We start from the raw sequence: 56075 nt of genomic DNA on the forward strand, positions 1-56075 counted from the left end.
ATGTCCCGCAAAGGGACGCCCGCTGATAATGCCTCCATCGAATCGTTTCATTCCTCACTAAAGTCTGAAACGTTCTACCTCGACAGGTTGGAAAGCACTACGACGACCATCGTAGAACAAACTGTCGAAACCTATATACACTATTATAACAACATTCGTATTCAAACGAAACTAAACAACCAGCCGCCGGTCACATACCGACAGCTGGCTGCTTAAAGGTGTTTTGATCCCTGTCTCAAAAACGGGGGTCAGTCCCGTTTCGGCGGGATTTTTTTGTTTATACGACCGGAAGCACGTTGACCGCGTCCTTAACGTTTAAATACGTCTTTAATGAAGAAAAGCTGGCATCAAGCTGATTCATTCTCATGGCGAGGGTAGGCTTGATCCCGGTGATAATCAATTCCGTGCCGATTAATTTAAGCAGGTGGTGCAATTTGAAAATCCGGTCTGCGGTCTGTTCGTTTACCTCGGCCAGACCTGATAAGTCTATAATTAAGTAATCATCTTTAGATGCGGTTAATATGTCCGTCAAAGTTGTCACAATTGAATCAAATCGTTCTTCCGTTAAGTTTCCCACTAACGGCAAGGCGGAGATGCCGTTTCGGATCGGAACAATCGGTGTAGACAGCGTCGTGATTTCTGTGAGGGAATCCTCAAGGAGCTTTTCGTATTCTTTCTGCTCTGTAATGTCTTTTTGAAAACCGACAAAATAGAGCTTGTCTTCAACATAAAGAGGATCAATGTTGAGTTCATTCCAAAACGGGGTGCCGTCTTTTTTGACATTTTTCAGCCGCACCGTGATCTTTTCTTTCTGGGTTAAGCTCTTTCTGATTTTCGCGACTTGTTGACGGTCGGTTTCTTTGCTTTGCAGAAATCTGCAGTTCTTACCTAATATCTCTTCGGAAGAGTAGCCTGTCATATCCATAAATCCCTGATTTGTATATATGATGGGATTGTCCTCAAGAGAGGGGTCTGTAATCACCACGCCGATGCGTGCGTGATCAAGCGCCTTTTTGATAAGCTCCAGCTGCTCCAGTTTTCCGAATACATTTGAGTCAGCCATGTAAAACCCCCTTTTGGCCGTAAAGCTGCGCGCTTTTTCAGCCATTGTTTCTCCCCTTTTTAAATGAATCTACAGTAACCGTAGCATAACATATGTTCTGATTCAAGCAGCCGAAGTTTGCAATTTGTCATTCGGGCTTGTCCTCATATACACTGAATATATAAGGGGAAGGCACATCATCGCTAAGTAAGTGACTAGGTCATTGTCACTGGGTGAAAAATGAATCTAATGCATCAAGCTTACCGATCATGTGTTCACATATAATGGAAGAAACAAGCTTTTTACTTTCCTGCTCAATCGCCGGTATGTAGATATCGAAAATCATCGTATTCGTAAGGGGGCTGGATGGCCTGAAGTCGCTTTACTAAATAAGGGCTTTAGGAAGGTGATGAAGATGCTGCATCAGGTAATAATTGCTTGTGTAATTGGAGGAATCATGGGGGTTCTCGGTCATGTGAAAAAGAGAGGCAGGCTGGAGAAACCCAGAATGACAAAGCGGTTTATCTATCTCGGTTTTTTGGAAGATGGTTTTATCGGAATGGCTGCTTCCATCTTACTTGTCTTATCCGCTGACCCCGATTCAGGAATTCAACTCGTCATCTTATCCATAATCGCAGGCTACGGCGGAGAAGCTGTTCTCAGGAGCTTTGATTTTGTCAGAGAACAAAACAGTGATTCGGCCGAAGCAAAACCACACCAGCAAAAAAATCCTCCATCAAAATAATATCCCCGCTCATGACCCGTTCCGGGTACATTCCCATTGTATACAAACCTGCTTGCACTTATGAACAGAATTCTATAAAATACAGGTAAGATTACGGTAGCGATAAGAACAGTGAAGAGGAGCAGTAAGAAGCAGATTTTGCAATCAGAGAGTTGACGGCCGGTGCAAGTCAATCAAGTCTGTTTCCGAACTCGCCTCAGAGTTGCAGCGGCAAAACCGCTGACGCATAACTGCGTTAAAAGTATCAAGTGAGTGCGGCTCAAAACCGTGCTAACGAGGGTGGTACCGCGGGAAATAAAAATCTCTCGTCCCTTTTTGGGATGAGGGAGTTTTTTTAGTTTTAGAATAATCTGAATATAATCTTTCTCATCCCGTCAATACTTGGACTACATACGCCGTATTCAATCAGAAGGAGGTTTTTACGTTGAGTTTTCAGCACGAAAAAATAGAAAAGAAATGGCAGAATTACTGGTTGGATCATAAAACGTTCGCCGTCAGTGAAGAGAATGACAAGCCGAAGTTTTACGCGCTTGACATGTTCCCGTATCCTTCAGGAGCCGGCCTTCATGTCGGACATCCGGAAGGCTATACGGCAACCGATATCCTTTCGCGCATGAGACGCATGCAAGGATACAATGTGCTTCATCCGATGGGATGGGACGCGTTCGGGCTTCCTGCCGAGCAATACGCGCTTGACACGGGGAATGATCCGGCCGAGTTCACAAAACAAAATATCGATAATTTCCGCCGCCAGATTCAATCGCTCGGATTTTCATATGATTGGGATCGTGAAATCAATACGACTGATCCGGACTATTACAAGTGGACGCAGTGGATCTTCACCAAGCTGTACGAAAAAGGGCTCGCTTACGTAGACGAAGTGCCGGTCAACTGGTGCCCGGCGCTCGGAACGGTGCTTGCGAACGAAGAAGTCATTGACGGCAAAAGCGAGCGGGGCGGCCATCCGGTTGAACGCCGCCCGATGAGACAATGGATGCTGAAAATCACCGCTTATGCAGACAGGCTTCTTGAAGATTTAGAAGACCTTGACTGGCCGGAAAGCATTAAAGACATGCAGCGCAACTGGATCGGACGCTCAGAAGGCGCAAACGTGCATTTCGCGATCGACGGCACTGATGACACGTTTACCGTGTTTACGACAAGACCGGACACGCTGTTCGGCGCGGCTTATGCCGTACTGGCTCCTGAGCATGAGCTTGTGGAGGCCATCACGACGCCTGAACAAAAAGAAGCGGTAGATGCTTATGTTAAAGAAGTTCAGGCGAAAAGTGACCTGGAACGGACGGATCTTGCGAAAACAAAAACGGGCGTCTTCACGGGCGCATATGCCGTAAACCCTGCAAACGGGGAAAAGCTGCCGATCTGGATAGCGGATTATGTCCTCGCCTCTTACGGAACAGGCGCTGTAATGGCCGTGCCGGCGCATGACGAACGTGATTTTGAATTCGCAAAAGTGTTCAGCCTGCCTGTCAAAGAAGTCGTAAAAGGCGGAAACACGGAAGAAGAAGCGTACACGGGGGACGGAGAGCATGTCAATTCCGGCTTTCTGAACGGACTGAAAAAAGCGGAAGCGATTGAAAAAATGATCGCCTGGCTTGAAGAAACGAAAAACGGTGAGAAAAAAGTGACATACCGTCTGCGTGATTGGCTGTTCAGCCGCCAGCGCTATTGGGGCGAGCCGATTCCGGTTATTCATTGGGAAGACGGCACGTCAACAGCCGTTCCGGCGGAAGAGCTGCCGCTGATTCTGCCGAAAACCGATGAGATCAAACCGAGCGGAACAGGTGAATCACCGCTTGCCAACATTAAAGAGTGGGTGGAAGTCACTGATCCTGAAACGGGCAAAAAAGGCAGAAGAGAAACGAACACGATGCCGCAATGGGCGGGAAGCTGCTGGTATTTCCTCCGCTTTATCGATCCGAAAAATCCGGATCAGCTCGCTTCACCTGAGAAACTGGATAAATGGCTGCCCGTTGATATTTACATCGGTGGAGCGGAGCATGCCGTGCTTCACCTTCTGTACGCGCGTTTCTGGCATAAATTCCTCTACGATATCGGTGTCGTGCCGACGAAAGAACCGTTCCAAAAGCTGTATAACCAAGGAATGATTCTCGGGGAAAACAATGAAAAAATGAGTAAATCCCGCGGAAACGTCGTCAATCCGGATGAAATTGTGGCGTCTCACGGAGCAGATACGCTCCGCCTGTACGAAATGTTTATGGGGCCGCTTGATGCATCTATCGCCTGGTCTGAATCAGGTCTTGACGGAGCGCGCCGCTTCCTTGACCGCGTATGGCGTTTGTTTATCGAGGAAAACGGCGAGCTGACGGGCAAAGTGACAGAAGGCGCGGGCGAAACTCTTGAGCGCGTCTATCATGAAACGGTCATGAAAGTGACAGAAAACTTCGAAGCCCTTCGTTTTAACACGGGCATTTCTCAGCTGATGGTCTTCATTAATGAAGCTTACAAAGCGAATGAACTGCCGAGAGAATATATCGAAGGTTTTGTGAAGCTACTTTCTCCTATTGCGCCGCATTTGGCGGAAGAACTGTGGGAAAAACTCGGCCACGAAGGTTCGATTGCATACGAGGCTTGGCCTGCTTATGACGAATCAAAACTGGTGGACGATGAAGTGGAAATCGTCGTCCAGCTGAACGGAAAAGTAAAAGCGAAATTAATGGTTCCGGCTGATGCTGATAAAGCAGCGTTGGAACAGCTCGCACAAGCTGACGAAAAAGTAAAAGAGCAGCTTGAAGGAAAAACGATCCGAAAAATCATTGCCGTACCGGGCAAGCTTGTCAATATCGTGGCAAACTGACCGGGCGAAGCCCCTCTCCTACAGAGAGGGGCTTTTTTATCAGGCCTCTATCATAGAAATTGCACCGCGGGCTTTGGTATACTTAACACCATAAAGATGAATGGGAGTGTCACACATTGAAAATAAATGAAATCAGCACAGCCGCACTGGAAGAAAAATTAAAAGCGGGAGAAGAGCTGTATCTGATTGATGTCAGAGAGGACGAAGAAGTTGCCGAAGGAATGATTCCGGAGGCCGTTCACATCCGCATGGGGGACATCCCTGAGAAGATGGATGCGTTAGACAAGGACAAGGAATATGTATTTATCTGCCGTTCCGGAAAAAGAAGCATGAACGTTTGTATGTATTTACATGAGCAGGGCTTCCGTACGGTTAATGTTGAAGGCGGCATGCTGGAGTGGGAAGGCGAAACAAAGCCGAAGAAATAACGCTTTGAAGTGGAAGAAGAAAAGGGACGTCGTCTTTTTCTTCTTTTTTTATAAAAAAACGGGAGGCGAATCAGGTGAAACCGATGATCCGCGCGATGAAAACAAACGATATCAAACAGGTCCGGCAAGTCGCAGAACGAAGCTGGCATCATACGTATGAAGGGATTATTCCCAGACACATTCAAGATCAGTTTCTCGAATCCGCCTATCAGGATGAGATGATGGAACGCCGGCTCTTGCATTCTCTGTTCTTTGTGGCAGAAGAAGAGGGGCGAGTGCTCGGTTTTGCAAATGCCACCCCGGTTCAAAAAGACGGAAATGCGGAGCTGACCGCCATCTATATTGACCCGGATTGCCAGGGAAGCGGGATAGGCACGGCACTCCTTAAAGAAAGCATCAGGCAGTCCGGCGGGGTAAAAAAGCTTTATGTCCATGCAGAAAAAGAGAACCGCATTGCCTTATCCTTTTATCAAGCGAAAGGGTTTCAATGGGTATGTGAATTTGAAGAAGATTTTAAAGGACACACTTTACAGACGGTCAAACTGGTACTGAACATATAAAAGCGTCCGGCCCGCCCAGGACCGGAACGCGAATGATCAGTGATAAGCCGGAAGCCGGTCTTTGTGCGCTTCAAATAAGTCATCGCACAAAGATATGATGTCATTCATGGAAAGCTCGGCGCTTGTATGCGGGTCAAGCATGGCCGCCTGATATACGGCTTCCTTTTTTAATGTAACGGCCGCTTCGATGGTTAAAAGCTGTGTGTTAATGTTTGTTCTGTTGAGCGCCGCGAGCTGCTCGGGAAGTTCGCCCGAATAGCACGGCATAATGTGGTTTTTGACGGCTGTGCAAGGCACTTCAACGACCGCTTTCGCCGGCAGATTCGGTATCAGCCCGGTATTCAGCACATTGCCGCCGAATGTGAACGGTTTGCCCGTCTCCATCGCTTCAATAATTCTCGAACCGTATTCTTTTGAGCGTTCATGCGTCAGGTTTTGGCTGTTGATGATGCCGTCTCTCATCGTTTCCCAATTGTTGATTTGTTCCGCGCATCTCCTCGGATATTCATCAAGCGGAATTTGGAGTTCATCTATTAGCTCCGGATACCGGCTTTTTATAAAATACGGGTGATATTCGGCATTATGCTCAGATGATTCCGTTACGTAGCAGCCGAATTTATCCATCAGCTCAAACCGCACCATGTCCTTATGTTTCGTCTTTTGTTTTTCGCGTGCCCGTCTTTTAATTTCAGGATATAAATCAATTCCGTCTTTTTTAATCTCCAAAAGCCAAGCCATATGGTTAATGCCGGCAATGCGTTCTTCCGTACCTTCGTGATCCATGCCGAGTGAGTCAAACAGATCTTTGGTACATACCTGGACGCTGTGGCACAGGCCGACCGTTTTGACATTTGTATGTCTGAGCATCGCTCCGGTCAGAGAGGCCATCGGATTTGTATAGTTTAACAGCCACGCATCCGGGCAGACCTCTTCCATGTCTTTTGCGATGTCAAATAAAACGGGGATGGTGCGAAGGGAACGGAAAATGCCGCCTATTCCGACGGTATCGGCAATCGTCTGGCGGAGACCGTACCGCTTCGGGATGTCAAAGTCAATGACCGTCGCGGGTTTATAGCCTCCGACCTGAATGGCGTTTATCACATAGCCGGCGTGTTTCAGCGCCTGTTTTCGGTCATCGTAGGAGATGATGGATATACTCGTATTGTAGCGGTCTCTCATGTTTTCCAGCATGAGCTGGGATTCTTTCAGCCGTACAGCGTCAATATCATAAAGCGCGAATTCAAACCCGTTTAATGCTTCAGTCAGTAAGCAGTCCCCCAGTACATTTTTTGCGAAAATCGTGCTCCCCGCTCCGATAAACGTAATTTTCTTCAACAGAAATTCCTCCCTTTTCTTCTCAGCCTTTGACCGCCCCGGAGGACAGCCCTGAGATAAAATATTTTTGAAGCGCCAAAAACAATACGACCATCGGCAGCATCGCCATAATTGCGGCTGCGGCGACTAAGTGAAGATTGTTCGCGTTTTCGCCGAAAAATCCCGCCATGGCCACGGTCAATGTCTGCACCTTTTGATCTTGTAAAAAGAAAATCGCAAATTGGTAATCGTTCCAGATAAACACACAGGAAATAATGCAGACCGTTGCGGTAATCGGTTTCAACAAAGGAAACACGATTGTATAAAAAGTCCTGATCAATCCCGCGCCGTCCATCCTGGCGGCTTCCTCAAGCTCTTTCGGAATGGAAGAGCGGATAAACCCTGAATATAAGAAAACGGTCAGCGGCATATATGCAGCCGTATTAATGAGAATGGCTGCGGCATGCGTATTGATCAGCCCCGCATCAGCGACCATCTTGTATAAAGGAACCATGGAAGTCAAAGGCGGGATGATCATGATTGAAATCAAAAGGCCGAAGACGATTTTGTTCAGCTTTGTATTTCTTCTTGCGAGCGGGTATGCGGCAAGCGAACCCATGAAAATTAATAAAGCGGCGGAAACGGCTGTAATGATGATCGTGTTCAGAAAGGATTGCCCGAGAGAGGCACGTTCCCATGCTTCACGAAAATTCTGAAATGAAAAGGCGGATGGCAGCGACCATTTTGAACTGTAGTCACCTTTTGCTTTTAATGACGTGGTCAGCAAAATATAAAAGGGGACAATATGAACGCACGAGATAACGGCTGCCAACAGCGTAAAAATCCGCATTCGGGCTGTTTTCATGACATTTCCGTCTCCTTTCGCTTGAAATACACGAGAGCCGAAAAGCTGATGACAAGAATAATGACGGACATAAACACGCCTTGGGCGGCGGCATATCCCGCATCCTGCCGTTTAAAATATAAATCATACATAAACGTTGACATCGATTGAGAGGAATTGCCCGGCCCGCCTGCGGTCAGCGCGAAAATGACATCAAACAGCTTCAGCCCGCCGATGATATTGATGACCATGTTGATGGTGACAGCCGGCATCAATAAAGGCAGGGTGATGGTGAAAAACGGCTGAAGACCTCCCGCGCCATCCATTTTTGCGGCTTCGTAATAATCTTTCGGAATGCTTTGCAGCCCCGCCAAATATACAATCATCGCAATGCCTGCGTATTGATACGTGTTAATCATGACGATAATCCACGGGTTTGCCGCAGGGCTTGCCAAGGCGTTGACAGGACCGATTCCCAGTGCGCCAAGTACATCATTCAGCGCACCCCCGTCATATGAGAAAATAAAATACCAAATGTATCCCATAATCAGCGGACTGATAATGACGGGCAGGTAGACGATCGTTCTTGTGAGCGCCTTCATTTTTAAGCTCTGATTCAAAAGCAGCGCATATAAAAGTCCGAGCATATTCTGAAAAAAAGTGCTTCCGATGCCGTAAAGCAAAGTGTTTTTCACAACAAGCCACGTGTCCGGATCTGTAAAAAGCCTTTTATATTGAGTAACCCCCACCCATTGATACGTCTGTGAGAAGCCGTTCCAGTTTGTAAATGTGATAAAAGCGCCTTTGACAAACGGAAAAATCATGAAAATAAAAACCGTGGCAAGAGCGGGAACGTACATCCACCATAGTGACGCGGATTTTACCGGCTTTTGATGTTGAAATCCTTGGGTTTCTTTTGCAAGATCACTCATTCTTTTTCAGCTCCCCATGAATCAGATTGAAGCCGAAGCCGCTTATATTCCCTGCCGAGTTTCGCTGAAATTTCAGCGGGGGTTAAGATATCGGCCATCAGCTCCTGCCCGGCTGTTCCCATCACATCCCACATTCCGTTCGGCAAATAAAGGCGGTCAAAATAAGGCTGCACCTTAATATGCTGATAGCGCTTATAGTCATTTGCGTAGAAAATGTCCGTTTGCACATTCACTAATCCGGCCGGAAGCGAGGTCGCTTCGGCAATTGATTTTGCATGCTCGGGTCGGGCCATAAATGCGATAAACTGTTTCGCTTCTTCAAGCCGCGGGGAATCCTTGAATGCCGCCAGCGTGTAACGTTCGCCTCCGATCCAAACCGGCGCGTCTCCCTTATGGACGGCCGGGGTCGGTATGATGCCGACTTTTACCTTCGGATTGATTTGAGCGACGTCTTGGCCGAGGGTGCCGCCCTGCAGCGTAAAGGCGATTTTGTTTTGCGCCATCAGTTCAATGAGCTGGGACCGTTTTGCCGTCACGGCATCTATATTGAGCAGGTTTTCCTTTTGCATCTCTTTCAGTTTGTCAGATAAATAGGTGAAGTGTGTCCAGCGGAAGGTTCCGTTTAACAATTGTTTTTTGTAACGGTGTGCGGGATCTGTGATGAGAAGCGGTGCGGCGAATTGATCGTAATATTGGGCAAATGAGCTTTTCTCATAGCCGGCAAACCAGAAGGGGGTGACTGTTCCGCCGCTTTTTTCTTTAATCTGTCGCAGTGCCTTCATAAAATCATCCATTGTTTCCGGCGGTTTGATTCCGTATTTTTCTAACAACGTACGATTGTAGGCCAGTCCGTCCTTTGCCTGATTCAGAGGGAAGGCGTATATTCTGCCTTTGGCGTCTTTGAGCATGCTGTTTAAATTCGGATCGAGCCGCTTCGTCCAAGACATGCCGCTGAGGTCGGCGGTATATTCTCCGTAGCGGATTTTGGCCCAGCCGTGTGTGTCGAAAAGATCGGGCATATCACCGGCCGCCATCCTGACCCTCATCATATTTTCGTAGTCATTGCCTGGGAAATGAACGTTTACTTGAATGTCCGGATGTTCTTTTTGGAATGAATCAGCCAACTTTCTGAATACGGCGCGTTCGCTGTCTGAGGATATGGTGGAATAGACTGTCAATGTTTTCTGCTTTTCTCCGGCGCCGCTCTGTTCTGCCGAGCAGCCGGGAAGTATCATGCAAGTAAAAGAAAGAAACAAAGCCAGTAAGCGTTTCATCTTTTCCTCCTTTAAATATGATATAAACGCTGCGGGACACGTCACCACCTTTCTTGTGAGCCGCAGCTTTGTCTGACAATCAATGAAGTGGGGAGCGTCACGGCCAGCGGGACGGTTCTGCCGTTTAAACGGTCGAGAAGCAATTTGACACCCGTCCGGCCCATCTCTTCCGTGTATACTTTTACCGTTGATAACGGCGTGCTGGCGTATTCTGCCTCATCAATTCCGTTGAAGCTGACAACCGCCGTATCGCGCGGGACTTGAAGGCCGGCTTCCTGCAAGGCTTTTAAAGCGCCGACAGCCATCGAATCACTTGCGATAAAAAAGGCATCGGGGAGACTTCCGCCTTTGACGGCTTCATTCATCAGCCGGAACCCTTCGTGCATGCTGTATTCGCCGATCAGTACATGCTCCGGCTCGGCGCCGGCCATTTGTAAGAAAGCGGTCAGACGCTTATCCTCAATCGTTTTATTGCTGTTTACACCGTCTATGACGGTATGTTCCCGCTCCCGGCCGCCGATATAACCGAGCCGCTGGTAACCGAGCGACAGAAGATGTTCTATCGCCTTTTGCGCTGCGGCATAAAAATCCACGCTGACGGAATCGTAGCGGGCGGGATCGGGGGTGCCGTTAACAAATACCGCGTGCCTGAAAGCGGCGCTGATATTCGTAAGCGCCTCGTCTTGCAGGCTGCCGATGACGATGACGCCGTCCAGTTCGTGAAACATATGCTCTTGAAAAGAACCGAGATGGATAGAAGATGTGATAAAAATTTTTTGCCGAAAGCATTCTTCTTCAATGCCTTTTCGGATCGCCGAAAAATAAGGATCCTGCCGTTCTTCTTCCGGTGACAGGCAGCTGACAACGCCGATCAGGGGCGCTGAATCGCTGCGGCTGCGGTTCTTCCGTTTTTTTGCCGACGGCTGATAGCCCAGCTCATCGGCGATCCTCAGAACTTTTTCTCTTGTTTCATCAGTCACAGCCAAAGAGTCATCCTTATTCAAAATTCTCGATACTGTCGCGCTGGATACAGATGCCTGTAAGGCAATATCTTTGAGACGGACCATTTCGCATCTCCTTTTTACTAAATATTTACTAAACAGAAATGACCTGGTTATTGTTAAAATGATATTATCATACGAGAGTAAGCGTTTTCAATAACTATTTTTGGTTACTTTTAGTAAAAATCAGTAAAAAAGAAAATCTGTTTTTCTCTATCATATTTCAATTGAACCGGAATAAATTGAAAGAGAAAGGAGAGGGTGATGTGCTGAAGATAGCTGTTTTTGATGAGGAGCATGAAAAGGATCTGCAGACTGAAGTCAATACATTTTTAAAGGGGATTTCTGATGAACAGCTCGTTGATATTAAATATACGGTAGCGGCGGCCTGTGATCCTGAAGGTGAGCAGCTTTATTGTTTTTCCGCTCTCATTTTATACCGAAAATAAAAAAGCCCGGACGAAATGCCGGGCTTCGTTGTTCATTATGCTTTTTTGACGCGGGGACTTCTTGGTTTTTGGTATTTCTCCGCTTGTTTGATTCCTTTTCTCTCGCTCGCTAATGACTTGTACAGAGACACGATCATCAGAAGGATCACGACTGAAAACGGAACCGCGGCGAGAATGGCCGTGTTTTGCAGTGCGGCCAGACCGCCGGAATATAACAAAACCGCTGCCACGGCGGACTGGATGACGCCCCAGATGATTTTCACCCGGTTTGACGGGTCTAAAGAGCCGTAAGACGTTTGCATTCCAAGCACAAATGTCGCTGAATCCGCTGATGTAATAAAGAATACAGCGATCAGAACAAGCGTTAATACGGATGTCACCATTGTCAGCGGATAGTGGCTGAGTGCGCCGAACAGCATCGTATCCGTTGACATTCCCGCGACATTGAATACGCCTTTCTGCTGAAGATCCATCGCGGATACACCGAAGATCGCAAACCATAAGAAAGCCAATATACAAGGTGTCACCAACACCCCGATTAAAAATTCCCGGATCGTCCGGCCCCTTGATACACGGGCGATAAAAATGCCGACAAACGGCGACCAGGATATCCACCAGGCCCAATAGAAAATGGTCCAGCTGTTAATCCATTCGCGTTTTTGGGGATCATTCGGAGACAAGCGAAAGCTCATCTGCACGATATTTTGGATGTATTGGCCGATAGAATCGGTAAATGAGTTCATAATCAGCACCGTCGGACCTGCAATGAGCATAAAGATCATTAAAATAGCCGCGAGCGCCATGTTGGTATTGCTTAAGTATTTAATCCCTTTGCCGATTCCGCTCCACGCAGAAATCAAAAATAACACGGTCACGACAGCGATCAGGATCAGCTGAATGGAAAATGTTTTCGGAATGCCGAATAAATAATGCAGACCGCCGTTGATCTGAGTCGCTCCGAGCCCTAAGCTTGTCGCCACACCGACAACGGTCGCAAACACGGCGATACAGTCAATCGCTTTGCCGATCGGCCCGTTTACTTTATCGCCCAAAAGCGGTGTCAGTGTGCTGCTGATCAAACCGGGCGCGTCTTTTCTGAATTGAAAATATGCGATACATAAAGCGACAACCGCATAGATGGCCCAAGCGTGCAGCCCCCAGTGGAAAAATGTGTACCGGAGCGCATCACGAAATGCTTGGGGCGTTTCTGTTTCACCTGAGGGAGAGCTGACGGCGTAATGGCTGATCGGTTCCGCAGCCCCGTAAAATACCAAACCGATTCCCATGCCTGCGCTGAAAAGCATGGCAAACCATGATAATAAGCCGAATTCCGGTTTTTCCCCGGGTTTTCCGAGTTTTATTGTGCCGATCGGACTTACAATGAGAAAGAGACAGAAACCGACAAATATAGAAACGACCAGCAGATAATACCAGCCGAAAGAATCCGTAATAAATTTTTGTGCCGTATCAGTGACTTGCTGCAGGCTGTCAGGAGAAATGGCCCCCCATAAAACCGCAGCGGCTGTGATGACAATCACAATCCAAAAAACACTGGAGATGTTCTTCTTCAAACGTTCTCACCCTCTGACTATTTTTTTCAATACGCCATTTTGTTTTAGTATGGTCGTACGATTGCAGATCAATCCTTTCTTCCTATTCCCTCAATCAGGTGAAACAAAACGCAGAAAACTCTATCATGTTTTTGGTCAATTATCAACGGGGACGCTCAGGTAAATGCGCTTTAAACCATTTAGAGCGAGCGTGAGAAACGTCCTGCATTCAAACCGGCGAGACGCCCCGTAACAAAGGCTGAAGTGATATTGTAGCCCCCGGTATAGCCGTGAATATCGAGTATTTCTCCGCAAAAATATAAGCCTTCCATTTTTTTTGACGCCATTTGTTTCGGCTCAATCTCTTTTACGGAAACACCTCCGCCTGTGACAAACGCTTTGTCCAAAGAAAGCGTTCCGTCAGCGGCAACCGTAAATTGTTTGCAGTCATTGACAAAAGCCCTGAATTGATCCTTCGGCAGTTCCGTAAAGCTTGTCTGGGGATCAAGACCGTTCCGTTCCAGAAGAAAAAGCAGGTACCGTTCCTGCATCCACGGCTTCAGCGCGTTTTTGAGCGCTTTTTTCGGTGCGTCTTTCAGTTCCTTGTGCATCTTTTGAAATAACTCTTCCTCGTTGATGCCGGGAAACAGATCGATGCGGAGTTTGACCTCTGGCTGCTTTTTCAGTTCTTTGACGACAAATTGGCTGCAACGGAGAATGGCGGGGCCTGACAAGCCGAAATGGGTAAACAGCATGTCCATCACGTGTGTGACGATTGGTTTGCCTTTTTTATTCAGGACGCTGACGGCCGCGTTTCTAAGAGACAGCCCCTGAAGTGTTTTTTGTTTAATAAACGGTTCTGACGACGTAACCGGCACTTCCGTCGGAAAGAGTTCGGTCACGGTATGACCGGCCGCTTCCGCCCATGCATAGCCGTCTCCGGTGCTGCCGGTATGCGGGACTGATTTTCCGCCGACCGCGATAATAACGGCGTCTGCGTTAATGTGTTCGTCATTGTTTGTCGTAATGCCTGCTGTCCTGCCGTTCTCGTACCGCACTTCTTTGATTTTTTCATTTGTGCGGATGGTGACATTCAGTTGTTTTAATCGGTTCAAAAGCGCATCGACAACGCTTTGCGCTTTGTCCGTCACCGGGAACATGCGCCCGTGGTCTTCTTCTTTCAGCTGAATGCCGAGTTTTTCAAAAAAGGCGATGATATCTTCATTATTAAATTCGGAAAACGCGCTGTATAAAAAGCGGCCGTTGCCGGGGATGTGTTTGATGATTTCTTCAACGGGGAGGCGGTTGGTCACGTTGCAGCGCCCGCCGCCGGAAATCGCCAGCTTCCGTCCCAGCTTGTTTCCTTTATCGATTAATAATACGTCCGCGCCTTCTTCGCCTGCCGCAATCGCAGCCATTAAACCGGACGGACCGCCGCCGATCACAATCACGTCATAATGTTTCATCTTTCATCAACAACTTTCTTTTTCACGTATAATAGGCGGAAATGTCCGCTTTCTGCTATTATAGCGAAAGAAAGGGAATCCTTAAACGTATTTTGTTTTTTAAAGAGTTTTCCCAAAAAGTTTCCCGCTGTAATTATTACCGTCTAATTGCCCAGTTGTGTTAAAATAGAAAAGTTGAATCTTCGTAGAAAATGGTGATGAGGAAACATGTCAAGCAAATTGTTAAGGGGCACGTTCGTGCTGACGCTCGGCACCTATATATCGCGGATTTTAGGGATGATTTATCTGATCCCGTTCGGAGCGATGGTCGGAGCGACGGGCGGAGCTTTGTTTCAATACGGATATAATCAATATACACTGTTTTTAAACATTGCCACGATGGGATTTCCCGCCGCGGTTTCAAAATTTGTCTCGAAATATAACTCCAAAGGAGACTATGAGACGAGCAGGCGGATGCTGAGAGCGGGAATGTCGGTTATGCTCGTAACCGGGATGATCGCTTTTTCAATTCTTTATATTTCGGCGCCGTTTTTTGCGGAAACATCTCTTGGCGGCACGAGTAACAACGGACTTACGATTGACCACGTCGTTTATGTCATCCGGATGGTCAGTCTGGCACTTTTGGTCGTGCCGATTATGAGTCTTGTGCGCGGTTTTTTCCAAGGTCATCAGATGATGGGGCCGACAGCCGTTTCACAGGTTGTGGAGCAGCTTGCCCGGATCATCTTTTTATTGGGCGCAACGTATTTGATTTTAAGAGTGATCAACGGCGGCCTTGTCATCGCAGTCGGATACGCGACTTTCGCGGCGCTGATCGGATCATTCGGAGGGCTTGTCGTCCTTTATATTTACTGGAATAAGCGGAAGGGCGATCTTCTGGCGATGAAGCCGAATCTCGTCCCGTCCGCGAACTTAAGTTATAAAAAAATGTTCATTGAGCTTTTCAGTTATGCCGCTCCTTACGTATTTGTCGGACTGGCGATTCCTTTGTATTCATATATCGATACGAATACGTTTAATAAAGCGATGATTGCGGCGGGCCATAAGGATATCAGCCAGGACATGCTTGCGATTGTCACCCTTTATGTGCCGAAGCTTGTGATGATCCCGGTTTCTCTGGCGACCGCTTTCGGTCTGACGCTGATTCCGACGATTACTGAATCGTTTACGAGCAGGAATTATAAGCTTTTGAACCAGCAGATTAACCAGACGATGCAAATCATTCTGTTTTTGGTTATTCCCGCCGTTGTCGGGATGTCCGTGTTATCGGGTCCGGCCTATACGTTCTTCTACGGCTCTGAAAGTCTTCGACCGGATATCGGACAGGATATATTGTTCTGGTACGCGCCTGTCGCGATTCTGTTTTCTCTGTTTACCGTAAACGCCGCGATCCTGCAAGGGATTAATAAGCAGAAATTTGCTGTCGTGAGTCTTTTCATAGGCGTTATTATAAAAGTGGTGCTGAACGTGCCGCTGATCAAGCTGTTTCAGGGAGATGGGGCCATCTTGGCAACGGCGCTCGGTTATATCGCTTCTCTTCTGTACGGTTTTATCATGATTAAGCGCCATGCGGGCTATTCGTATACGGTACTTATAAAACGGGTCATTTTAATCGCGGTCCTGTCCGTCGTGATGGGAGTCGCGGTCAAGCTGACTCAATGGCTGCTCAGTTTCTTTGTAACATACCAAAGCGGCCAGGTGCATGCGGCGATTGTCGTCTTTGTCTGCGCCGCTGTCGGCGGTGCGGTGTACATGTTTGCCGCGTACCGAATCGGATTTTTACAGAAAATGTTTGGAAACCGTCTGCCCCGCGTTTTGAGGAGAGGCAGGCATTCCGCCCATTGAGAAATAATGAATAGTCCGCTTATCGCGGGCTTTTCTTTTTAAAGGAGAGGATCAGGATGAGACTTGATAAGCTGCTTGCCAACAGCGGATTCGGCTCAAGAAAAGATGTGAAAAAAATCGTCAAGGCCGGGGCTGTCATGATTGACGGAGAGCCGGCGAAAGATGTGAAAACCCATGTCGATCCGGAAAAACAGGACATCACGGTATACGGAGAGCCGGCAGACTATCGTGAATTTATTTATGTCATGATGAATAAGCCGCAAGGAGTCCTGTCCGCTACCGAAGACAGCCGCCAGCAAACGGTGGTTGATCTGCTGACGCCTGAAGAACAGCAATTTGAACCGTTTCCGGCGGGACGTCTTGATAAGGATACGGAAGGCTTTTTGCTTCTGACCAATGACGGGCAGCTCGCTCATCGCCTGCTTTCTCCGAAAAAGCATGTGCCCAAAACATATGAGGTCCGGTTAACCTCGCCTCTGTCACCGGAAGACATCGTTCATCTGGAAAGAGGCGTCGTCATTGAAGGAGGCTATAAGACGAAGCCGGCAGCCGTTGAAATCATTACAGAAAGCCCGGATGAAACGGTGATTCACTTGACCATTACAGAAGGCAAATATCATCAGGTGAAGCTGATGGCAAAGGCTGTCGGAAATGAAGTGGCTTATTTGAAGCGGCTTTCGATGGGGGCTGTTTCTCTTGACCCGGATCTTAAACCGGGAGAATTCCGCGAGCTGACTGAAGAAGAGCTCGAAACGCTGAGAGGCGCTGAAGTGTAATCGATATCAGAAAAGCCCAAAACAGATTTGTTTTGGGCTTTTTATATAGAGGAACAAAAAACAAGGCAAAGACGCTGCTTTGCCTTGCAGCATGTCAGGCCGAAAAGGGCCTTATGTAATTGTTCGCTTAAGATGTAATTTTCACTTTTTTTCGTGTTGTCTCCCACTTGCCTCGGCTAGGACTATGAACAAGATCATTGTATGCTAACACATTTAAGTCTCGCTGAATGGTTCTAGGTGTAATGCCGAATTCATCAACCAGTTCCTGTGTTGTCACAAGGCCTTTTTCCTGGATGAACATGTAAACTGATTTAATCCGAGTCAGCATACGATTTGTTGAAGGTTTCAAAAAACCACTCCCTATCATAAGATCGGATGGACTTGATATACCACAACTTTCGACTCTAAAACTTCGTACGAATAAGCAACAAAGGATGACATTCTGTTTTTTCTCTTTTAACTGCCTCCATTATACACGATATGGACAACATGAATCTAGGAATAAGCGCAGATAATTTTTTCCAAATGGGTGCCGCCTTGGTGCATTACTATGCCCGGTCCGCTTTTATTATTATGGAAACTGAAACTTTTTTTATACATGTCCGTATGAAAACGGGGGAGTGAGAAGTTTGGGAGAATTATTGAATGCAAACATTGTCTGCGCCGGTTATGCTGACAGGCCGAAGGTGATTTCTGATGTATCTCTGTCAGTCAACGCGGGTGAAATTGCCGGTTTAATCGGAGCGAACGGCGCGGGGAAAAGTACAGTGATAAAGGCGGTTCTCGGGCTTTCCCGGGATATAGAAGGCGGTATTGAGTGGAATGATTCATCTTATGCTTACATACCGGAGCGTCCGAGTTTTTACGATGAACTGACGCTTTGGGAGCATCTCGAGCTGACCGGGTCATTGCGGGGCATGGAAGGGGAAGAATGCCGTGAGCGTGCAGGGCGGCTGCTTGAAGAGTTTTCGCTGACGTCTGTAAAACATGATTTGCCTTCCGGTTTTTCAAAAGGGATGCAGCAAAAATTGATGCTCATACAGGCATTTTTGGCGAAGCCGGATATTTACATCATTGATGAGCCTTTTATCGGACTTGATCCGATCTCAACGAAGCTGTTTACCGACATGCTGATTGCTGAGAAAGAAAGGGGCGCGGGGATTTTGATGTGCACTCATGTTCTGGATACGGCGGAAAAAATCTGCGACCGGTTTTATTTGCTGGATCAGGGCGCTCTGCTTCTTCAAGGCACGTTAGAGGAGCTTCAGGAAAAAACGGGGAGCCGTTCACTGCTGGATTGCTTTTATTCAGCGGTTCGGAGCAGTCAGCGATGACCGGGCGGGCTTTGTTTTTTCAAAGGCTGTTTCATTATTGGCGGTATCAATGGAAGGTGTTTCAGACGGTCATTGATTGGACGGTCGCGCTGTATATCGTTCTTCCCGCTGCCGCATTTGCCGTTTATCAATATGCTGAATGGCTGAACGGCAGGGGGCTTCTTAATGGAGCGGCAGGAGTATTAGGATGGGGCTGGCTGTATGTATTCAGTGCCCTGCTATTGTGCACGGGTTTTATTCATACCTTTTTGCTGGAAGCGGATCACGTATTTTTGGTGCATGCAAAACATCTGATGCAAAAGCTGAAACGGTACGCGCTTTTGTATTCGATGTTCCTTTCCCTTATCAAATGGGGTGCGCTTGCCGTATTGTTATTTCCCTTATGGCGCCAATACGGTGACTGTACCTTACCGGCATATTCGGGTATGTTTTGCTGTCTGTTCGGCTTCCATACCGCAATATTAGCGGTGCACCGGCACAGAAAAAACAGCAGGCGGACATTCGGGAATCAGGCGGCGGGCTGGCTGAAAGTGATGGTTCTGATGGCGGGTGCGTTTTTTATGATCGTCTTTGCCGCCGAATGGTATTGGCTTTGGCCGGCGGGATGTATATTGTTCATCTGTTCCGCTCTTTTGACTTGGAAAGGATCGGAGACATTATCAGCCTTTGAGGAAGAAGTGCTTGAGGAGAACAGGCGCAAGCTTTCATTCGCCGCCTCTGTTTTGATGCTCAGCCATGATGTGCAGCTCCCGAATGGTAAACATAAAGGGCGGAGCAAGCCGTTTTTATATCCCGGCTCAAAGCACATCTTTACAAAACGGTCGGCGTATACGGCGTGGAAAGAATTGTTCTTTAAAGTGCTGATTCGAAACGGCGGGTATCTCCGGCAGCTTTACCTTTTAACCGCGGCTTTTACGGCTCTTATTCTCGTTCTTCCGCTCTTAGTGAAGCCGGCAGTCCTCATTTTGTTTGCGATCGTCAGCCGCTATGCCGCGTCACTTTTATTTGACCGGATCACGGATAAACCGGTTTTAAGCGGTATCAAGAGAGACAGTGATGACTATTTCAGGGCGCGAAACAGCGCATTAACCGTCATTCAAATCATCTGTTCCGCCTGGTGTCTCATTGCCGCGATTCTTTCCGTTCTTTATATGTGAAAATCCCTTTCCGAAAAAGGAAAGGGATTTTTCTTAATGTCCGTTCAAAATAAAAAGCTGAATAAAAAACAGCACGGCGAAGATGATGACTAAAGGATGGATTTCGCGCCATTTTTTCTTAGCTACTTTAACAAGCGGATATGAAATGAAGCCGAGTGCGATTCCGGTTGAAATACTGGACGTTAGAGGCATCGCCAAAATGACGAGAAAGGCCGGGAACGCTTCATCAAGCTCATTCCAGCGGATATTCGATACCGCACCCATCATCAGGCTGCCGACAATAATCAGAGCCGGTGACGTAATCGCGGACACTTCCGATAAGACGCTGACAAGCGGGCTGAAAAACATGGAAACGGCAAACATAACGGCAATCGTCAGCGCCGTCAGACCCGTTCTTCCGCCGGCCGCCACACCTGCTGAAGATTCAACGAACGCGGTCGTCGGGCTGGTGCCGAAGATGCTTCCCACCGTTGTAGCGGTCGAATCAGCCAAAAGCGCTCTTCTGGCATTCGGCAGCTGATTGTTTTTGATCAGTCCCGCTTGTTCGGCGACACCGATCATGGTGCCGGTCGTGTCAAAAATCGTAACGAGAAGAAAAGAAAACACAACAGCGTACAGACCGTGATGCACGACATCCCCGAGGGCTCCGAACGGATTTGTGATTAAAAGCCCCTCCGGCAGGCGCGGGAAGGACATGAATCCTTTCGTGAAATGAATCTGACCGGTCAAAAAGGCAATGATAGCGGTCAGCGCCATTCCGATGAACAGAGCCCCGTTAACATTCAGCACCATCAGTACAATACTGATGATAAGCCCGATAAGCGTTAAAATGACGGCGGGCGAATGAAGATCGCCGAGTGCGACCAGATTAGATTTATCAGCCGTGATGATTCCGGATTGGCGTAAGCCGATAAAAGCGATAAATAAGCCGATGCCGGTCGTAATTCCGTATTTTAAATTGTCCGGAATCGCTTCTATAAGTTGTTTTCTTAAAGGCGTTAACGATAAAATAATAAAGATGACTCCCGCGATAAAAACGGCGCTGAAAGCCGTCTGATACGTAATGCCGCTGCCTGTGCCGACAACGTGAAAGGCGAGATACGCGTTTAAGCCCATGCCGGGGGCAATGGCGATCGGAAAATTCGCAGCGAGAGCCATCCATAAAGTTCCGACAATGGAAGCGATAATCGTCGCGGTGAACACCTGGTCAAACGGAATTCCCGCATTGGAAAGGATCACCGGATTGACGACAATGATATACACCATTGTGAAAAAGGTGGTCAATCCCGCGGTAATTTCTCTTTTTATTGTCGTTTGATGCTTGTCGAGATGAAACATAAGTACCTCCAATGACGAACATTTTTTCAAAACATCATCTATATTATTCGTTTTATCGACATTTTGCAAGTCTTTATCAAGAAAGGGGATTTGTGATGAACTGGGAAGTTGAAGTCATCAGAAACAAAGAAGATCTGATCCGTGACACGCAGAAGTTTTTGCAGATCAACAGCGTAATGGACGAATCAACAGCCGGTCCCGGCCGGCCGTTTGGAGAAGGCGTCAATGCCAGCCTGACGTCACTGCTGGAATTCGGTGAAAAAGAAGGCTTCACCGTAAAGAATCTTGATGGCTATGCGGGCCATATTGAATGGGGAACGGGTGATGAAATCGTCGGCGTTCTGTGCCACGTCGATGTCGTTCCGCCCGGAGACGGCTGGACGAGCGATCCGTTTTCAGCTGATATCAGGGACGGCCGGATATATGCCAGAGGCGCCATAGATGATAAAGGGCCGACAATGGCGGCGTTTTATGCGCTGAAAATCGTCAAAGACATGCAGCTCCCTTTATCCAAACGCGTGAGAATCATCATCGGAACGGATGAAGAAAGTGATTGGAGATGCGTGGATCACTACTTCAAACACGAAAAAATGCCTGACATCGGCTTTGCTCCTGACGCGGATTTTCCGATCATTAACGCGGAAAAAGGAATTATAGATGCATCACTGCGCATTGTAAAAAGCGCTTCTGACAAAGACGCAAAAAACGGGCTTCTGTCATTCCGTTCAGGACTGCGCTTGAACATGGTGCCGGATGCGGCTGAAGCGGTTATTGAAGGGGACGGTCTTGATGCCGTGCACGCATATTTCAGCAAATGGCTTGAGCAGTCAAAAACACAAGGTGAAGCAATTTCGGAAAATGGAAAACTGACGCTTCGGGTATACGGAAAATCATGCCACGCGATGGAACCGGATAATGGTGTCAATGCCGGCTTAAAGCTTGCTGAATGCCTTAACGGAACAGAGCTGGATGAAGCCGGAAAGCACTTTGTCAAAACCGTCAGTGACTATTTTTTAAATGATACACGAGGCAAAAAACTGAAAATTGATTGCAGGGATGACATCAGTGGAGAGCTTACATTGAATGTCGGCACCTTTACATACAGAAAGGGTGAGGAAGGAGAACTCGGCATCAACATCCGTTATCCCGTCACTTCAGACAGCAAAGTCATCCGTGATGCTTTTACGTCTGCTGAAGAATTCCGGCTTGAAGAATTTAAAGACAGCAAACCGCACCACGTTTCTGCCGATCATCCACTCGTAAAGACGCTTCAAAAGGTTTACGAAGGACAGACGGGAAAGAAAGCGGATCTGATTTCAATCGGCGGAGGAACGTATGCGAGATCCCTTTCGGCGGGCGTCGCGTTCGGGCCGCTGTTCCCCGGCCGGCCTGACAGCGCGCATCAAAAGGATGAGTACATTGAAATCGATGACCTTCTCCGGTCAACCGCTTTATACGCCGAAGCCATTTATGAGCTTGCCAAGTGATAATAAAAAGGGACGCCGAAAGCGGCATCCCTTTTTATCATTCAAATGACCATAAATCCGTTGATAAATAACGTTCTCCCGTATCGGCCGTCATACAGATGACGATCTGTTCGGAAGGGAGGCGTTTTGCGGTTTCAATGGCGGCGAAGCAGGCGGCGCCTGAAGACGGGCCGACGAGTATACCTTCTTCCCGGGCCAGACGGCGTGTTGTCGTATACGCATCTTCATCAGATATTTTCATGATTTCATCGTAAACGTCCTGATTCAGTATGCCGGGAATAAACCCGGGGCTTGTCCCGACAAGCTTATGAGCGCCGGGTTTTCCGCCAGACAGGACGGGAGATCCCGCAGGCTCGGCGACATGAACAATCATATCCGGGAAAAGCTCTTTCAGCGTTTCTCCGGTTCCGGTAATGGTTCCGCCCGTTCCCGCCGTTGCCACAAAAGCACCGAGCGGTCTGTTGAGCTGCTGAACGGCCTGATAGATTTCAATGGCGGTCGTTTTTCGGTGGGCATCTGGATTTGCGCCGTTATCGAATTGCATCGGGATAAAACTTCCCGGAATCTGTTCGGCGAGTTCTTTCGCTTTTTTGATGCTGCCGGGCATTCTTTCCGCCCCCGGTGTTAACACAACCTCCGCGCCGTACGCTTTCAGGAGGTTGATGCGTTCTTTCGTCATCGTGTCAGGCATGACGAGGATTGCCTTGTAGCCGCGCGCCGCCGCGTTCATCGCCAGGCCGATGCCTGTGTTGCCGCTTGTCGGTTCGATGATGACAGAGCCGGGTTTTAAATGCCCGCTGTTTTCCGCCTCAATGATCATATTGTAAGCCGCTCTGTCTTTGACACTGCCGCTCGGGTTAAACGATTCTAATTTTAAATAGACCTGTGCTGCATGTTCTGGCTGAAGACGATTGAGCTTTACGATCGGTGTGCCGCCGATCAGCTCCGCCGTGCTGTTTACGATTTTCAAGGCCGGCTCATTCCTTTCTGTATAAAACGTTCGGTACATAATATCCTATCATAATGAGCGGACAGGGTTCTCCTCTCCGCTTATCCGTTTTATAATAACACCATAACCAAAGAGGGGGAGATCCTCGTATGAAAGCTTCATTGCCGCATTATTTTATCGGCATTCCGATTCCGGCTGACATTGCTGAACCGATTTGGGAAGCAGCCGAAAAGGAGCCGGCGTTAACATTCAAAAAATGGGTGCACCCGCATGACTATCATATTACACTCATTTTTCTCGGAGCCGCGGATGAAGAACGGCTTGCGAAATTATCGTCTCTGCTCGCAGATGCTGCGTCGGCAGCGCAGCCGTTTACCGTACAGTTTCAGCATCTGGATATTTTCGGCGACCGCAGACAGCCGAGAGTGCTTCACCTTGAGCCCGAACGGAATGAACTGCTCTTTGATTTGCGGGAAAAAACAAAACAGGCTGTTTTGAAAGCCGGTTTTCAAGTGGAAAAACGCCCGTATCACCCTCATATGACGATGGCGCGGAAGTGGGCGGGAGACCGGCCGTTTCCTGACGATGTGCCGTTTGAAAGCGGCAGGGTGCAAAGTGCCGTCAGCCGGTTTTCCCTGTTTCAGACCCATCTTGACCGGTCGCCTAAATACGAAGAAATCGCACAGTTTCAATTGACATAAACAAATATTCGGAGTGGAGAAATCACATGGCACAGATCATCAAAATTCACGACTGCATATCCAGATATGAACTTGATCCATATCATTATATGAACCAGTTTATCCGGCTGAAGAAAGAACGCTTTGAGGCGCTTCTTGAAGCGTTTGACCGGATGACGGAAGAAAAAGAAACGGAAACGGCTGCAGGCGGGGAAACCGATCAAGCGCCGGCCAGGAAAAAATTTTCCTTAAAAAAGAGAAAAGAAGAAAATACGGCCGATATAAATGAAAAGAGGCACCAATGGTTTGATGAGCCGGAGGGAGAAGAGGCGCTGTTCGGGAATCTCCCGTCTCGAAAGTCTGAGCTCGCGCCTTTTTTCAAAGATCAGCTGTATGACTTTCAATTAAAATGGGCGAGCTCCACGCTTTCTCAAAAGTCTGAGCTTTCGCAGGCGGTCAAAAGGGACAGGATGTTAAAAATGCTGGCTCAAAAGCTGCCCGATTCCTATTTTGTGATGTATCATCCGGTTCTGCAAATTCAGCAGGCGTCCGTTGAACTGAGCATGATCATCATCTCGCCGCTGGAGATTTTCTGCGCTGCTTTTATGGAAGCGGAAGAGGACAGCGTATATATCGGATCAAAACACCGTTTTTGGGAAGAAAGAGGCTCCGGCAGCACGCGTCAAGTATTGAATCCGTCTCTCAGCCTGCACCGGACAGGCTCGGTCGTTTCGCAAATCGTAAAAGAAAAGCAGGCCGACATTCCCGTGCGGAAGCTTTTGCTCAGCAGAACGTCTTATATTGATTACCCGGAGCCGCCGTACGGGCTGGAAATAGCTGATAAACGGACTGCCGCAGAGTGGCTGGAAAAGCAGCAGAAAAATACGGCGCCGATCAAGCACCACCAGCTGAAGGCGGCGAAGGCTCTTTTGTCTTACGGCTTGAGCGATTCAAGCCGGAGACAGGAATGGCTTGATTAAAACGGATGTTTGCCGGCTGTCTCTTCATCTATGAAGCAGGTGAAAACAAACGATGAGTCAATGGTTTTTTATTATTAATCCGGTCTCAGGAGGCGGGCGGGGCCGGCGTGTCTGGAAATCAGTTCAAAAAGAGCTGACCAGGCGCGGGGTCAGCCACCGCTCTTTTTTGACCGGGCATCCCGGACATGCGGAGGTGCTGGCGAGGCAGATTTCAATGATGCAGGATCATAAGCTTAAGCGGCTGTTCGTCATCGGCGGTGACGGGACGATGCATGAAGTCATTAACGGACTGAAAGGAACGGATCAGATTGAGCTGACCTTTGTGCCTGCCGGTTCGTACAATGACTTTTCCAAAGGGCTCGGTATTAAGAAGTCGGCGCTTCTCCAAGAAATCAAAAGTCTGCACCGCCCGCTCACACGGAAATTTTTTGCGGGAAACATCAACTTTTTTCATGACAAAGCGCAATCACTTTATTTTATTAACCACCTGTCTGTCGGCTTCGATGCCTCAGTTTTGAAGGCAGCCGCGAATTTTCCGTTATCGCGCGTTCTTCGGTTTTTGCGTCTCGGCTTTGTGATTTACCCGCTCGCGCATTTACATACGGCCTCGGGGTTTCAGCCGTTCAGGTTTGTTTGCACGGCAGACGGCCAGAGGCGTGAATTCCGCAATGTCTGGTTTGTCATTGCGGCTAATCACCCTTATTACGGAGGCGGCATGAAAGCGGCGCCTTCAGCAAATCCCCGTCAAAACCATTTTGATATTGTCATCGCAGAAAACCTGTCCTTTTTCTCGCTGTATCGTTTTTTATGGGCGATGAGCTTCGGCCGGCATATCAAAATGGACGGAGTGACGATGATAAAAGGGAAGGAATTCGTTTTTGAAACAGATGGGAAAATTCCGTTTCACGCTGACGGCGAGCTGATCGGAACGACGCCGTTTCGGCTTATGCCGGGCGGTACACCGTTGAAAATAAAAACATAATAAACAAATGAAACCCGTCAAATGTTTCACGGCAAAGAGCGGTTCGCGGCATAAATCTTCAGAATTCACAGGTGTTCTTGCTAGTTTTGCTTGACGAAGTTTGTGCTGTAGCGCTAAAATTTATAGGACGGCTATTGATTAGCATATGAGACTCTCAATAGCTGTCTTTTTTATTCTCATGAAATTGTTTATGACAGGCCGCTCCGCCAATAGAGAAAGGCTGGAGGCCTATTCTAAAATATTTTAAGAAATGATGGGTTGAACATTGATATGAACTGGTTGGGACAATTACTAGGTAGCGATTGGGAGATCTTCCCCGCCGGAGGAGCTACAGGAGATGCATATTATGCGAAACATAACGGCCAACAGCTTTTTTTAAAACGTAATAGCTCGCCCTTTTTAGCCGTGTTATCCGCCGAAGGCATTGTTCCGAAGCTGGTTTGGACGAAACGGATGGAAAACGGGGACGTCATTACGGCTCAGCATTGGATGGCGGGCAGGGAGCTGAAGGCAAAGGATATGAGCGGACGCCCGGTGGCTGAGCTGCTCCGCAAAATCCACACATCAAAAGCTTTGCTCGACATGCTGAAAAGATTGGGAAAAGAACCGCTTGATCCGGGCGCCCTTTTGTCGCAGCTGAAGCAGGCCGTCTTTGCCGTGCGGCAATTTTCGCCGCTTATTCAGGAAGGCCTTGCTTATTTGGAAGCTCATGTGGATCAGGTGCAATTCGGTGAAAAAGTCGTTTGCCATTGTGATGTGAATCATAATAACTGGCTTCTGTCTGAAGACAACCAGCTGTATTTAATAGATTGGGACGGCGCCATGATAGCTGATCCGGCCATGGATCTCGGCCCTTTATTGTATCATTACGTCGAAGAGCCAGCGTGGGACAGCTGGCTTGGGATGTACGGCATGAAGCTCACGGAAGGGCTTCGGCTGAGGATGGCGTGGTACATGTTATCGGAGACCATCACCTTCATCGCCTGGCACAAATCAAAAGGAAACGACAAAGCGTATCATGATGCCATGGAAGAGCTTCATGCCCTGATGAAGCGGATTGTCAAGTAGTCAGGAGTACGAATCCATCTGCTCCACCCATTGGGACAAATGGTTTTGGTGCTCCTGAATATGCGTGTCGATGGAATCGGCCGTGATGCCGGACTGGCTGTAGCGGTAGACATCCTCGAGCACGTTTTTTATATTTGAATCAAGCCCGGTGTTGGCCATCAGTGATTTGATGACGCGCTCCAGCTGTTCATACTCGGCAACCGTGCCGCAGCAATCCAATTGATGGTCGGCCAGTATGTCCTTTAATAACCGGACCTGATGTTCGCTTGTTAAGCCCATGATTCATATACACATCCTTTCTGTGTCATACATTGTGCAAAGCGGTGCGGTTTTATGCATCACATGAGTGTTCCGGACCGGGGAGCCTCTTTTTTTATGCAGCCGGCGCCTTTAAAAGGCGCTTGCGGCTCTTTATGTTTCATGGTATGTTGTTACTCGAAATTATAGATAGAGGTGTCAATCATATGAGAATGCGCCATAAACCTTGGGCGAATGATTTTCTGGCAGAAAACGCTGACATCGCCATCAGTGATCCGGCCCAGTATAAAGGGCGGTGGAACACGGTCTTTGGCAATGACAACCCGATCCATATTGAAGTCGGTACGGGAAAAGGGCAGTTCATTTCAGGAATGGCCAAGCAGAATCCGGATATCAACTATATCGGGATTGAGCTGTTTAAAAGCGTCATCGTCACTGCCGTCCAAAAAGTTAAGGACAGCGGGGCTCACAATGTCCGTTTGTTAAATATAGACGCGGAAACACTGAATGACGTATTTGAACAGGGAGAAATCAAGCGCGTATATCTAAACTTTTCTGACCCGTGGCCGAAAAACCGCCACGAAAAGCGCCGTTTAACATTTAAAACGTTCTTGAAAAAATACGAAGAAGTGATGGGCGAAACAGGTGAGATTCATTTTAAAACCGATAACCGCGGTTTATTCGAATACTCTCTGAAAAGCTTTTCCGAATACGGCCTGCTTCTGACGGAAGTCAGCCTTGATCTGCACAACAGCGATCCGAAGGGCAATATTATGACAGAATACGAAGAAAAATTCTCCGCGCTCGGCCAGCCGATTTACCGGGCCGAAGTTGAATGGAGAACAAAAGACAGACTCTGATGCGGGAGTCTGTTTTTTTATGCCGCCATTTGCTACCATTACATCAGGAGGGATCAAGATGGAGACATTGAATATTGGGAATATTTCATTAACATGGCTGGACGGCGGTGTAACACATATGGACGGCGGAGCGATGTTCGGCGTTGTTCCGAAACCTTTATGGTCGAGAAAATACCCCGTAAATGACAAAAACCAGATTGAATTAAGAACAGACCCGATTCTGATCAGAAAAAACGGCCTGAATATATTGGTTGACGCGGGTATCGGCCGAGGGAAGTTCTCTGATAAACAAAAAAGGAATTACGGCGTAACACAGGAATCCAATCTGAAACAATCTCTTCGTGACCTCGGGCTTTCCTGTGAGGACATTCATATTGCCGCGATGACCCATCTTCATTTTGACCATGCATGCGGCCTGACGGAGTACAGCGGAGAGGAGCTTGTCTCTGTTTTCCCGAATGCCCGCATTATCACTTCTGCAACAGAGTGGCGCGAAATGAGAAACCCTAATATCAGATCGAAAAATACATATTGGAGAGAAAATTGGGAGGCGGTACAAGATCAGGTCGAAACCTTTGAAAACGAGTATCAGCTGACAGAAGGCATTACGATGCACCACACCGGCGGCCACAGCGACGGCCACAGCGTCATCGTCTTAGAAGACGGTGGGGAGGCGGCTGTGCATTTTGCCGACCTGATGCCGACGAATGCGCATAAAAATCCGTTATGGGTGCTGGCCTATGATGATTATCCGATGACCTCTATTCCAGAAAAGCAGAAATGGCAGACGTTCGCGGCAGAAAAAGACGCCTGGCTGATTTTCTATCACGACGCGATTTACAGAGCGGTAAAATGGGGAGAAGACGGCGAAGTGGCTGCATCTGTCAAACGGGAGAGAAAATAAGCGGATCGATGATTTACCTGTATGAATTTCGGGAATAAAAGCAAACCTAAGACAAATTGCTTTGAAAGGAAGAGACAGGTGAATCAATTTCAAGTGACCAAAGATGGAGAAATCAAAACAACTCTGCGCGGATTAGAAGTGCTTTCTACGCCTTTTTTAAATAAAGGGGTGGCCTTTACACAGGAGGAAAGAAAGGAACTCGGGCTCGAGGGGTTTCTGCCGCCGAAAGTATTGACAATCGAAGAGCAGGCGAGGCGTGCCTACGAACAATTCAGTTCGCAGCCTGATGAGCTGAGCAAAAATGTGTACTTGACCGCTCTCCATGATCGGAATGAAACGTTATTTTACAGGCTGTTAAATGATCATTTAGGCGAAATGCTGCCGATCGTATATACGCCGACCGTCGGCACTGCGATCCAGCGTTACAGCCATGAGTACAGAAAACCCCGCGGTCTGTATTTGTCAATAGATGACCCTGAAGGAATGCGCGCCGCATTTCAGCAGTTCGGAAAAAATGAAAACATTGACTTAATCGTTGCGACAGATGCCGAGGGCATTCTGGGAATCGGTGACTGGGGCGTCGGCGGCATCGCCATTTCTGTCGGAAAACTTGCGGTGTATACGGCGGCGGCAGGAATTGATCCGTCACGAGTGCTTGCGGTCGTATTGGACGCGGGGACAAATCAGGAAAGCCTCTTAAATGACCCGCTGTATGTCGGAAACCAGCATTCAAGAGTGCGCGGCGAGAAATATGACCGCTTTATTGATGAGTATGTCTCGCTTGCCCGGGAAACATTCCCGAATGCGCTGCTTCATTGGGAGGATTTCGGTACGGCTAACGCCCGCGGCATATTAAAACGGTATAAAGATAAAGTCTGTACGTTTAACGATGACATTCAAGGAACGGGCGCGGTATCGCTTGCAGCTGTTTTAGCGTGTGCAAAAGCATCAAAAGTGCCTTTAAAAGAGCATAAAGTCGTCGTCTTCGGCGCGGGAACGGCCGGTATCGGAATTGCTGAGCAGCTGCGCGAAGCCATGGTGCATGACGGATTAAGCGAAGAAGAATCCTACAGCCATTTTTGGTGTATCGACAGAAACGGATTGTTAACGGATGATATGAAGGACTTGCGTGATTTTCAGGTTCCGTACGCGCGCCCTGCTGATGAAGTAAAAGAGTACGGCCGCAGCGGTGAAGGCGGATCAATTGATCTGGCGGAGACGGTGCGTCAGGCCAAGCCGACGATTCTGATCGGCACATCCACCGTATCAGGCGCATTTACGGAAGAAATCGTCAAAGAAATGGCCTCGCATGTCAAACGGCCCGCTATTTTGCCGATGTCAAACCCGACGACATTATCAGAAGCAAAACCTGAAGATTTGATTAAATGGACGGAAGGCCGCGCGCTTGTCACTACGGGTAGTCCGTTTCCGCCTGTTGCGTATAACGGCGTTACCTACCATATCGGACAGGCGAACAACGCGCTCGTATTCCCGGGACTCGGACTCGGCACGATTGTGACAAAAGCAAGGCTCATTACGGACAATATGTTCGTTGCCTGCGCGAATGCCATCGCCGGTATGGTGGACGTCGGCAAGCCGGGGGCGCCGATGCTTCCAAAAGTGGAGGATCTCAGGACGGTATCGGCAACTGTGGCGGTAGCTGTAGCAAAAGCTGCGATTCAGGACGGTGTAGCGGAAACGGAACCCGAGGATCTGATCCAAGCGGTGCAGGACGCGATGTGGCACCCCGTATATAAACGAATTCGGCCGATGTAACCGAATAAAGCCCAAAACGCTGATGGTTTTGGGCTTTATTTTTTGCTTGTCCGAATTATGAGGCGACAGAATCAATGACATCGACAATCTGGCCTGTTTTTGCATTGACCATAACTTCATATTGCTCCAGTTCGCCGAATGCCGAACGTGTCACGCCGGTCTTGTATACCTGGATGGTTTCTCCGTTTACCTGGTAGGGCTCCGGCTCTGTGTAAATCCATGATCCGTCTATCGGCCCGCGCTGTTTAAAAGCCGCTTTCACGATACGGAGCGCTTTTTCTGAAGAGATATAAGGTTTCATCGCATACTTTTTCACTGCGATGGCAGCGCATAATCCGACTCCTGCACCTAAGAGAAAATGACGTAATTTCAATATGAAGCACCTCCAATTATGTCGTAGTTTTTATTATACAGAAGATGCCAGACGGTGTTAAGTAAAGCGTCGGTTTTCCAGCCCATTCAATCTGAGCGCTTGGAAAACGGTTGTTTTTCTAATAAAATAAAAGCATTACATAGAAATGAGGGGAAAATATGAATGAGGAAACGAAAACGCTTTTCCGGACGCTGACGCAGCTTCCCGGTGCACCGGGAAATGAACATCAGGTCCGCTCCTTTATGAAACGGGAGCTTGCGAAATATGCGGATGACATCGTGCAGGACAGACTCGGAAGTGTTTTCGGAGTAAGGCGCGGCGCTGAAGATGCGCCGACCGTTATGGTAGCCGGCCATATGGACGAAGTCGGGTTTATGGTAACGCAGATTACGGATAACGGCATGCTGAGATTTCAGACGCTCGGCGGCTGGTGGAGTCAGGTGCTGCTTGCCCAGCGCGTCGAGGTGCAGACGGATAACGGACCGATTATCGGCGTCATCTCAAGCATCCCGCCCCACATTTTAACGGATGCCCAGCGCGCAAAGCCGATGGAGATCAAAAATATGATGATTGATATCGGTGCCGATGACAGAGAGGACGCGGTCAAAATGGGGATCAGACCGGGACAGCAGGTCGTGCCTGTCTGCCCGTTCACCCCGATGGCCAACGAGAAGAAAATATTGTCCAAAGCGTGGGATAACCGCTACGGCTGCGGGTTAAGCATTGAACTATTAAAAGAGCTGCACGGAAAAGACCTGCCGAACAATCTGTACGCCGGGGCCACCGTTCAGGAGGAAGTCGGCTTGAGAGGGGCGCAGACAGCGGCCAACATGATTCAGCCTGATCTCTTTTTCGCGCTTGATGCCAGCCCGGCAAATGATATGAGCGGCGATAAGGAGCTGTTCGGCCGTCTCGGCGAGGGGGTGCTGCTCCGCATTCTCGACAGAACGACGGTCATGCACCGCGGGATGAGAGAGTTCGTCCTTGATATGGCGGAAACGCACAATATCCCTTATCAATATTTCGCTTCAGGCGGGGGAACGGATGCCGGACGGGTCCACATATCAAACAGCGGGGTTCCGTCTGCCGTCATCGGCATTTGTTCAAGATACATTCATACAAATGCCGCCATCATCCATGTCGATGATTATGCCGCGGCGAAAGAAATGCTCATTAAGCTGGTCATGGCGAGTGACAAACAGACGGTCGAAACGATCAGAGAAAATGTGTAAAAAAATAAGCAGGACCGCATAAAGGCGGCCTGCTTATTCTGTTTCAAATAAATAAGAGAGTGCTTTCATCGCTTGATTGACGGTTTCGACCGTGATATTCGCTTTTCCGGAAAGCTCTTTCAGCGGATGATGAAGTTCTTTCGGACGGATGAGAATGAGCGGCTTTCCTTTTGCGATGGCATAAGAAGCATCCATCGCGGTATTCCACTGCTTATATTTCTCGCCAAACAGGGCGATCACAAAATCGGCTTTTTCCATCAGCACCTCTGTACGGAAATTGTTGATATCAGAAGCTCTGGCGTCTTTTAAAACAGAATCGGGCTGCACGCCCATAATCTCTTCTCCGATATTGTCTGAGCGTTCATGGTTTTCCATCGGGCCGACAAACGTAATCGGCAGGTCCAGCGCTGTTGCTTTTTGTTTGATCTCGTCCCGCCAATCACTGTGGATTTCACCCGCTAAATACACGACAAACTGCATCTTTTGCCCCTCCTTATGTACATATTCATATTTTCGTACGGCTACAAGCAAAATGGTAAACGAAACTTGCTTGATAATGCAAATGAAATATGATAATGATATTGCATATAGTTGGTCTTGCCGTAAACAGTCTGGTATGATCCAATTGGACAAACATCAGCATATAAAAAACTCATAATCCAGATGGAGGAATGACAATGAAAAAGATTGAAAGCACGGAAGAATTGCAAAAAGCGGTACAAGACGATTGGGCGGTATTTATGTTTTCAGCGGATTGGTGCCCGGACTGCCGCTTTGTGGAGCCGTTTCTCCCTGAGCTGGAAGCGGACTTTCCTGAATTCACTTATTACTACGTAGACCGCGATCAATTTATTGATACATGCGCAGAATGGGAAATTTACGGCATTCCGAGCTTTGTTGTGTTTAACGGAGGAAAAGAAGTGAACCGCTTCGTCAGCAAAGACCGTAAAACAAAAGAAGAAATTGAGCAATTTTTAACCGATTCCCTTGCTAAAGCATAAAGGAGGCCACGGGCTTTGAAAATGACGTCAAGGAAGCTGGCGGATTTATTAAAACAGCGCCTGCAGCACGAGAACCGATCCTTCTTTTTTGACAGAGAAAAAGACACCCTCCGTGTTGAGGATCAAACGACCAAAAAAGGCATCACATTGGAGCTCCCGCCGATCATTGCGAAGTGGGAGACGAAAAAAGAAGAAGCGATCGACGAAATCGTCTACTATGTGTCAGAAGCGATGGAGGCGATGGAAGGAAGCGGACAGGAGATGTCCGGAAAGGAAGCCGGAATCTATCCGGTCATCCGCTCCACATCATTTCCCGATCAAACGAGTGACGGCATTCCGCTCGTGTATGATGACCATACGGCCGAAACGAGAATCTACTACGCGCTTGACCTCGGCAAGACGTACCGCTTAATTGACAGCCGTATGCTCGAGAAAGAAAACTGGACAAAAGAACGGATCAGGGAGACGGCGTCATTCAATCTCCGCTCTCTTCCTTCGGTCGTGAAACAGGATACGGTTGCGGATAATTATTTTTATTTTTTCAGGGCGAATGACGGCTATGACGCCAGCCGGATTCTCAATGATTCGATTCTTCATGAATACAAGCAGGCCGCTGAAGGCGAATTAGCGATTTCCGTTCCGCATCAGGATGTATTAATACTTGCTGACATTCGAAATGAATCGGGTTATGATATTTTAGGGCAAATGTCCATGAGCTTCTTTGCAAGCGGCACGGTGCCGATTACGGCCCTTTCATTTCTGTATAATGAAGGCAGACTGGAACCTGTGTTTATCATGGCGAAAAGCCGGCCGAAAAAGGATTAGAAAGGATTTTTCTTATGAACGCTTTTTACAATAAAGAAGGTGTGGGAGATACGCTTCTGATCTCTCTTAAAGATGCAGCACGCGAAGAAATCGGCTATGAAAGAGAAGGCGATGTCGTCAGAATCTTTAACAAAGAAACAAAAGAAACGACGGGCTTTAACATTTTTAACGTGTCTTCTTACTTACAGATTGAGGACAACGGCCCCGTCGCTTTGTCTGAGACATTCGTACAGGATGTGAATGAAATACTGAACAGAAACGGCGTTTCAGAAACGCTGACGGTTGACCTTTCTCCGAAATTTGTTGTCGGTCACGTTGAATCGAAAGAAAAACATCCGAATGCGGATAAACTGAATATCTGCCAAGTGAATGTCGGAGAGGAAACCCTCCAAATCGTTTGCGGCGCGCCGAACGTGGACAAAGGGCAAAAAGTCGTCGTCGCTAAAGTCGGCGCGGTGATGCCGAGCGGACTTGTGATTAAAGACGCTGAATTAAGAGGCGTTCCGTCAAGCGGCATGATCTGCTCCGCGAAAGAACTCGCTTTGCCGGATGCGCCGGCGGAAAAAGGGATTCTTGTTCTTGAAGACAGCCGCGAGGCCGGCGAAGCATTTCAATTCTAACTCCCATAAATAAGCGCACAGAATCGAATGATGTGAGAGAAAGCCGTTAAGCAGGCCTGCTTAACGGCTTTCTTCAGTTGGGAGCTTAATCTTTTCTGAGCCGCCCGGCAATGGTATACTAAATATCGTCCCAGACTACTAAAAAGGGAGTTAGAGAGTGATTAAACATGAGTTGGCTGAATAAATTTTTTGACTTATTTTTAGGTGAAAAAGAAGAAGAGCATGAACGTGAACCAAACACGCATGCCCAAATCCCGAAACAGCAGATACCGGATCAGCCAGAAGGCAAATTCACGCGCATGGAAGATCCTAAAATATATTACGAATATCCGAAAGGGAATTTCCGCTTCCCCGTCGTTCCGGACGGCTATAAGCGAACGGAGCAAAACCAAAGACAGCGGGAAAGGCACGAACGCCGCCAGCCGTCCCGGGATTATGCCGCCGGGAAGGAGCAAACCGAGCGGAAACAGCATACACATAAAGAGCCTGAAACGGTGAAAAAGCCCTTTAAACCGTCATCCATTCCTTCACCGGTTTACGGCTTTCAATCTCAGCACAGCATAAAAAAAGCGCCTATATCCGAAAAGCGGCGTGAAGAGAACGTAACATTGCTGTCAGAGGAGCAATTTGTTCCGCTAAAAGCCGGTCAGGAAACAGAAAAAGAGCCCGTCTTCACAACATCCGGCATAACAAAACAGACGAATGACCGGCCAGAACCGTTTGCGAAACAAGAAACGGAAGAAATCCCGGCCGTTAAAAAAGAGGAGCTTCACACCGAGGCTGAGAATGCAAAAGAGCAAGTGTTTGCAACAGCAGAACCGCAGCAGACTGAAGAGCGGGAGCACACGGAAAGCGCGGAGTCTGCCGGCTTTACAGAAGAACAAGAGCATGAACAAACCCGCCCGCAGCCTATTAAAGAGCCTGAGTATGAAGCATCCCGAACGGCTGACAACACAGAGGAACAAGCTGCGCCGCAGGAGGAATATCAGGAGCCTGAGCCGGAAAAAGCACCGCCTTTTGAAACCGCGGAAGAACCGGTGTATACATACACAGAACCCGGATACGAAGAGGAAGTTCAGCCGCAGGCTGAAGACAAGCCCGAATCAGCTGAAACCGACGCGAAACAGGAAGCAGACTCTCAGCCTGAGTACAATGAAGTCACGCGGCATTCAGACCCCGAGCCTGAACCTGCAAGCATCGAGACGGCCGATGCCCCGTCCCGGCCTGCCGAAGAAAAAACGGAGCATCACGGACAGCCTCAGCCTGTGAAAAAAGCGGAGCGGCCGAAAGAGCGCAATGTTCCGTTTAACGTCATGATGCTTAAAAGCGATAAACACAAGCAGGCGAAGACGCCAGAGGGCGGAGCGAGCTATGTCTTTCCGAATCTGTCGCTTCTGGACGTACCGCCGGCGCAAAGACATGACGACCAATCGTGGATTGAAGAACAGCGCGAGCTTTTAAACGTTACACTGAAAAACTTTAATGTGCGCGCCCAAGTCGTTCATGTCACACAAGGCCCGTCCGTCACACGTTTTGAAGTGCATCCTGAGCCCGGAGTGAAAGTAAACAAAATTACAAACTTAGCAGATGATATTAAACTGAGCCTGTCTGCCAAGGATATTCGGATTGAGGCGCCGATCCCCGGTAAAAACACGATCGGCATTGAAGTTCCGAACCGCGTAAGCAAAGTCGTCGATTTAAGGCAGATGATCAGAAGCGCCGCTTTCAGGACGAATCCGTCTCCGCTTACAGCCGCGCTCGGTGTCGATATTTCCGGAAACCCGGTCGTCATTGATTTGAAAAAGATGCCGCACGGGTTGATAGCGGGTGCGACAGGATCGGGAAAAAGCGTCTGCATCAATACCATTTTGGTCAGTCTGCTTTATAAGGCGGATCCGAGTGATGTCAAAATGCTTCTGATTGATCCGAAAATGGTCGAGCTTGCGCCTTATAACCAAATTCCGCATTTGGTCAGCCCCGTCATCACGGACGCCAAAGCCGCGACCGCCGCGTTAAAATGGGTTGTGGAAGAGATGGAACGGCGATATGAACTGTTTGCACATTCGGGTGTGAGAGATATCGGCCGCTTTAATGAATTAACCGCCGATCATAAGACAGGCGAAAAGCTTCCGTACCTCGTAGTGGTCATTGATGAGCTTGCTGATTTAATGATGGTCGCGCCGAACGATGTGGAAGAAAGCATTGCCAGAATCGCGCAGAAAGCGAGAGCCTGCGGCATTCATCTGCTTGTCGCGACACAGCGTCCGTCTGTCGATGTCATTACCGGAATGATCAAGGCAAACATACCGACGAGGATTGCATTCTCCGTCTCAAGCCAGGTAGATTCCAGAACGATCATCGACATGGCGGGAGCGGAAAAGCTGCTCGGAAAAGGCGACATGCTGTACTGGGAAAACGGTACCGGAAAACCGGTGCGCCTGCAGGGCAACTTTGTATCCGACAGAGAAATTGACCGCGTCGTCTCTCATGTCAGAAAGCAGCTGCCGCCTTCTTATTTGTTTGAACAGGAAGAACTGATCAGGCAGGGAACCGCCCTCAAGGAAGAAGACGAACTGTTTCCTGAGGCGTGCCAATTCGTCGTGGAGCAAAACAGCGCCAGCACCTCAAGCCTTCAAAGAAGGTTCAGAATCGGTTATAATCGCGCCGCGAGGCTGATTGACATGATGGAAGCCGAAGGCATGATCTCAGAAGCGAAGGGCAGCAAACCCCGTGAAGTGCTGATTACGGCCGCTGACATTGCTCAAGAATAAGAATATCGTTCATTTTTCTCACAAACATGGTATGATAGTGGATGGACCATCAAAACTGCATCACTGTCACGCGCTGAAATATCATGCGGCAGGTTTAATCAAAAAGAAAGTTACAGATACTGACGATAACGTAAAAATAAATGGAAGCGCCGCTGTGCGGGCTTTTTGCCCGCGGCGGTCGCAAAATGAAATGAGCGTCATATACTGGGGAACAGATAGACGTTTGTTGGAGGTACGATTATGACTGTTTATCATTTTGTTGGAATAAAAGGGACAGGTATGAGCCCGCTTGCTCAAATCCTGCATGATACAGGGTATCAGGTGCAGGGATCGGATATCGAGAAGCAGATTTTCACTCAGGCTGCCCTTGAAAAAAGAAATATCCCGATCTATCCGTTCAGCGCCGATAACATCAAACCCGGCTTAACGATAATCGCCGGAAACGCATTCCCTGATTCTCATCCGGAAATCGCAAAGGCGCTCGCTGAAGGGATTCCTGTCATCAGATATCATAAATTTTTAGCTGAATATATGAAAAAATACACAAGTGTCGCGGTAACGGGCGCACACGGCAAGACGTCCACAACGGGCCTCTTGGCACACGTGATGCAGCAGGCGAAGCCGACTTCGTTTCTTATCGGGGACGGAACGGGCAAAGGAAATGAAAGCAGCGAATACTTTGTATTTGAAGCTTGCGAGTACCGCCGTCATTTCTTAAGCTATCAGCCTGATTATGCGATTATGACGAATATTGATTTTGACCACCCTGATTATTTCGCCAACATTGACGATGTGTTTGATGCTTTCCAAAACATGGCGCTTCAAGTTAACAAAGGCATCATTGCCTGCGGTGATGACGAGTACCTGCCGAAAATTCACGCCAATGTGCCTGTCGTGTATTACGGCACGGGAGAAGAAAATGATTTTCAAGCGAGAAACATCGTGAAAAATACGGAAGGCACGACATTTGACGTCTTTGTCCGCAATACGTTTTACGATACGTTCTACATCCCGGCATACGGGCATCACAATGTCCTCAATTCCTTAGCGGTTATTGCGCTCTGCCACTATGAAGAGATAGACGTGAACATGATTAAGCGCGGACTTGAATCATTCGGCGGCGTCAAACGCAGATTCAATGAAAAAGTGATCGGCAGCCAGGTACTGATCGACGACTACGCCCACCATCCGACTGAAATCAAAGTCACGATTGAGGCGGCGCGCCAAAAATATCCCGAACGTGAAATTATCGCGGTATTTCAGCCGCATACGTTTACACGGACGCAATCATTCCTTGATGAATTCGCAGAAAGTTTAAGCGCGGCCGATCGCGTGTATCTGTGTGACATTTTCGGCTCAGCCCGCGAGAACGTCGGCAAGCTCACGATCACGGATCTTCAGGAAAAAATCGATAACGCAGAACTCATTGAAGAAAATGACACATCCGTGTTAAAAGCGCATGAAGGCGCAGTGCTGATCTTCATGGGCGCCGGAGACATTCAAAAATATATGAGAGCCTATGAAAACGTCATAGCGTAACGAAAAAGCAGTGGGGCTCTCACTGCTTTTTTGCGCGTGCTGCAAAGGGATTTACCGAGAAACGGAGAAATAGTATACATACAGATCTTTCATATATGTTTATCATTTTAAGAATTGGGTATATACCACTATATCCTGCATTAAGGAGGTATTAGATGATCATCATTCTTTACTTAAGTGTCGCACTCATTGCCGTTGCATTTCTCATCCTCGTCATCTATCTGTCCAAAACATTAAAGTCCGTGCAGATGACTTTAACAAACGTTGCCTCGACTTTAGACGGCCTTGAAGGGCAGATGAAAGGCATTACCGCAGAGACAACCGAGCTGTTACATAAGACAAACCGTCTCGCGGAAGACATTCAGGAAAAATCAGAGAAATTAAATACGGTTGTCCATGCTGTCCAGGAAGTGGGAACTTCCGTCCAGCAGTTTAATACATCCATAAAGCAGGCAGCAGGTTCCGTTACGGCCTCTGTAAGAGAGAATCAGGATAAGATCAGTCAGGTTGTCACCTGGAGCCAGGCCGCTATGGAAATATGGGACAAGTGGAAGCAAAAGAAAAAAACATCGCTTTAATCATAAGAAAAATCCACTAAGGAGGAATCATAATGAGCAAAGATGGAATCAATAGTAAGGATTTTTTAATCGGAACGCTGATCGGGGGAATTATCGGCGCGACAACGGCGTTGTTTCTGGCGCCTAAATCAGGTAAGGAGCTGCGCGACGATCTCGGCAGTCAGGCTTCTGCGTTAAAGGATAAGACGGACAGAATGACGGCCGACGCGAAAGAAAAAGGCTCTCAATATGTCAGCATCGCCAAAGACAAAACATCTAATATCACCCAGCTGGTAGCTGATCAGTCAGGCCAGATTATGAATAAAGTGAAGGATTTAAAAGACCGTTCTAAGAGCACACTAACCGAGAAAGCCGAAGAGACGAGAAGCGAAATGCAGGACACGGCCCAAAGCATCAAGGCCGAAGCGGAAGACGCCGGGGAAAAAGCCGGTCAGGCAAATCGCTGATCCTCAATAAGGAGAGATAACCGACATGACAAAACAGCTGATATCGTCTGAGGAAGAGTTCAAAAATGCCGCTGAGAAAGAAAACACGCTCGTGTTTTTGAAACACAGCACAACCTGCCCGATCAGCCAAGCCGCGTTTCAGGAGTTTGACGCCTTTGCATCGGCGCATTCGGAAGTGCCTTCTTATTACCTGCAGGTGCAGGACAGCCGGCCGCTTTCAAACTATATCGCCGAGACATACGGCGTGAAACATGAAAGCCCGCAAGTATTCGTCATTGCAAACGGCGAAGTGAAATGGCACGCGTCTCATTCACAAATCACAAAAAACGCAATAGAGCAGCACCTTTCATAATTGCTGGCCGCCGGTTGATACCGGCGGTTTTTTTTTTGAAAAAAACTATTGATCATTTCAGCCGGATCATGTAGGATATCAATATATACTGCTTCAACGCATAAAAGCTTAAAAGCGTTTTTGTGATAAAGTAGAATGTGAAAAAATTTATTATTTCATATTCCTATTTTCGCATAACTGTAGTAAGATGCATGTTAACCATTAAAATAAAACATAGCATAGAAGGGATGAAAAAGATGAGCAACAAGGAATTAGAGAGCCTAAGACAGCAGGCAGACGCACTAAACTTAGAAATCCTTAAATTAATCAATGAACGCGGAGCCGTTGTAAAAGAAATCGGTAAAGCAAAGGAAGCACAGGGTGTCAACCGATTTGACCCTGTCAGAGAGCGTACAATGCTTAACCGCATTATTGAAAGCAATGACGGCCCATTTGAAAACTCAACGATCCAGCATATTTTCAAAGAAATTTTCAAAGCCGGACTTGAACTTCAAGAAGAGGATCACAGCAAAGCGTTGCTCGTCTCCCGGAAGAAAAAAGCAGAAGATACGATCGTTGACATTAAAGGTGAAAAAATCGGTGACGGCGATCAGAGATTCATCGTCGGACCTTGTGCCGTAGAAAGCTATGAGCAGGTTGCCGAAGTAGCGGCCGCAGCGAAAAAACAAGGCATTAAAATCCTGCGCGGGGGCGCGTTTAAACCCCGCACAAGTCCGTATGATTTCCAAGGTCTCGGCGTAGAAGGCCTGCAAATTCTTAAACGTGTCGCTGATGAATATGACCTCGCGGTGATCAGTGAAATCGTAACGCCCGCCCACATTGAGCAAGCGATTGATTACATTGACGTCATTCAGATCGGCGCGCGGAACATGCAAAACTTTGAATTGCTGAAAGCCGCCGGTTCCGTTAAAAAGCCGGTATTGTTAAAACGCGGTCTTGCCGCAACAATTTCAGAGTTCATCAATGCAGCTGAATACATCATGTCACAAGGAAACGACCAAATCATTCTTTGTGAGCGCGGTATCAGAACGTACGAAACGGCAACGAGAAACACACTCGACATTTCTGCCGTGCCGATTTTGAAACAGGAAACTCACTTGCCGGTGTTTGTTGACGTCACACATTCAACAGGCCGCCGCGATCTCCTGCTTCCGACAGCAAAAGCGGCGCTTGCGATCGGCGCTGACGGCGTGATGGCCGAAGTTCACCCTGATCCTTCCGTTGCCCTTTCAGACTCTGCGCAGCAGATGGATATACCTGAATTCGAGAAATGGCTGAACGAATTAAAGCCAATGCTGAAAGTAAAAGCATAATACAACGTTCCGCTCTTTAAAGGCCGCCACGCGCGGCTTTTTTTTCGTATCTTCATTTTATTTAATTATAAAATGAAAGTGAACGTTTTCATCACTGGGAAAAACGTGTATAATTTCATGAGAGATATTTAAATTTGATGAATAATGAAAAATAATGTACACTACTGACTTACGCTTACAATCATAAACGACAGAATGCGAAATCGTACGACATTTCTTTACATAAAGTGTTTATGCTATAGATAAGGATAAGTGTATCCAGTAAAAGGAGTGGTTTCAGTGAGCAACATTACGATATACGATGTGGCCAGAGAAGCAAATGTCAGTATGGCGACTGTTTCCCGCGTCGTGAACGGCAACCCGAATGTAAAACCGACGACCAGAAAAAAAGTATTGGAAGCCATTGATCGGCTCGGCTATCGCCCGAATGCGGTGGCAAGAGGGCTTGCAAGCAAAAAAACGACTACGGTCGGCGTCATCATCCCTGATATCTCAAGCATTTTCTACTCTGAACTTGCGCGTGGAATTGAAGATATCGCGACGATGTACAAATATAATATTATTTTAAGCAACTCGGACCAAAATCTTGAGAAAGAACTGCATCTGTTAAATACGATGCTTGGCAAACAAGTGGACGGTATCGTATTTATGGGCGGCAACATTACGGACGAGCATGTCGAAGAATTTAAGCGCTCTCCTGTGCCGATCGTCTTGGCGGCATCAGTGGAAGAACAGGGCGAGACGCCTTCTGTCGCCATTGATTATGAACAGGCGATTTATGATGCCGTTAAGCTTTTCATTGATAAAGGGCATCGCGATATTGCACTCGTCTCCGGACCGATGCAAGAGCCGATCAACCGTTCGAAAAAACTGCAAGGGTACAAACGGGCGCTTGAAGAAGCGGCGATTCCGTTTAACGAGCAATTCGTAGCGGAAGGCGATTACACCTATGATTCCGGTATGGAGGCGCTTCAAAGCTTGATGGGCCTTGACCGGAAACCGACGGCGATTCTTTCTGCGACGGATGAAATGGCCCTCGGCATTATCCATGCGGCCCAAGATCAAGGTCTTTCGATTCCTGATGATCTTGATATTATCGGTTTTGACAATACGAGATTGAGCCTGATGGTCCGCCCTCAGCTTTCAACAGTCGTGCAGCCTACGTACGATATCGGCGCCGTGGCGATGAGACTTTTGACAAAACTGATGAACAAAGAGCCGGTTGAAGAGCAGATCGTCGAATTGCCTCACCGCATCGAATTAAGACAATCAACCAAGTCATAAAAAAACGGAAAAGCAAGCTTCACTCTGAGGGGTGGAATCTTGCTTTTTTACTTGAGTAAGGAGAAGATATGAAACGTTTTGATTATCTGACGCCCGTTGGCTTTATGTTAGGCTGTATTATTGTCGCAATCGGTATTCTGTCAGGGACGGGACTGGCGGGAATCAGTTCATTTTTAGATCTGACTTCTTTTTTAATCGTCACAGGCGGCCTTGCTGCGGCGATCTTTATCAGCTTTCCGCCGAGGGATTTAAAGAAAACCCCTTCTGTTCTGAAACAGGTATTCTCCCGTCAGGATGATAATGTGAAAGAGCTTGTCAGAGTATTTGTCAGCCTTTCGGAGCAGGCGCGCAGGCAGGGGCTTCTGTCTCTGGATGACCAGGCGCGTGAGATCAAGGATCCGTTTTTAAAAAAAGGGCTTTTGCTTGCGATTGACGGCTGGGACGAGGAAACGATCCGGCTGGTGATGGATTCTGAGATCGCCGCGATGGAAGAAAGACACAGAAAAGGAAGACGCGTTTTTGAAAAAGCCGGTGATTTCGCACCCGCCTGGGGAATGATCGGGACGCTCGTCGGACTCGTTCTCATGCTCAAAAACTTAAATGACCCGCATACCCTCGGACCGAACATGGCTGTTGCGCTATTGACGACGCTGTACGGAGCGCTGCTTGCCAACTTGGTATTTATCCCAATCGCGGCAAAGCTTGAAGAAAAAACGGAAAGTGAAATTTTCATCAAACAGGTCATGATCGAAGGGGTTGTCGGCATCCAATCGGGCAAAAATCCCCGCAACCTCGAAAGTCAGCTCGTCGTCTTCAGCTCAAGAGAAGACTGGCGTAAAGGACAGCCTGCGAACAAGAAAAAGGGCGCTGTCCATGAAGCTTAGAAAAGAGCGTTTTGAAAGAAGAAACAAACCGGAACATTCCGGCGGTTCACCGAGATGGATGGTGACGTTCGCTGACTTGATCACGCTCATTCTCGTGTTCTTTATATTGCTTTTTTCGATGTCGCAAATAGACGCGGAAAAATTTCAATCTGCCGTTTCATCGATTCATACAAAAGGCAGCGGGGGTGAACTGGCGTCATCAGACAAAGCAAACGAAAATAAAGAACAGGATTTGCTGTTACAAAACGTGAAGACATACATAAAAGCGCATCATTTGAGTTCGAAATTGACGGCGAAGCGCGATGAGCGCGGAGTGGTTCTTGTGCTGCAGGAGGCCGTTCTGTTTCAGACGGGAAAAGCGGATGTGCTGAAAAACGCCGAGCCGGTTCTGCATCAGATCGCGGTGCTTTTAAAAACAATTCCGAATGACATACAGGTAGAAGGCCATACGGACAGCCGCCGGATTTCCACCTATCAATTTCCGTCAAATTGGGAGCTGTCGTCTGCAAGAGCGGCGAGTGTGATCCGGTATTTTACCGCGAATGAAGACTTTTCCGCCAAACGGTTTATCTCTGCCGGGTATGCGGATACGAAACCTGTGAAGGACAACAAAAGTCCCGGACATATGAAAGAAAACCGCCGTGTAGAAATTGTGATCAAAAAAACGACCTCCTCATAAGGTCGTTTTTTATTTAGTTTTATACCGCTGCTCAGACCGGATGGCAAAAAGTGCTTTTTCCACGGTTTGGGCATTTTTTTCTGAAATTTCTTCTTTGCGGGGAATCGGAGGATATAATTGTTCAGGATCACTCCAAAAAGCGGGCAACGTGCAGGGGGAGTGCTTCTGCCATTTATCAATCCATTTCTGCGGTATGCGCTCCCCGGGATCAATCCCTTTCATCTCAAGCCAAATGCGGCTCCATGCTCTCGGGACGACTCTCCAAATATCGTATCCTCCGCCGCCGACCGCGATCCATCTGCCGCTGCAATATTGATGGGCTAATGAATGAGCGAGCCGCGGGATCTCCTGATAAATGGAGATTGTATTGGACAGGTGTGTCAATGGGTCGTAATAATGGGCGTCCGCACCGTTTTGGGTAAGAATCACATCCGGCTTGAAAAAAGCCGCGATTTCTGAGGCGGCCGTATTGTAAGCGTGAAGAAAGGAATCATCCTCTGTGAAAGCGTCCAGCGGAATGTTAAAAGAATAGCCGTAGCCTTGCCCGCTTCCTTTTTCCAGTACCTGTCCCGTCCCGGGAAATAAATAACGCCCGGTCTCGTGAAAAGAAACAGTGCAGACATCAGACCTGTCGTAAAACGTAAATTGAACGCCGTCGCCGTGATGGGCGTCTGTATCAATGTATAACACTTTTGCCCCGTAGTTCTTCTGGATGTATTGGATGGCCACGGCGCTGTCATTATAGATACAAAAGCCTGAGGCCCTGCCGCGGAAGCCGTGGTGAAGGCCGCCTCCTAAATTGCAGGCGTGCCTGGCTTGTCCCGTCATGACATAATCAGCCGCCGTTAAGGTGCCGCCCACCAGAAGTGACGCGGCTTCATGCATGCCGGCAAAAACGGGGGTGTCTTCCGTTCCGAGACCATAGCTTTCTCCTTCTGCGGCAGGGAGCCGGCCCGCACCCGCTAGTTCCACCGCCTGTATATAATCCTCCGTATGAACGAGAGCCAGCTCTTCTTTAGCGGCCGTGCGCGGTGTGACGATATCTCCTTCGTCAAACGCACCCGCCGCCTGAAGCAGATCGTATGTTAAAAGCACGCGACGCTGATTGAACGGATGTTCCTGATGAAATTGATACGTCTGATAAGAAGGCGAGTAAACAAAAACGCTGTCTCTCATGGCTGATCCCTCAAATGTTTCGGCCATAAGACATTGTATCCGGCTTCATGAACGGCACGGATAAAAGGGAGCGGATTCATCGTCTTCACCCGAAAGACGAGAATGTTCGACCCGGCGGACTCATGGGGATAGACGAGCACACTCAGGATTTGCAGCTGAAGATCACGGCACATGCAGCTGAGATCAGCAAGGCTTTTTGTCATATCCGTCACCAGGATTTCCACCTGTGATCCCGGCTGGGCCGCGCCTGTCAGGCTGACGAAAGTCCGGAGCACGTCGGTTTTCGTTAAAATGCCCGTCAGCTTATGGTTTACCGTAATCGGCAGACAGCCGATGCCGTGCTCATAAAAGGAAGCGGATATTTCTTCCACAAAGTCAAGCGGATGGGCGCAGATGACATTGCGCTTCATAATGGTCTCCACTTTGTTTGTCAGAAACGCGCCGCGTTCCTTTTGTTCAAAGCTGCCGGGGCCGGCCTGTTTAATGTCTCTGTCTGTGACAATACCGATGACGTGCAGCTCGTCGTCGATGACAGGGAGATGGCGGATATGATATATCTTCATTTTACGGACGGCTGTTTCAATGGAGTCGTGTTTTGAGACGGTGATGACGTCCCGTTTCATGATTTGTTCTGCAATCATCTTTTTATCCCCTTTGTATGTCAGTCAATACATAAATCGCTGATAAAAACGAAGCCTGTCGAACTGTTCAATTGACTCCTGACTGACGTGCCTGCCGATGCGGGCCATCAGACAATTGGCCGGATGAGAGCTGATTTCCGGTTCATCCGTTGCGAACCAGACAAGACCCCCGGCATTCATCATCTTTTCCATGATCTTTCTGTATTCCCACACATCTTTTTTCATTCCTTTTAAATCCCAATGCCAGTAATATTCCGTCGTCATGATGATGTACCGTTCCATCTGTTCATCCATCATGCTGACTGTCAGCAAAGTTTTTCCGACAGAACAGCCCCTGTAGCCGGGAGCGACCTCGATCGCCCCGAGTTCAAGGAGGTCTTCCATATTTCCGTCAGACCACCGTTCAAGCGGATCAGGATATAAATACGTCACATAGCCGATAATCGTCTGTCCGTCCCTGGCAATAATGATCCGACCTTCAGGAAGCCCGGCGATCTCGATTAACGCTTTGTGCTGTTCATGAGGAAGGCGAAAGGCTGTCAGACCTTCATGAAACTCATACTGTGCTAGATCCCCTGGAGGAACGGGCCCTTCTACTAAAAGAGGGCCGGCTGCTGTCTGAATTGATGAAGAATGGTACGTTTTATGATGTTTCACTGATTCACCGCCTGTCGGTTCTTAATAAAAACACATCTCTTTTAAGCATAACAAAATATAAAGCGTTTTCAATAGTGTTGTAATTTATATTTTAAAAATTGAGAAAACTGTGAACATCTACTATAATTAGTCTATAGATAAGCAAAGGGGGATGTTGCATGAATTTGAAAGCGTTGCCGGCGGAAAAGGGGAATTATCATCTGCGAAATTATGAGGAAACGTACCGCAGCTTCGATTGGAAAGAGGTCGAAGCGGCGTTTTCCTGGCATCAGACGGGGAAGCTGAATGCGGCGTACGAAGCGATTGACCGTCATGCCGAATCATTTCGAAAAAACAAAGTAGCGCTATATTACAAGGACGCAAATCGGGATGAAAAATACACATTTAAAGAAATGATGGAGGAATCGAACCGGGCGGGAAATGTACTGAGACGGTATGGAAACGTGGAAAAAGGGGACCGCGTTTTTATTTTCATGCCGCGTTCGCCGGAGCTTTACTTTATCATGCTCGGCGCAATTAAAATCGGTGCGATCGCCGGTCCTTTATTTGAAGCGTTTATGGAAGGCGCCGTCAAAGACCGCCTCTTGAACAGCCAGGCAAAGGTTGTCGTGACAACACCTGAACTGGCCGAACGGATTCCGGCGGACAGCCTGCCCGACCTCGAGCATATTTTCATTGTCGGCGGCAGCAAAGAAACGGGAGATAAAATCATTCATTATGATAAAGCGGCTGAGGGAGAAAGCACGAGACTTGATATTGAATGGATGGACAGAAGAGACGGCTACCTGCTTCACTACACATCAGGATCTACCGGAACGCCTAAAGGTGTGCTCCACGTTCATGAAGCCATGATTCAGCAATACCAGACCGGCAAGTGGGTGCTTGATCTTAAAGAAGACGATATTTACTGGTGCACTGCGGACCCGGGCTGGGTGACCGGGACGGTGTACGGGATATTTGCGCCGTGGCTGAACGGAGCGGCGAATGTGATCGTCGGCGGCAGATTCAGTCCGGAAAACTGGTACGGCACGATTGAGAAGCTCGGTGTCAGCGTCTGGTACAGCGCTCCGACGGCTTTCAGAATGCTTATGGGCGCCGGAGATGAAATGGCATCCAGATTTGACCTTACTTCACTTCGTCACGTCCTGAGTGTCGGAGAACCTTTGAACCCCGAGGTCATCAAGTGGGGACATAAAGTATTCGGCAAGCGCATCCACGACACGTGGTGGATGACAGAAACGGGCGGACAGCTCATCTGCAATTATCCTTGCATGGAGATCAAGCCGGGTTCAATGGGGAAACCGATTCCGGGAGTGGAAGCGGCGATCGTTGACAATCAGGGAAATGAGCTTCCGCCGTACCGAATGGGAAATCTCGCCATTAAAAAGGGCTGGCCGTCGATGATGGATTCCATTTGGAACAACAAAGAGAAATATGATTCTTATTTCATGCCGGGCGGCTGGTATGTTTCCGGAGATTCTGCTTATATGGATGAAGACGGTTATTTCTGGTTCCAAGGCAGAGTCGATGATGTCATCATGACATCCGGCGAGCGCGTCGGCCCGTTTGAAGTCGAAAGCAAACTTGTTGAACATCCGGCGATTGCCGAAGCCGGCGTCATCGGAAAGCCGGACCCTGTCCGGGGAGAAATTATTAAAGCGTTTATCGCGCTCAGAGAAGGGCATGAGCCATCCGATCAGCTGAAGGAGGACATTCGCCTCTTTGTAAAACAGGGGCTTGCCGCGCATGCCGCACCGCGGGAAATTGAATTCAAAGATAAACTTCCGAAAACACGGAGCGGAAAAATCATGAGACGTGTGCTGAAGGCGTGGGAGCTGAACCTGCCGGCAGGCGACCTGTCCACAATGGAAGATTAAAGACGGCGTTGACATCGTATCTTATTTATGTTAAAAATGAGTAAGCTTCATACGAAAAGGTTTTGATTGAGACAAGTAGGGTATCTGATTGTTCAAGAGAGCTGATGGCCGGTGAAAATCAGCACATAAGATATGCCGAATACACTCATGAACCGCTTTTGCGAACAAAGCCATTCCAAGGCTTTCAGTAGTGAAAGAACGGACACGGTCCGTTATCAAAAAGAGTGATAAAAGCTTTTTTATGCTTTTATTAGTAGGGTGGTACCGCGATTATATCGTCCCTTCGTTTTAAACGAAGGGGCGTTTTTTATTTTCATAAACAAAGGAGCAGACAAAATGACTAACTTATTAGAGGATTTATCATTCCGCGGCTTAATCCAGCAAATGACGGATGAAGAAGGACTGAATAAACAGCTGAACGAAGAAAAAATCCGTTTATACTCAGGGTTTGACCCGACGGCTGACAGCCTGCACATCGGACACCTTCTGCCGATATTGACACTGCGCCGTTTCCAGCTTGCAGGCCACCATCCGATTGCGCTTGTAGGCGGCGCGACGGGACTGATCGGCGATCCGAGCGGCAAAAAAGCGGAGCGTACGTTAAATACTCAGGATATCGTTGTCGAATGGTCGCAAAAAATTAAAAATCAGCTTTCCCGATTTTTAGATTTCGAGGCCGGAGAAAACCCCGCTGTCATAGCGAACAACTTTGACTGGATCGGAAAGCTGAGCATCATTGAATTTCTCCGCGACGTCGGAAAGAACTTCGGAATTAACTACATGCTTGCGAAAGATACTGTAAGCTCAAGAATTGAAACCGGAATTTCTTACACGGAATTCAGCTACATGATCCTGCAATCCTACGATTTTCTGAATCTGTACAGAGAAAAGAACTGCAAACTCCAAATCGGAGGCAGTGACCAGTGGGGCAACATCACGGCCGGTCTTGAACTGATCAGAAAATCAGAAGAAGAAGGAGCGAAAGCTTTCGGTCTTACCATTCCGCTCGTCACAAAAGCTGACGGCACGAAATTCGGCAAAACGGAAGGCGGCGCCATTTGGCTTGATAAAGAAAAAACATCGCCGTACGAATTCTACCAGTTCTGGATCAATACAGATGACCGCGACGTCGTCAAATACTTAAAATACTTTACTTTCTTATCAAAAGAGGAAATTGAAGGTTATGCTGAAAAAACGGAGACGGCTCCTGAGAAAAGAGAAGCGCAGAAACGTCTCGCTGAAGAGGTGACTGTTCTTGTACACGGCCGCGAAGCGCTTGAGCAGGCCGTTCATATCTCCCAGGCGCTGTTCAGCGGCAATATTAAAGAGCTTTCCGCTCAAGACGTCAAGGTAGGATTTAAAGATGTACCTTCGTTTGAAAAAGACCGCTCTGAAGAACTGTCTTTAGTAGACGTGCTTGTGGAATCTAAATTGTCGCCTTCAAAACGGCAGGCCCGCGAAGACATTCAAAACGGAGCTGTTTACATTAACGGCGAGCGCCAGACGGACATCGGGCATCTTCTGACTGCGGAAGACCGCATTGAAGATCAATTTACCGTACTGCGCCGCGGAAAGAAAAAATACTTCCTGATCACGTACTGAAAATAAAAAGCAGTCCGGCCGCTCAATGCGGCAGGCTGCTTTTTTATGTTTTGTGAATACTGCACGGGGAAATGAGTACAGTACATAGTATAAGCAAAACAGGGAAGGGGTGCTGCGCCGTGAATTTCATGTTTACCATCGCAAAAGAAAGATTGCAGCGGGATCATTGGGAACAGCAGCAAAGCATAAACGCCGAAGCCAAAGCCGAGGAATCAGAGACGGAAGAAGAAAATCCGACATCATAAAGGGAAAGCCCCCATTCTGCGGAATGGAGGCTTTTGATTGTCACCATATCAGCCTGACGGCGGCCATCAGCACGACTCCTGTGATGACCGTGATGGATAAGCTTTTTGTCCGCATCGCGCAAAGCAATGTCGGGATGAGAACGATCATTGCTTTCCAATCAAAGGTCAAAGCGCTGTTTGTTTTCACAATCATGCTTTCCGTTACCAGAGCCGTCAAAATGCAAAGCGGAATAAAGGAGAGCCATTTTAAAGCCAACTCAGGCATCTGAATGTTCCGGACAAATATAAACGGAACAATGCGCGGCACAAGTGTAACAATCATGCAGCCGAGTATAATCCAGATCATTTGTGTGCTGATGCTCATTTGTCCGTCACCACCCCGATCGTTGCCACAATCACGGTTGAGACGATGACCGCGATGTGTGACGGGACGAAATACGATAACAAGACCATAAAAATGATCATATAGAGAATTAAGGAGAGGCTGTGCTTCAGCTTTTCCGAAGCGGACGATTGCAATTGCAGCACAAGCAGCGCCGCAAACATAGCGGGCAAAGCAAAGTCCAGGCCGAGCGCGTAAGGATCAGATATCCATTGTCCGAGAAGCCCGCCCATCACGCAGGAAATAACCCAGCACATGTAAGCGGTTATATTGAGGCCGTTCATCCACTTATCGTATAACCTGCCGTTCTGAGCCGCTTTGTTCACCGCTACTCCGAAAGATTCGTCAGTAAGCAAAGCCCCGAAGCCGATATTTTTCGCCAAAGAGTATTTCGTGAAATACGGCGCGATGGTCAGGCTCAGCAGAAGGTGCCGCAGATTGACGATAAACGTCGTTAAAATAATGGCGGAAATCGGACTCCCGGAAACAAGGAGCGAGCAAATAATAAATTGGGCGGCGCCGGCATAGACACACAAAGATAACAAACAAATTTCAAGAATGCTTAGATGAGAGGCAACGCCAACGATGCCGAAAGCAAAACCGATGCTCATATAGCCCAGCAGCGTAGGCACACAATCCCGCACCCCCTGTAAAAACGTATCGTTCATTTCCCGGGAAACGGCGGTTTTTTGCCCTTCTGTGTTAATCATTTTTTATACTCCTTTCATAGAGATTATAATGATAACGACTAATGAAAAAATCAAAGAAAATACGGTTCACATTTATATGAACCGATTTCCGGTGACGACATGAAATAACGAATGGTTTTGTTTCATCAGGCCTTCAACTTTCTCAGCCCCGACTTCTTTCACAAGCTCCGCGAACATCAGATCGTGCCTCATATATTCCATGGCCACGAGAACGAGAGCGGGATCTTCTGATTTAATGGCCCAGGCATTCGTCTGCGGAGAAAAATTGGCGATTAAGACTTCTTTATTATCGCGGGCAGCTATCGTTAATCTTCCGCCCATCCGTTTCTCCGCCACTTCAGGAGACATATTATGATTTGTCGTATTTCCGAGCTTCACTTCCGGAGGGCCGAACACAATCGAAAAGACGGGCAATTGTTCGGCGGCGCGTTTGTTAGCGGCTTCTTGAATAAAGGGAATCTGCTGTTCCCAGACAGACAGCCACAACTCTTCCTCGGCTTTTTCAATCATATCCTTCATCTCATTGATGACATGATCATTCGTGCTGATGCGGCGGATGACATTCATCTCCTGCTCGCTTTCCAGTGCCAATAACTTTTCCTCAAGGTAGCCGAATGAGCTCTCGAAATCGTGCCGGAGCCGGTCGATTAATTCCTTTCCGGCAAGCGGAGCATATGTAACCGGATCAGACGGCACAATATGGACAGCGCCTTTATCAACTAATTTCCCCAATACTTCATAGATCATTGAGCGGGGGACGCCTGACCTTTTGCTGATTTCATATCCGGTAACAGGCGAGTGTTTCAACAAGCCGATATATGCTTTACATTCATATTGAGAAAATCCAAACTTCTGTAATTCTTTCAGAACATCCTCCATAAACATCCTCCGTAGTGGTTATTCATGAAACTACTATAATGTAAGCGGTTATATCTTGTCAATGGGACTTGAGTGCTGAAAGAAAGGTGCGCCTGTTTTGTCGCTTTCCAACTTAGTTTATGGTGAGTTACATGTATGGCTTTTGTGAAAAACGTTGCCGTAGACCCACACGAATGCCGTTTGATACGATAAATTCAAGAAGTTAAAAAGAGGAGGATCACGGTGGAAAACACCTCTAAAATCGCTTTTTTATCGGTTATAAGCAATTCCCTGGTCGTCATGCTCAAAATAGTGGTGGGGATCATAACCGGATCTGTCGCGATACTTTCTGAAGCCATTCATTCTTTTTTAGATTTGATCGCCGCCTTCATTGCCTTTATCTCCGTCAGGATTTCAAAAAAGCCGGCTGATACAGGGCATCCGTACGGTCATGGAAAAGTCGAGAATCTGTCGGGGACTATCGAGACGATTCTGATTTTTGCGGCAGGGATTTGGATGATATATGAATGCGTTCAAAAACTGGTGAACCCGGCGCCGGTTCATCTGCCTGTATTGGGAATTGTTGTGATGCTTGCGGGGGCTCTCATTAATTTGATCGTTTCGAAGTTCGTAAAAAGAGAAGCCGAAAAGGTTAATTCCGTGGCAATGAAATCAAATGCCCTGCATTTACTGACTGACGTGTACACATCATTAGGCGTAGCGGCAAGCCTTTTGGTCGTTACCGTAACGGAGTGGTACATACTTGATCCCATTATAGGTATGGTGCTGGCGGTGTATATCATATATGAAGCGTTTAAGTTAATGAAAGAAGCATTCCCGCCGCTGATTGATACCCGTTTGTCGGAAGAGGAAGAAAAAACAATTTTAAAGATTATTGAAACATTTCAACAGGAATTTATTGAAATTCACGATTTTCGTACAAGACGCTCCGGCCCGCAGGAGTATATTGATTTTCACCTGGTCGTAGCCTCTCACGTGACGATTAAAGACGTGCATGACCTGTGTGACCGCATTGAAAGAGATATTACGAATGAATTCAAACAAGCACAGGTAATGATTCACCCCGAGCCGGAGAGCGAGAGGAAGAAATAAATCGATCTTAAGTTTGCGTTTGTTCCCGGCAAAATGCCTGCAAAAGGCCCGTTCCCACGGGTCTTTTTGTTGTATAAATGACTATTTCTCGCTCATATGAGAGATAAGCTTATACACGTGAGGGGTTCATTTCATACGTTATGTTGTAAAGAAAAAGGGAGGTGAACAGAATTGAACGCTATTTCTGTTAAAGAAATTGAACATGGAGTTGCCGTTGCGGAAAGAGAAGGTTTAGGGGAGTATTTATACCAAGAACCGGTTTCTAAAAAATGTTCGCGCCGTTCCCGCAGCAGAAAACGGACACACCGTTCTCGCAGCAGAAGACGGACGCATCACCGGACACACCGTTCCCGCAGCAGAAGACGGACGCATCACCGGACACACCGTTCCCGCAGCAAAAGACGGACGCATCGCCGGACACACCGTTCCCGCAGCAGACGGTCTCATCAAAAACGTAGCCGCAAACGCTGTTTTAAATGCTGACTGCAGACTCTATTACAAGTAACGGGGATCTGCTATAATGGCAAGAGAACTGCATAAAAGATCCAGTATCATCATCTGCGGACACTGAACTGACAACATGGCGCTGTTTGTTCGTGTCCGTTTTTTATGTCAAAAAAGATGCCGGAGGATAAAAAGGAAGGGATGACGCCGAATGAAGCTGAATGAGGATTTTTATAACTCTGAAGGAAAGACAGTCTCTTTGCCAAACATAAGCAGCAAGCTTTTGCATATCACGGACAGCGGGCATATCAGCGTTGACTTCATCAGCATAAGCAGGCTGCGGAAGGCTTCGAAAATCGCGATCTTAGGTGACAGCGTCGCCCGGGGGCTGCGTGCGGAATACGGCTTTGGTGACATTCTGAAAGACCGGACAAACGCTGAAATAACCAATCTGTCTGTCAGCGGCGTTAATATGAGCAACAACGGAAGCGATAACATTTATCAGCAGGCGCTTAAAACAAAGGGACATGATGTCATCATTGTCCAGGGAACAGATGATGATTGGTGCAACCACATTCCCATCGGCACAGATGAAAAAGATATCACCACGTTTTACGGAGGCTTCTGCCAAGTGATCCAGCAGCTGCGGAGCGGAAATAAAGGCGCGAGCATCATTGTGGTGACCCCAACGAGACAAGCCAAAATGTCAAAAGGAAAAATCGTCCGCCGTGATACTGATAAAAATAAACTGGGCCTGAAGCTGGCTGACTATGTGAAAGCCCAAAAAGAAGCCTGCACACTCCTCTCTGTACCGTATGCCGATCTGTTTGATACTGATCTCATCGACCCGTATAATCCCGCTTTCCGCAGCATGTGCATGTCAGAAGGTCTTCATCCGAACGAGAAAGGGCATCAAATCATATTTCAGGAAATCTGCCGGAATTATTATTACTATTATGGGTAACACAGCGCTAACAGATTATTTTCGGCTTTGCTTTTCTAAAAGCTCAATTATTCTTTGAGATGCGTGTTTTTGCGCTCTCAAAAGCGAGACGATATTACCGGTAAAACCGATTAAAATGATAAGCAGCAAAATGATCATCCACATAGCGAACCTCCCGTCGAGTGTTGAAAAACCCACTCTTTATTTTACTTATTATGGATGGGGAGAGAATAGGTCTAACTATTGGGATTTCTTTATAAATCCATAAAAAAATGAACAGACTGAACGGGTCTGTTCATTTTTATTCGCTTATTTCAGCAGGTTCAATGATTCGCGATTAAAGGCTTCCAAATCGTCAGGCGTTCTGCTTGTTACGATGTTATGGCTCACGACGACTTCTTCATCTTTATAATGTGCGCCGGCATTGATTAAGTCTTTGCGGATGCTGCGGAATCCCGTGATATCTTTTCCTTTAAGAAGGTCGGTATCAATCAGCAGCTGCGGGCCGTGGCAGATCGCGAAAACGGGTTTCTGATTTTCCACGAATGCTTTAGTGAATTCACCCGGGCGGTCATCTCCGCGCAGAAGATCCGGTGAAAAGCCTCCGGGAATCAATAACGCATCGAATTCCTTGGCGTCTGCGTCTGAGATCGCTTGATCGATCTTTACTTTCTCACCGTGCTTGCCCGTCA

The 56075-nt window shown here is 47.8% G+C and carries 59 protein-coding genes, 1 pseudogene and 2 other annotated features (1 of these 62 running past the window's edge); of the genes and pseudogenes, 38 read left to right on the forward strand and 22 right to left on the reverse strand.

Annotated elements, in window-relative coordinates; translation table 11 throughout:
* Positions 1-216 (forward strand): IS3 family transposase (locus tag AC3WTF_RS03995; protein ID WP_282076275.1); only part of this gene is annotated, 216 nt, incomplete at its 5' end.
* Between the two features lie 61 nt (positions 217-277).
* On the opposite strand, the gene ytvA is transcribed toward AC3WTF_RS03995, so the two are convergent.
* Positions 278-1063, reverse strand: coding sequence for a YtvA family blue-light photoreceptor (gene ytvA / locus AC3WTF_RS04000; protein ID WP_007408808.1), 786 nt, complete (start codon positions 1061-1063; stop codon positions 278-280).
* Positions 1064-1451: 388 nt separating this feature from the next.
* Between ytvA and AC3WTF_RS04005 the strand changes: the two genes are divergently transcribed.
* From AC3WTF_RS04005 to AC3WTF_RS04020, 4 genes are all read left to right on the forward strand, one after another.
* Positions 1452-1787 (forward strand): DUF4257 domain-containing protein, encoded by a 336-nt coding sequence (locus tag AC3WTF_RS04005; RefSeq protein ID WP_015418038.1) that lies wholly within the window; start codon positions 1452-1454, stop codon positions 1785-1787.
* Between the two features lie 102 nt (positions 1788-1889).
* Positions 1890-2103: a binding site (T-box leader), on the forward strand.
* Between the two features lie 108 nt (positions 2104-2211).
* Complete coding sequence (leuS, locus tag AC3WTF_RS04010; protein WP_012118235.1) at positions 2212-4626, forward strand: leucine--tRNA ligase; 2415 nt, start codon at positions 2212-2214, stop codon at positions 4624-4626.
* 116 nt (positions 4627-4742) lie between these two features.
* A complete protein-coding gene (locus AC3WTF_RS04015) occupies positions 4743-5054 on the forward strand; it encodes a rhodanese-like domain-containing protein (RefSeq protein ID WP_003152299.1) in 312 nt (103 codons plus the stop codon).
* 83 nt (positions 5055-5137) lie between these two features.
* The gene (locus AC3WTF_RS04020) at positions 5138-5614 is read left to right on the forward strand and encodes a GNAT family N-acetyltransferase (RefSeq protein ID WP_079978510.1); all 477 of its coding nucleotides are present in this window, start codon (positions 5138-5140) and stop codon (positions 5612-5614) included.
* 36 nt (positions 5615-5650) lie between these two features.
* Here AC3WTF_RS04020 and melA read toward each other — a convergent pair whose 3' ends face one another.
* From melA to AC3WTF_RS04045, 5 genes are read right to left on the reverse strand one after another with little or no spacing between them, the layout of a single operon-like run.
* Entirely contained in the window at positions 5651-6949 is a 1299-nt protein-coding gene (gene melA / locus AC3WTF_RS04025; RefSeq protein WP_032868341.1) for an alpha-galactosidase MelA, read from the reverse strand.
* Positions 6950-6971: 22 nt separating this feature from the next.
* On the reverse strand, positions 6972-7793 hold the full coding sequence (locus AC3WTF_RS04030; protein ID WP_007408803.1) for a carbohydrate ABC transporter permease: 822 nt from the start codon (positions 7791-7793) through the stop codon (positions 6972-6974).
* Positions 7790-8704, reverse strand: a complete 915-nt coding sequence (locus AC3WTF_RS04035; RefSeq protein ID WP_032868340.1) for a carbohydrate ABC transporter permease — start codon at positions 8702-8704, stop codon at positions 7790-7792. Before AC3WTF_RS04035 ends, AC3WTF_RS04030 begins: the two co-directional genes overlap by 4 nt.
* A complete protein-coding gene (locus tag AC3WTF_RS04040) occupies positions 8701-9978 on the reverse strand; it encodes an ABC transporter substrate-binding protein (protein WP_032868339.1) in 1278 nt (425 codons plus the stop codon). Before AC3WTF_RS04040 ends, AC3WTF_RS04035 begins: the two co-directional genes overlap by 4 nt.
* Positions 9979-10019: 41 nt before the next feature.
* Positions 10020-11045: a LacI family DNA-binding transcriptional regulator gene (locus tag AC3WTF_RS04045; protein WP_032868337.1), complete on the reverse strand. Its 1026-nt coding sequence runs from the start codon at positions 11043-11045 to the stop codon at positions 10020-10022.
* A gap of 200 nt (positions 11046-11245) precedes the next feature.
* On the opposite strand from AC3WTF_RS04045, the gene AC3WTF_RS04050 reads away from it, so the two are divergent.
* Positions 11246-11428: a sporulation protein Cse60 gene (locus AC3WTF_RS04050; protein WP_003152309.1), complete on the forward strand. Its 183-nt coding sequence runs from the start codon at positions 11246-11248 to the stop codon at positions 11426-11428.
* A 35-nt stretch (positions 11429-11463) separates the two neighbouring features.
* On the opposite strand, the gene opuD is transcribed toward AC3WTF_RS04050, so the two are convergent.
* Positions 11464-12999: a glycine betaine transporter OpuD gene (gene opuD, locus AC3WTF_RS04055; RefSeq protein WP_032868335.1), complete on the reverse strand. Its 1536-nt coding sequence runs from the start codon at positions 12997-12999 to the stop codon at positions 11464-11466.
* 179 nt (positions 13000-13178) lie between these two features.
* Positions 13179-14444, reverse strand: a complete 1266-nt coding sequence (locus AC3WTF_RS04060) for a BaiN/RdsA family NAD(P)/FAD-dependent oxidoreductase (RefSeq protein WP_047936041.1) — start codon at positions 14442-14444, stop codon at positions 13179-13181.
* 207 nt (positions 14445-14651) lie between these two features.
* Between AC3WTF_RS04060 and AC3WTF_RS04065 the strand changes: the two genes are divergently transcribed.
* Together AC3WTF_RS04065 and AC3WTF_RS04070 are read left to right on the forward strand one after the other, a co-directional pair.
* Positions 14652-16289 (forward strand): putative polysaccharide biosynthesis protein, encoded by a 1638-nt coding sequence (locus AC3WTF_RS04065; protein WP_003152313.1) that lies wholly within the window; start codon positions 14652-14654, stop codon positions 16287-16289.
* A gap of 56 nt (positions 16290-16345) precedes the next feature.
* Positions 16346-17065: a pseudouridine synthase gene (locus tag AC3WTF_RS04070; protein WP_032868330.1), complete on the forward strand. Its 720-nt coding sequence runs from the start codon at positions 16346-16348 to the stop codon at positions 17063-17065.
* A 127-nt stretch (positions 17066-17192) separates the two neighbouring features.
* Here the strand turns inward: AC3WTF_RS04070 and AC3WTF_RS04075 are convergent, their stop codons facing one another.
* Positions 17193-17414: a DeoR family transcriptional regulator gene (locus tag AC3WTF_RS04075; RefSeq protein WP_003152337.1), complete on the reverse strand. Its 222-nt coding sequence runs from the start codon at positions 17412-17414 to the stop codon at positions 17193-17195.
* A 280-nt stretch (positions 17415-17694) separates the two neighbouring features.
* On the opposite strand from AC3WTF_RS04075, the gene AC3WTF_RS04080 reads away from it, so the two are divergent.
* Both AC3WTF_RS04080 and AC3WTF_RS04085 read left to right on the forward strand, forming a co-directional pair.
* Positions 17695-18399, forward strand: a complete 705-nt coding sequence (locus AC3WTF_RS04080; protein ID WP_007408794.1) for an ABC transporter ATP-binding protein — start codon at positions 17695-17697, stop codon at positions 18397-18399.
* The gene (locus AC3WTF_RS04085) at positions 18396-19556 is read left to right on the forward strand and encodes an ABC transporter permease (protein WP_032868328.1); all 1161 of its coding nucleotides are present in this window, start codon (positions 18396-18398) and stop codon (positions 19554-19556) included. Before AC3WTF_RS04080 ends, AC3WTF_RS04085 begins: the two co-directional genes overlap by 4 nt.
* Positions 19557-19589: 33 nt before the next feature.
* On the opposite strand, the gene AC3WTF_RS04090 is transcribed toward AC3WTF_RS04085, so the two are convergent.
* Positions 19590-20894: an NCS2 family permease gene (locus tag AC3WTF_RS04090; RefSeq protein WP_032868326.1), complete on the reverse strand. Its 1305-nt coding sequence runs from the start codon at positions 20892-20894 to the stop codon at positions 19590-19592.
* Positions 20895-20989: 95 nt separating this feature from the next.
* On the opposite strand from AC3WTF_RS04090, the gene pepV reads away from it, so the two are divergent.
* Complete coding sequence (gene pepV / locus AC3WTF_RS04095; protein ID WP_020956228.1) at positions 20990-22381, forward strand: dipeptidase PepV; 1392 nt, start codon at positions 20990-20992, stop codon at positions 22379-22381.
* A 37-nt stretch (positions 22382-22418) separates the two neighbouring features.
* Here pepV and cysK read toward each other — a convergent pair whose 3' ends face one another.
* Positions 22419-23390 (reverse strand): cysteine synthase A, encoded by a 972-nt coding sequence (cysK, locus tag AC3WTF_RS04100; protein WP_020954278.1) that lies wholly within the window; start codon positions 23388-23390, stop codon positions 22419-22421.
* Positions 23391-23479: 89 nt separating this feature from the next.
* Here cysK and thpR point away from each other — a divergent pair, with 89 nt between their 5' ends.
* From thpR to AC3WTF_RS04120, 4 genes are all read left to right on the forward strand, one after another.
* On the forward strand, positions 23480-24031 hold the full coding sequence (gene thpR / locus AC3WTF_RS04105) for an RNA 2',3'-cyclic phosphodiesterase (protein ID WP_007408788.1): 552 nt from the start codon (positions 23480-23482) through the stop codon (positions 24029-24031).
* Positions 24032-24057: 26 nt separating this feature from the next.
* Complete coding sequence (locus AC3WTF_RS04110; protein ID WP_108724774.1) at positions 24058-24990, forward strand: hypothetical protein; 933 nt, start codon at positions 24058-24060, stop codon at positions 24988-24990.
* 52 nt (positions 24991-25042) lie between these two features.
* Positions 25043-25972 carry a YegS/Rv2252/BmrU family lipid kinase gene (locus AC3WTF_RS04115; protein WP_007408786.1) on the forward strand — a complete coding sequence of 310 codons (930 nt, stop codon included), beginning with the start codon at positions 25043-25045 and terminating at the stop codon, positions 25970-25972.
* A 270-nt stretch (positions 25973-26242) separates the two neighbouring features.
* Positions 26243-27040, forward strand: a complete 798-nt coding sequence (locus AC3WTF_RS04120; RefSeq protein ID WP_003152355.1) for a phosphotransferase family protein — start codon at positions 26243-26245, stop codon at positions 27038-27040.
* On the opposite strand, the gene AC3WTF_RS04125 is transcribed toward AC3WTF_RS04120, so the two are convergent.
* Positions 27041-27319 (reverse strand): YtzH-like family protein, encoded by a 279-nt coding sequence (locus AC3WTF_RS04125; RefSeq protein WP_003152357.1) that lies wholly within the window; start codon positions 27317-27319, stop codon positions 27041-27043.
* Positions 27320-27504: 185 nt separating this feature from the next.
* On the opposite strand from AC3WTF_RS04125, the gene trmB reads away from it, so the two are divergent.
* The 3 genes from trmB to AC3WTF_RS04140 all read left to right on the forward strand — a co-directional run bounded on the left by trmB (position 27505) and on the right by AC3WTF_RS04140 (position 30838).
* Positions 27505-28158 (forward strand): tRNA (guanosine(46)-N7)-methyltransferase TrmB, encoded by a 654-nt coding sequence (gene trmB / locus AC3WTF_RS04130; protein ID WP_021494471.1) that lies wholly within the window; start codon positions 27505-27507, stop codon positions 28156-28158.
* Between the two features lie 58 nt (positions 28159-28216).
* Positions 28217-29062 (forward strand): YtnP family quorum-quenching lactonase, encoded by an 846-nt coding sequence (locus tag AC3WTF_RS04135; protein WP_020956223.1) that lies wholly within the window; start codon positions 28217-28219, stop codon positions 29060-29062.
* Positions 29063-29140: 78 nt separating this feature from the next.
* Entirely contained in the window at positions 29141-30838 is a 1698-nt protein-coding gene (locus tag AC3WTF_RS04140) for an NAD-dependent malic enzyme (RefSeq protein WP_007408782.1), read from the forward strand.
* Between the two features lie 55 nt (positions 30839-30893).
* Here the strand turns inward: AC3WTF_RS04140 and AC3WTF_RS04145 are convergent, their stop codons facing one another.
* Positions 30894-31211 (reverse strand): PepSY domain-containing protein, encoded by a 318-nt coding sequence (locus tag AC3WTF_RS04145; protein ID WP_003152366.1) that lies wholly within the window; start codon positions 31209-31211, stop codon positions 30894-30896.
* A gap of 158 nt (positions 31212-31369) precedes the next feature.
* Between AC3WTF_RS04145 and AC3WTF_RS04150 the strand changes: the two genes are divergently transcribed.
* The gene (locus tag AC3WTF_RS04150; RefSeq protein WP_003152370.1) at positions 31370-32443 is read left to right on the forward strand and encodes a M42 family metallopeptidase; all 1074 of its coding nucleotides are present in this window, start codon (positions 31370-31372) and stop codon (positions 32441-32443) included.
* Between the two features lie 33 nt (positions 32444-32476).
* Here AC3WTF_RS04150 and AC3WTF_RS04155 read toward each other — a convergent pair whose 3' ends face one another.
* A complete protein-coding gene (locus AC3WTF_RS04155; protein ID WP_014418659.1) occupies positions 32477-32923 on the reverse strand; it encodes a YtoQ family protein in 447 nt (148 codons plus the stop codon).
* Positions 32924-33120: 197 nt separating this feature from the next.
* Here AC3WTF_RS04155 and AC3WTF_RS04160 point away from each other — a divergent pair, with 197 nt between their 5' ends.
* From AC3WTF_RS04160 to motS, 12 genes are all read left to right on the forward strand, one after another.
* Positions 33121-33444 carry a thioredoxin family protein gene (locus tag AC3WTF_RS04160; RefSeq protein ID WP_003152373.1) on the forward strand — a complete coding sequence of 108 codons (324 nt, stop codon included), beginning with the start codon at positions 33121-33123 and terminating at the stop codon, positions 33442-33444.
* A gap of 15 nt (positions 33445-33459) precedes the next feature.
* Positions 33460-34269, forward strand: coding sequence for a DUF1444 domain-containing protein (locus AC3WTF_RS04165; RefSeq protein ID WP_012118213.1), 810 nt, complete (start codon positions 33460-33462; stop codon positions 34267-34269).
* Between the two features lie 14 nt (positions 34270-34283).
* Positions 34284-34889 (forward strand): YtpR family tRNA-binding protein, encoded by a 606-nt coding sequence (gene ytpR, locus AC3WTF_RS04170; protein ID WP_003152375.1) that lies wholly within the window; start codon positions 34284-34286, stop codon positions 34887-34889.
* Between the two features lie 167 nt (positions 34890-35056).
* A complete protein-coding gene (locus AC3WTF_RS04175) occupies positions 35057-37660 on the forward strand; it encodes a DNA translocase FtsK (protein WP_047936036.1) in 2604 nt (867 codons plus the stop codon).
* Positions 37661-37900: 240 nt separating this feature from the next.
* Positions 37901-39199: a UDP-N-acetylmuramate--L-alanine ligase gene (gene murC, locus AC3WTF_RS04180; protein WP_020956217.1), complete on the forward strand. Its 1299-nt coding sequence runs from the start codon at positions 37901-37903 to the stop codon at positions 39197-39199.
* Positions 39200-39354: 155 nt separating this feature from the next.
* Positions 39355-39777, forward strand: a complete 423-nt coding sequence (locus AC3WTF_RS04185; RefSeq protein WP_007408777.1) for a DUF948 domain-containing protein — start codon at positions 39355-39357, stop codon at positions 39775-39777.
* 32 nt (positions 39778-39809) lie between these two features.
* Positions 39810-40223 carry a YtxH domain-containing protein gene (locus tag AC3WTF_RS04190; protein WP_003152380.1) on the forward strand — a complete coding sequence of 138 codons (414 nt, stop codon included), beginning with the start codon at positions 39810-39812 and terminating at the stop codon, positions 40221-40223.
* 25 nt (positions 40224-40248) lie between these two features.
* On the forward strand, positions 40249-40575 hold the full coding sequence (ytxJ, locus tag AC3WTF_RS04195) for a bacillithiol system redox-active protein YtxJ (RefSeq protein WP_007408776.1): 327 nt from the start codon (positions 40249-40251) through the stop codon (positions 40573-40575).
* Positions 40576-40811: 236 nt separating this feature from the next.
* Positions 40812-41888 (forward strand): bifunctional 3-deoxy-7-phosphoheptulonate synthase/chorismate mutase, encoded by a 1077-nt coding sequence (locus AC3WTF_RS04200; protein WP_003152383.1) that lies wholly within the window; start codon positions 40812-40814, stop codon positions 41886-41888.
* Between the two features lie 279 nt (positions 41889-42167).
* Positions 42168-43172: a catabolite control protein A gene (gene ccpA / locus AC3WTF_RS04205; RefSeq protein ID WP_015240399.1), complete on the forward strand. Its 1005-nt coding sequence runs from the start codon at positions 42168-42170 to the stop codon at positions 43170-43172.
* Positions 43173-43240: 68 nt separating this feature from the next.
* Positions 43241-44056 (forward strand): flagellar motor protein MotP, encoded by an 816-nt coding sequence (gene motP, locus AC3WTF_RS04210; protein WP_007408775.1) that lies wholly within the window; start codon positions 43241-43243, stop codon positions 44054-44056.
* Positions 44046-44735: a flagellar motor protein MotS gene (gene motS, locus AC3WTF_RS04215; RefSeq protein ID WP_032871679.1), complete on the forward strand. Its 690-nt coding sequence runs from the start codon at positions 44046-44048 to the stop codon at positions 44733-44735. Before motP ends, motS begins: the two co-directional genes overlap by 11 nt.
* Before the next feature lie 9 nt (positions 44736-44744).
* On the opposite strand, the gene AC3WTF_RS04220 is transcribed toward motS, so the two are convergent.
* The 3 genes from AC3WTF_RS04220 to AC3WTF_RS04230 are packed head-to-tail and all read right to left on the reverse strand — an operon-like array spanning position 44745 to position 47209.
* On the reverse strand, positions 44745-45911 hold the full coding sequence (locus tag AC3WTF_RS04220) for an acetoin utilization protein AcuC (RefSeq protein ID WP_039063462.1): 1167 nt from the start codon (positions 45909-45911) through the stop codon (positions 44745-44747).
* Positions 45908-46552 (reverse strand): acetoin utilization AcuB family protein, encoded by a 645-nt coding sequence (locus AC3WTF_RS04225; RefSeq protein WP_039063460.1) that lies wholly within the window; start codon positions 46550-46552, stop codon positions 45908-45910. The genes AC3WTF_RS04220 and AC3WTF_RS04225 overlap by 4 nt, the downstream gene beginning before the upstream one ends.
* Positions 46553-46576: 24 nt before the next feature.
* The gene (locus tag AC3WTF_RS04230) at positions 46577-47209 is read right to left on the reverse strand and encodes a GNAT family N-acetyltransferase (protein ID WP_007408771.1); all 633 of its coding nucleotides are present in this window, start codon (positions 47207-47209) and stop codon (positions 46577-46579) included.
* A gap of 158 nt (positions 47210-47367) precedes the next feature.
* Between AC3WTF_RS04230 and acsA the strand changes: the two genes are divergently transcribed.
* The 3 genes from acsA to sr7p all read left to right on the forward strand — a co-directional run bounded on the left by acsA (position 47368) and on the right by sr7p (position 50933).
* Positions 47368-49086 (forward strand): acetate--CoA ligase, encoded by a 1719-nt coding sequence (gene acsA / locus AC3WTF_RS04235; RefSeq protein WP_015240396.1) that lies wholly within the window; start codon positions 47368-47370, stop codon positions 49084-49086.
* Positions 49087-49139: 53 nt separating this feature from the next.
* Positions 49140-49372, forward strand: a binding site (T-box leader).
* A 50-nt stretch (positions 49373-49422) separates the two neighbouring features.
* Positions 49423-50688: a tyrosine--tRNA ligase gene (gene tyrS, locus AC3WTF_RS04240; RefSeq protein WP_015240395.1), complete on the forward strand. Its 1266-nt coding sequence runs from the start codon at positions 49423-49425 to the stop codon at positions 50686-50688.
* Between the two features lie 119 nt (positions 50689-50807).
* The gene (gene sr7p / locus AC3WTF_RS04245) at positions 50808-50933 is read left to right on the forward strand and encodes a small protein SR7P (RefSeq protein WP_007408768.1); all 126 of its coding nucleotides are present in this window, start codon (positions 50808-50810) and stop codon (positions 50931-50933) included.
* Positions 50934-50973: 40 nt separating this feature from the next.
* On the opposite strand, the gene AC3WTF_RS04250 is transcribed toward sr7p, so the two are convergent.
* The 3 genes from AC3WTF_RS04250 to AC3WTF_RS04260 all read right to left on the reverse strand — a co-directional run bounded on the left by AC3WTF_RS04250 (position 50974) and on the right by AC3WTF_RS04260 (position 52904).
* Positions 50974-51297, reverse strand: a complete 324-nt coding sequence (locus tag AC3WTF_RS04250) for an AzlD domain-containing protein (protein WP_007408767.1) — start codon at positions 51295-51297, stop codon at positions 50974-50976.
* A complete protein-coding gene (locus tag AC3WTF_RS04255) occupies positions 51294-52025 on the reverse strand; it encodes an AzlC family ABC transporter permease (RefSeq protein WP_492314199.1) in 732 nt (243 codons plus the stop codon). Before AC3WTF_RS04255 ends, AC3WTF_RS04250 begins: the two co-directional genes overlap by 4 nt.
* A gap of 72 nt (positions 52026-52097) precedes the next feature.
* Positions 52098-52904: a TrmB family transcriptional regulator gene (locus AC3WTF_RS04260; RefSeq protein ID WP_007408765.1), complete on the reverse strand. Its 807-nt coding sequence runs from the start codon at positions 52902-52904 to the stop codon at positions 52098-52100.
* Between the two features lie 222 nt (positions 52905-53126).
* Between AC3WTF_RS04260 and AC3WTF_RS04265 the strand changes: the two genes are divergently transcribed.
* From AC3WTF_RS04265 to AC3WTF_RS04280, 4 genes and pseudogenes are all read left to right on the forward strand, one after another.
* Positions 53127-53996 carry a cation diffusion facilitator family transporter gene (locus AC3WTF_RS04265; RefSeq protein ID WP_014418648.1) on the forward strand — a complete coding sequence of 290 codons (870 nt, stop codon included), beginning with the start codon at positions 53127-53129 and terminating at the stop codon, positions 53994-53996.
* A gap of 171 nt (positions 53997-54167) precedes the next feature.
* Positions 54168-54218 (forward strand): annotated as a pseudogene (locus AC3WTF_RS04270) (hypothetical protein); the annotation flags it as partial.
* 47 nt (positions 54219-54265) lie between these two features.
* Positions 54266-54454 carry a hypothetical protein gene (locus AC3WTF_RS04275; RefSeq protein WP_015240394.1) on the forward strand — a complete coding sequence of 63 codons (189 nt, stop codon included), beginning with the start codon at positions 54266-54268 and terminating at the stop codon, positions 54452-54454.
* A 197-nt stretch (positions 54455-54651) separates the two neighbouring features.
* On the forward strand, positions 54652-55404 hold the full coding sequence (locus AC3WTF_RS04280) for an SGNH/GDSL hydrolase family protein (RefSeq protein WP_007408762.1): 753 nt from the start codon (positions 54652-54654) through the stop codon (positions 55402-55404).
* 15 nt (positions 55405-55419) lie between these two features.
* Here AC3WTF_RS04280 and AC3WTF_RS04285 read toward each other — a convergent pair whose 3' ends face one another.
* On the reverse strand, positions 55420-55548 hold the full coding sequence (locus tag AC3WTF_RS04285) for a hypothetical protein (RefSeq protein ID WP_007408761.1): 129 nt from the start codon (positions 55546-55548) through the stop codon (positions 55420-55422).
* A 144-nt stretch (positions 55549-55692) separates the two neighbouring features.
* Positions 55693-56075 carry the 3' portion of a cysteine protease YraA gene (gene yraA, locus AC3WTF_RS04290; protein ID WP_007408760.1) on the reverse strand. 127 nt of this gene lie beyond the right edge of the window, so 383 of the gene's 510 nt are visible here — the last part of the coding sequence; its start codon lies beyond the right edge, outside the window; the stop codon is at positions 55693-55695.

The organism is Bacillus sp. EB106-06-01-XG163, assembly GCF_058791615.1.

Excerpts from the sequence above, each read along its gene's own strand:
- pepV (WP_020956228.1), top strand. The coding sequence starts at position 20,990 with ATGAACTGGGAAGTTGAAGTCATCAGAAACAAAGAAGATCTGATCCGT.
- AC3WTF_RS04035 (WP_032868340.1), bottom strand. The coding sequence starts at position 8,704 with ATGAGTGATCTTGCAAAAGAAACCCAAGGATTTCAACATCAAAAGCCG.
- AC3WTF_RS04045 (WP_032868337.1), bottom strand. The coding sequence starts at position 11,045 with ATGGTCCGTCTCAAAGATATTGCCTTACAGGCATCTGTATCCAGCGCG.
- murC (WP_020956217.1), top strand. The coding sequence starts at position 37,901 with ATGACTGTTTATCATTTTGTTGGAATAAAAGGGACAGGTATGAGCCCG.
- AC3WTF_RS04135 (WP_020956223.1), top strand. The coding sequence starts at position 28,217 with ATGGAGACATTGAATATTGGGAATATTTCATTAACATGGCTGGACGGC.
- AC3WTF_RS04225 (WP_039063460.1), bottom strand. The coding sequence starts at position 46,552 with ATGATTGCAGAACAAATCATGAAACGGGACGTCATCACCGTCTCAAAA.
- AC3WTF_RS04250 (WP_007408767.1), bottom strand. The coding sequence starts at position 51,297 with ATGAGCATCAGCACACAAATGATCTGGATTATACTCGGCTGCATGATT.
- AC3WTF_RS04070 (WP_032868330.1), top strand. The coding sequence starts at position 16,346 with ATGAGACTTGATAAGCTGCTTGCCAACAGCGGATTCGGCTCAAGAAAA.
- AC3WTF_RS04030 (WP_007408803.1), bottom strand. The coding sequence starts at position 7,793 with ATGAAAACAGCCCGAATGCGGATTTTTACGCTGTTGGCAGCCGTTATC.
- trmB (WP_021494471.1), top strand. The coding sequence starts at position 27,505 with ATGAGAATGCGCCATAAACCTTGGGCGAATGATTTTCTGGCAGAAAAC.
- AC3WTF_RS04155 (WP_014418659.1), bottom strand. The coding sequence starts at position 32,923 with ATGCAGTTTGTCGTGTATTTAGCGGGTGAAATCCACAGTGATTGGCGG.
- AC3WTF_RS04110 (WP_108724774.1), top strand. The coding sequence starts at position 24,058 with ATGGCACAGATCATCAAAATTCACGACTGCATATCCAGATATGAACTT.
- thpR (WP_007408788.1), top strand. The coding sequence starts at position 23,480 with ATGAAAGCTTCATTGCCGCATTATTTTATCGGCATTCCGATTCCGGCT.
- AC3WTF_RS04005 (WP_015418038.1), top strand. The coding sequence starts at position 1,452 with ATGAAGATGCTGCATCAGGTAATAATTGCTTGTGTAATTGGAGGAATC.
- tyrS (WP_015240395.1), top strand. The coding sequence starts at position 49,423 with ATGACTAACTTATTAGAGGATTTATCATTCCGCGGCTTAATCCAGCAA.
- ytxJ (WP_007408776.1), top strand. The coding sequence starts at position 40,249 with ATGACAAAACAGCTGATATCGTCTGAGGAAGAGTTCAAAAATGCCGCT.
- ytvA (WP_007408808.1), bottom strand. The coding sequence starts at position 1,063 with ATGGCTGACTCAAATGTATTCGGAAAACTGGAGCAGCTGGAGCTTATC.
- AC3WTF_RS04190 (WP_003152380.1), top strand. The coding sequence starts at position 39,810 with ATGAGCAAAGATGGAATCAATAGTAAGGATTTTTTAATCGGAACGCTG.
- AC3WTF_RS04085 (WP_032868328.1), top strand. The coding sequence starts at position 18,396 with ATGACCGGGCGGGCTTTGTTTTTTCAAAGGCTGTTTCATTATTGGCGG.
- AC3WTF_RS04175 (WP_047936036.1), top strand. The coding sequence starts at position 35,057 with ATGAGTTGGCTGAATAAATTTTTTGACTTATTTTTAGGTGAAAAAGAA.
- AC3WTF_RS04090 (WP_032868326.1), bottom strand. The coding sequence starts at position 20,894 with ATGTTTCATCTCGACAAGCATCAAACGACAATAAAAAGAGAAATTACC.
- cysK (WP_020954278.1), bottom strand. The coding sequence starts at position 23,390 with ATGTACCGAACGTTTTATACAGAAAGGAATGAGCCGGCCTTGAAAATC.
- ytpR (WP_003152375.1), top strand. The coding sequence starts at position 34,284 with ATGAACGCTTTTTACAATAAAGAAGGTGTGGGAGATACGCTTCTGATC.
- AC3WTF_RS04120 (WP_003152355.1), top strand. The coding sequence starts at position 26,243 with ATGAACTGGTTGGGACAATTACTAGGTAGCGATTGGGAGATCTTCCCC.
- AC3WTF_RS04150 (WP_003152370.1), top strand. The coding sequence starts at position 31,370 with ATGAATGAGGAAACGAAAACGCTTTTCCGGACGCTGACGCAGCTTCCC.
- AC3WTF_RS04125 (WP_003152357.1), bottom strand. The coding sequence starts at position 27,319 with ATGGGCTTAACAAGCGAACATCAGGTCCGGTTATTAAAGGACATACTG.
- AC3WTF_RS04220 (WP_039063462.1), bottom strand. The coding sequence starts at position 45,911 with ATGAGAGACAGCGTTTTTGTTTACTCGCCTTCTTATCAGACGTATCAA.
- AC3WTF_RS04285 (WP_007408761.1), bottom strand. The coding sequence starts at position 55,548 with ATGTGGATGATCATTTTGCTGCTTATCATTTTAATCGGTTTTACCGGT.
- AC3WTF_RS04160 (WP_003152373.1), top strand. The coding sequence starts at position 33,121 with ATGAAAAAGATTGAAAGCACGGAAGAATTGCAAAAAGCGGTACAAGAC.
- AC3WTF_RS04115 (WP_007408786.1), top strand. The coding sequence starts at position 25,043 with ATGAGTCAATGGTTTTTTATTATTAATCCGGTCTCAGGAGGCGGGCGG.
- motP (WP_007408775.1), top strand. The coding sequence starts at position 43,241 with ATGAAACGTTTTGATTATCTGACGCCCGTTGGCTTTATGTTAGGCTGT.
- AC3WTF_RS04275 (WP_015240394.1), top strand. The coding sequence starts at position 54,266 with ATGTTCGCGCCGTTCCCGCAGCAGAAAACGGACACACCGTTCTCGCAG.
- AC3WTF_RS04040 (WP_032868339.1), bottom strand. The coding sequence starts at position 9,978 with ATGAAACGCTTACTGGCTTTGTTTCTTTCTTTTACTTGCATGATACTT.
- AC3WTF_RS04185 (WP_007408777.1), top strand. The coding sequence starts at position 39,355 with ATGATCATCATTCTTTACTTAAGTGTCGCACTCATTGCCGTTGCATTT.
- AC3WTF_RS04065 (WP_003152313.1), top strand. The coding sequence starts at position 14,652 with ATGTCAAGCAAATTGTTAAGGGGCACGTTCGTGCTGACGCTCGGCACC.
- AC3WTF_RS04200 (WP_003152383.1), top strand. The coding sequence starts at position 40,812 with ATGAGCAACAAGGAATTAGAGAGCCTAAGACAGCAGGCAGACGCACTA.
- motS (WP_032871679.1), top strand. The coding sequence starts at position 44,046 with ATGAAGCTTAGAAAAGAGCGTTTTGAAAGAAGAAACAAACCGGAACAT.
- AC3WTF_RS04260 (WP_007408765.1), bottom strand. The coding sequence starts at position 52,904 with ATGGAGGATGTTCTGAAAGAATTACAGAAGTTTGGATTTTCTCAATAT.
- AC3WTF_RS04020 (WP_079978510.1), top strand. The coding sequence starts at position 5,138 with ATGATCCGCGCGATGAAAACAAACGATATCAAACAGGTCCGGCAAGTC.
- AC3WTF_RS04280 (WP_007408762.1), top strand. The coding sequence starts at position 54,652 with ATGAAGCTGAATGAGGATTTTTATAACTCTGAAGGAAAGACAGTCTCT.
- AC3WTF_RS04060 (WP_047936041.1), bottom strand. The coding sequence starts at position 14,444 with ATGAAACATTATGACGTGATTGTGATCGGCGGCGGTCCGTCCGGTTTA.
- AC3WTF_RS04255 (WP_492314199.1), bottom strand. The coding sequence starts at position 52,025 with ATGATTAACACAGAAGGGCAAAAAACCGCCGTTTCCCGGGAAATGAAC.
- acsA (WP_015240396.1), top strand. The coding sequence starts at position 47,368 with ATGAATTTGAAAGCGTTGCCGGCGGAAAAGGGGAATTATCATCTGCGA.